This window comes from Nocardiopsis sp. CC223A (assembly GCF_030766825.1).
GTDB lineage: Bacteria > Actinomycetota > Actinomycetes > Streptosporangiales > Streptosporangiaceae > Nocardiopsis.
Map to the genome: position 1 here is coordinate 1 of NZ_JASFDV010000026.1, position 55,045 is coordinate 55,045.

At 74.2% G+C, this 55,045-nt stretch carries 57 protein-coding genes (1 of these 57 cut by a window edge); 25 read left to right on the plus strand and 32 right to left on the minus strand.

Features of this window, described 5'->3' with window-relative positions:
• A partial coding sequence (locus QJS33_RS12890) for a response regulator transcription factor (protein ID WP_306368180.1) occupies positions 1-315 on the minus strand: 315 nt, incomplete at its 3' end.
• Here QJS33_RS12890 and QJS33_RS12895 point away from each other — a divergent pair.
• A complete protein-coding gene (locus QJS33_RS12895) occupies positions 260-1,072 on the plus strand; it encodes a metalloregulator ArsR/SmtB family transcription factor (RefSeq protein ID WP_306368181.1) in 813 nt (270 codons plus the stop codon). The two genes, QJS33_RS12890 and QJS33_RS12895, sit on opposite strands and share 56 nt — an antisense overlap.
• Positions 1,073-1,107: 35 nt before the next feature.
• Entirely contained in the window at positions 1,108-1,707 is a 600-nt protein-coding gene (locus tag QJS33_RS12900; RefSeq protein WP_306368182.1) for a dihydrofolate reductase family protein, read from the plus strand.
• Between the two features lie 98 nt (positions 1,708-1,805).
• Here the strand turns inward: QJS33_RS12900 and QJS33_RS12905 are convergent, their stop codons facing one another.
• Positions 1,806-2,216, minus strand: a complete 411-nt coding sequence (locus tag QJS33_RS12905; protein WP_306368183.1) for a RidA family protein — start codon at positions 2,214-2,216, stop codon at positions 1,806-1,808.
• A gap of 82 nt (positions 2,217-2,298) precedes the next feature.
• Here QJS33_RS12905 and QJS33_RS12910 point away from each other — a divergent pair, with 82 nt between their 5' ends.
• Together QJS33_RS12910 and QJS33_RS12915 are read left to right on the plus strand one after the other, a co-directional pair.
• Entirely contained in the window at positions 2,299-2,676 is a 378-nt protein-coding gene (locus QJS33_RS12910) for a helix-turn-helix domain-containing protein (protein WP_306368184.1), read from the plus strand.
• 189 nt (positions 2,677-2,865) lie between these two features.
• Entirely contained in the window at positions 2,866-3,105 is a 240-nt protein-coding gene (locus QJS33_RS12915) for a hypothetical protein (protein ID WP_306368185.1), read from the plus strand.
• A 228-nt stretch (positions 3,106-3,333) separates the two neighbouring features.
• Here QJS33_RS12915 and QJS33_RS12920 read toward each other — a convergent pair whose 3' ends face one another.
• Together QJS33_RS12920 and QJS33_RS12925 are read right to left on the minus strand one after the other, a co-directional pair.
• Positions 3,334-3,498 (minus strand): DUF397 domain-containing protein, encoded by a 165-nt coding sequence (locus QJS33_RS12920; RefSeq protein ID WP_306368186.1) that lies wholly within the window; start codon positions 3,496-3,498, stop codon positions 3,334-3,336.
• Positions 3,495-4,286 (minus strand): helix-turn-helix transcriptional regulator, encoded by a 792-nt coding sequence (locus QJS33_RS12925; protein WP_306368187.1) that lies wholly within the window; start codon positions 4,284-4,286, stop codon positions 3,495-3,497. The genes QJS33_RS12920 and QJS33_RS12925 overlap by 4 nt, the downstream gene beginning before the upstream one ends.
• Positions 4,287-4,384: 98 nt before the next feature.
• Here QJS33_RS12925 and QJS33_RS12930 point away from each other — a divergent pair, with 98 nt between their 5' ends.
• The 3 genes from QJS33_RS12930 to QJS33_RS12940 all read left to right on the plus strand — a co-directional run bounded on the left by QJS33_RS12930 (position 4,385) and on the right by QJS33_RS12940 (position 6,582).
• Positions 4,385-4,732, plus strand: a complete 348-nt coding sequence (locus tag QJS33_RS12930) for a hypothetical protein (protein ID WP_306368188.1) — start codon at positions 4,385-4,387, stop codon at positions 4,730-4,732.
• 361 nt (positions 4,733-5,093) lie between these two features.
• On the plus strand, positions 5,094-5,546 hold the full coding sequence (locus QJS33_RS12935; protein ID WP_306368189.1) for a hypothetical protein: 453 nt from the start codon (positions 5,094-5,096) through the stop codon (positions 5,544-5,546).
• A 271-nt stretch (positions 5,547-5,817) separates the two neighbouring features.
• Positions 5,818-6,582, plus strand: a complete 765-nt coding sequence (locus QJS33_RS12940) for a class I SAM-dependent methyltransferase (protein WP_306368190.1) — start codon at positions 5,818-5,820, stop codon at positions 6,580-6,582.
• A gap of 644 nt (positions 6,583-7,226) precedes the next feature.
• On the opposite strand, the gene QJS33_RS12945 is transcribed toward QJS33_RS12940, so the two are convergent.
• Positions 7,227-10,124, minus strand: coding sequence for a LuxR family transcriptional regulator (locus QJS33_RS12945; RefSeq protein WP_306368191.1), 2,898 nt, complete (start codon positions 10,122-10,124; stop codon positions 7,227-7,229).
• A gap of 227 nt (positions 10,125-10,351) precedes the next feature.
• Between QJS33_RS12945 and QJS33_RS12950 the strand changes: the two genes are divergently transcribed.
• Positions 10,352-10,840: a DUF1772 domain-containing protein gene (locus QJS33_RS12950; protein WP_306368192.1), complete on the plus strand. Its 489-nt coding sequence runs from the start codon at positions 10,352-10,354 to the stop codon at positions 10,838-10,840.
• A 22-nt stretch (positions 10,841-10,862) separates the two neighbouring features.
• On the opposite strand, the gene QJS33_RS12955 is transcribed toward QJS33_RS12950, so the two are convergent.
• From QJS33_RS12955 to QJS33_RS12985, 7 genes are all read right to left on the minus strand, one after another.
• Complete coding sequence (locus tag QJS33_RS12955; protein WP_306368193.1) at positions 10,863-13,457, minus strand: hypothetical protein; 2,595 nt, start codon at positions 13,455-13,457, stop codon at positions 10,863-10,865.
• A 95-nt stretch (positions 13,458-13,552) separates the two neighbouring features.
• On the minus strand, positions 13,553-15,001 hold the full coding sequence (locus QJS33_RS12960) for an FAD-dependent oxidoreductase (RefSeq protein WP_306368194.1): 1,449 nt from the start codon (positions 14,999-15,001) through the stop codon (positions 13,553-13,555).
• 97 nt (positions 15,002-15,098) lie between these two features.
• Complete coding sequence (locus tag QJS33_RS12965) at positions 15,099-17,201, minus strand: molybdopterin oxidoreductase family protein (protein ID WP_306368195.1); 2,103 nt, start codon at positions 17,199-17,201, stop codon at positions 15,099-15,101.
• Complete coding sequence (locus tag QJS33_RS12970) at positions 17,198-18,607, minus strand: MFS transporter (protein WP_306368196.1); 1,410 nt, start codon at positions 18,605-18,607, stop codon at positions 17,198-17,200. Before QJS33_RS12970 ends, QJS33_RS12965 begins: the two co-directional genes overlap by 4 nt.
• A 198-nt stretch (positions 18,608-18,805) precedes the next feature.
• A complete protein-coding gene (locus QJS33_RS12975; RefSeq protein WP_306368197.1) occupies positions 18,806-19,570 on the minus strand; it encodes a maleylpyruvate isomerase N-terminal domain-containing protein in 765 nt (254 codons plus the stop codon).
• A 91-nt stretch (positions 19,571-19,661) separates the two neighbouring features.
• A complete protein-coding gene (locus tag QJS33_RS12980) occupies positions 19,662-19,826 on the minus strand; it encodes a hypothetical protein (RefSeq protein ID WP_306368198.1) in 165 nt (54 codons plus the stop codon).
• 69 nt (positions 19,827-19,895) lie between these two features.
• Positions 19,896-20,645 (minus strand): GNAT family N-acetyltransferase, encoded by a 750-nt coding sequence (locus tag QJS33_RS12985; protein ID WP_306368199.1) that lies wholly within the window; start codon positions 20,643-20,645, stop codon positions 19,896-19,898.
• A 145-nt stretch (positions 20,646-20,790) separates the two neighbouring features.
• Between QJS33_RS12985 and QJS33_RS12990 the strand changes: the two genes are divergently transcribed.
• Entirely contained in the window at positions 20,791-21,783 is a 993-nt protein-coding gene (locus QJS33_RS12990) for a GNAT family N-acetyltransferase (RefSeq protein ID WP_306368200.1), read from the plus strand.
• Here QJS33_RS12990 and QJS33_RS12995 read toward each other — a convergent pair.
• Together QJS33_RS12995 and QJS33_RS13000 are read right to left on the minus strand one after the other, a co-directional pair.
• Entirely contained in the window at positions 21,780-22,361 is a 582-nt protein-coding gene (locus QJS33_RS12995) for a hypothetical protein (RefSeq protein WP_306368201.1), read from the minus strand. The two genes, QJS33_RS12990 and QJS33_RS12995, sit on opposite strands and share 4 nt — an antisense overlap.
• A complete protein-coding gene (locus tag QJS33_RS13000; protein ID WP_306368202.1) occupies positions 22,358-22,534 on the minus strand; it encodes a hypothetical protein in 177 nt (58 codons plus the stop codon). Before QJS33_RS13000 ends, QJS33_RS12995 begins: the two co-directional genes overlap by 4 nt.
• A 75-nt stretch (positions 22,535-22,609) precedes the next feature.
• On the opposite strand from QJS33_RS13000, the gene QJS33_RS13005 reads away from it, so the two are divergent.
• On the plus strand, positions 22,610-23,287 hold the full coding sequence (locus QJS33_RS13005; RefSeq protein WP_306368203.1) for an SDR family oxidoreductase: 678 nt from the start codon (positions 22,610-22,612) through the stop codon (positions 23,285-23,287).
• Positions 23,288-23,347: 60 nt separating this feature from the next.
• Here the strand turns inward: QJS33_RS13005 and QJS33_RS13010 are convergent, their stop codons facing one another.
• On the minus strand, positions 23,348-23,539 hold the full coding sequence (locus QJS33_RS13010) for a CsbD family protein (protein WP_306368204.1): 192 nt from the start codon (positions 23,537-23,539) through the stop codon (positions 23,348-23,350).
• A 164-nt stretch (positions 23,540-23,703) separates the two neighbouring features.
• Between QJS33_RS13010 and QJS33_RS13015 the strand changes: the two genes are divergently transcribed.
• A complete protein-coding gene (locus QJS33_RS13015) occupies positions 23,704-24,489 on the plus strand; it encodes a DUF4253 domain-containing protein (protein WP_306368205.1) in 786 nt (261 codons plus the stop codon).
• Positions 24,490-24,492: 3 nt separating this feature from the next.
• On the opposite strand, the gene QJS33_RS13020 is transcribed toward QJS33_RS13015, so the two are convergent.
• Together QJS33_RS13020 and QJS33_RS13025 are read right to left on the minus strand one after the other, a co-directional pair.
• Positions 24,493-25,014, minus strand: a complete 522-nt coding sequence (locus QJS33_RS13020) for an NUDIX domain-containing protein (protein WP_306368206.1) — start codon at positions 25,012-25,014, stop codon at positions 24,493-24,495.
• Between the two features lie 88 nt (positions 25,015-25,102).
• The gene (locus tag QJS33_RS13025; RefSeq protein ID WP_306368207.1) at positions 25,103-25,741 is read right to left on the minus strand and encodes a bifunctional 2-polyprenyl-6-hydroxyphenol methylase/3-demethylubiquinol 3-O-methyltransferase UbiG; all 639 of its coding nucleotides are present in this window, start codon (positions 25,739-25,741) and stop codon (positions 25,103-25,105) included.
• A 72-nt stretch (positions 25,742-25,813) separates the two neighbouring features.
• Between QJS33_RS13025 and QJS33_RS13030 the strand changes: the two genes are divergently transcribed.
• On the plus strand, positions 25,814-26,713 hold the full coding sequence (locus QJS33_RS13030; RefSeq protein ID WP_306368208.1) for an NADP-dependent oxidoreductase: 900 nt from the start codon (positions 25,814-25,816) through the stop codon (positions 26,711-26,713).
• Between the two features lie 11 nt (positions 26,714-26,724).
• Here the strand turns inward: QJS33_RS13030 and QJS33_RS13035 are convergent, their stop codons facing one another.
• Together QJS33_RS13035 and QJS33_RS13040 are read right to left on the minus strand one after the other, a co-directional pair.
• A complete protein-coding gene (locus tag QJS33_RS13035) occupies positions 26,725-27,900 on the minus strand; it encodes a DUF2716 domain-containing protein (protein ID WP_306368209.1) in 1,176 nt (391 codons plus the stop codon).
• Between the two features lie 104 nt (positions 27,901-28,004).
• Positions 28,005-28,769 (minus strand): MerR family transcriptional regulator, encoded by a 765-nt coding sequence (locus tag QJS33_RS13040; protein ID WP_306368210.1) that lies wholly within the window; start codon positions 28,767-28,769, stop codon positions 28,005-28,007.
• A 136-nt stretch (positions 28,770-28,905) separates the two neighbouring features.
• Between QJS33_RS13040 and QJS33_RS13045 the strand changes: the two genes are divergently transcribed.
• Complete coding sequence (locus QJS33_RS13045) at positions 28,906-29,721, plus strand: thioesterase family protein (protein WP_306368211.1); 816 nt, start codon at positions 28,906-28,908, stop codon at positions 29,719-29,721.
• A gap of 204 nt (positions 29,722-29,925) precedes the next feature.
• Here the strand turns inward: QJS33_RS13045 and QJS33_RS13050 are convergent, their stop codons facing one another.
• Positions 29,926-30,687 (minus strand): metallophosphoesterase, encoded by a 762-nt coding sequence (locus QJS33_RS13050; protein ID WP_306368212.1) that lies wholly within the window; start codon positions 30,685-30,687, stop codon positions 29,926-29,928.
• Between the two features lie 105 nt (positions 30,688-30,792).
• Between QJS33_RS13050 and QJS33_RS13055 the strand changes: the two genes are divergently transcribed.
• Both QJS33_RS13055 and QJS33_RS13060 read left to right on the plus strand, forming a co-directional pair.
• The gene (locus QJS33_RS13055; protein ID WP_306368213.1) at positions 30,793-31,395 is read left to right on the plus strand and encodes a CGNR zinc finger domain-containing protein; all 603 of its coding nucleotides are present in this window, start codon (positions 30,793-30,795) and stop codon (positions 31,393-31,395) included.
• Positions 31,396-31,455: 60 nt separating this feature from the next.
• The gene (locus QJS33_RS13060) at positions 31,456-31,896 is read left to right on the plus strand and encodes a hypothetical protein (protein ID WP_306368214.1); all 441 of its coding nucleotides are present in this window, start codon (positions 31,456-31,458) and stop codon (positions 31,894-31,896) included.
• Here QJS33_RS13060 and QJS33_RS13065 read toward each other — a convergent pair.
• From QJS33_RS13065 to QJS33_RS13075, 3 genes are read right to left on the minus strand one after another with little or no spacing between them, the layout of a single operon-like run.
• Entirely contained in the window at positions 31,875-32,774 is a 900-nt protein-coding gene (locus QJS33_RS13065; RefSeq protein ID WP_306368215.1) for a metal ABC transporter permease, read from the minus strand. The genes QJS33_RS13060 and QJS33_RS13065 overlap by 22 nt on opposite strands.
• The gene (locus tag QJS33_RS13070; protein WP_306368216.1) at positions 32,762-33,529 is read right to left on the minus strand and encodes a metal ABC transporter ATP-binding protein; all 768 of its coding nucleotides are present in this window, start codon (positions 33,527-33,529) and stop codon (positions 32,762-32,764) included. Before QJS33_RS13070 ends, QJS33_RS13065 begins: the two co-directional genes overlap by 13 nt.
• Positions 33,526-34,470, minus strand: coding sequence for a metal ABC transporter substrate-binding protein (locus QJS33_RS13075; RefSeq protein WP_372339649.1), 945 nt, complete (start codon positions 34,468-34,470; stop codon positions 33,526-33,528). The genes QJS33_RS13070 and QJS33_RS13075 overlap by 4 nt, the downstream gene beginning before the upstream one ends.
• 239 nt (positions 34,471-34,709) lie before the next feature.
• Between QJS33_RS13075 and QJS33_RS13080 the strand changes: the two genes are divergently transcribed.
• The 3 genes from QJS33_RS13080 (at position 34,710) to QJS33_RS13090 (ending at position 38,015) form a co-directional block, all read left to right on the plus strand.
• Complete coding sequence (locus QJS33_RS13080) at positions 34,710-36,605, plus strand: serine/threonine-protein kinase (RefSeq protein ID WP_306368217.1); 1,896 nt, start codon at positions 34,710-34,712, stop codon at positions 36,603-36,605.
• A gap of 67 nt (positions 36,606-36,672) precedes the next feature.
• Positions 36,673-37,152, plus strand: a complete 480-nt coding sequence (locus QJS33_RS13085) for a GbsR/MarR family transcriptional regulator (RefSeq protein ID WP_306368218.1) — start codon at positions 36,673-36,675, stop codon at positions 37,150-37,152.
• The gene (locus QJS33_RS13090; RefSeq protein WP_306368219.1) at positions 37,149-38,015 is read left to right on the plus strand and encodes an alpha/beta fold hydrolase; all 867 of its coding nucleotides are present in this window, start codon (positions 37,149-37,151) and stop codon (positions 38,013-38,015) included. The genes QJS33_RS13085 and QJS33_RS13090 overlap by 4 nt, the downstream gene beginning before the upstream one ends.
• A gap of 285 nt (positions 38,016-38,300) precedes the next feature.
• Here the strand turns inward: QJS33_RS13090 and QJS33_RS13095 are convergent, their stop codons facing one another.
• Positions 38,301-40,310, minus strand: a complete 2,010-nt coding sequence (locus QJS33_RS13095) for a cation:proton antiporter (RefSeq protein WP_306368220.1) — start codon at positions 40,308-40,310, stop codon at positions 38,301-38,303.
• 338 nt (positions 40,311-40,648) lie between these two features.
• Positions 40,649-41,275, minus strand: coding sequence for a TetR/AcrR family transcriptional regulator (locus QJS33_RS13100; RefSeq protein WP_306368221.1), 627 nt, complete (start codon positions 41,273-41,275; stop codon positions 40,649-40,651).
• A 53-nt stretch (positions 41,276-41,328) separates the two neighbouring features.
• Here QJS33_RS13100 and QJS33_RS13105 point away from each other — a divergent pair, with 53 nt between their 5' ends.
• A complete protein-coding gene (locus QJS33_RS13105) occupies positions 41,329-42,276 on the plus strand; it encodes an NAD-dependent epimerase/dehydratase family protein (protein WP_306368222.1) in 948 nt (315 codons plus the stop codon).
• 4 nt (positions 42,277-42,280) lie between these two features.
• On the opposite strand, the gene QJS33_RS13110 is transcribed toward QJS33_RS13105, so the two are convergent.
• The gene (locus QJS33_RS13110) at positions 42,281-42,949 is read right to left on the minus strand and encodes a winged helix-turn-helix transcriptional regulator (RefSeq protein WP_306368223.1); all 669 of its coding nucleotides are present in this window, start codon (positions 42,947-42,949) and stop codon (positions 42,281-42,283) included.
• Between the two features lie 66 nt (positions 42,950-43,015).
• Between QJS33_RS13110 and QJS33_RS13115 the strand changes: the two genes are divergently transcribed.
• The 6 genes from QJS33_RS13115 to QJS33_RS13140 all read left to right on the plus strand — a co-directional run bounded on the left by QJS33_RS13115 (position 43,016) and on the right by QJS33_RS13140 (position 49,479).
• A complete protein-coding gene (locus QJS33_RS13115) occupies positions 43,016-43,885 on the plus strand; it encodes an alpha/beta fold hydrolase (protein WP_306368224.1) in 870 nt (289 codons plus the stop codon).
• A 377-nt stretch (positions 43,886-44,262) separates the two neighbouring features.
• Positions 44,263-45,417: a Gfo/Idh/MocA family protein gene (locus tag QJS33_RS13120; RefSeq protein WP_306368225.1), complete on the plus strand. Its 1,155-nt coding sequence runs from the start codon at positions 44,263-44,265 to the stop codon at positions 45,415-45,417.
• Positions 45,414-46,574 (plus strand): dihydrodipicolinate synthase family protein, encoded by a 1,161-nt coding sequence (locus QJS33_RS13125; RefSeq protein WP_306368226.1) that lies wholly within the window; start codon positions 45,414-45,416, stop codon positions 46,572-46,574. Before QJS33_RS13120 ends, QJS33_RS13125 begins: the two co-directional genes overlap by 4 nt.
• Positions 46,571-47,467 (plus strand): sugar phosphate isomerase/epimerase, encoded by an 897-nt coding sequence (locus tag QJS33_RS13130; RefSeq protein WP_306368227.1) that lies wholly within the window; start codon positions 46,571-46,573, stop codon positions 47,465-47,467. Before QJS33_RS13125 ends, QJS33_RS13130 begins: the two co-directional genes overlap by 4 nt.
• A 25-nt stretch (positions 47,468-47,492) precedes the next feature.
• Entirely contained in the window at positions 47,493-48,398 is a 906-nt protein-coding gene (locus QJS33_RS13135) for a 5-dehydro-4-deoxyglucarate dehydratase (protein ID WP_306368228.1), read from the plus strand.
• Positions 48,399-48,402: 4 nt separating this feature from the next.
• The gene (locus QJS33_RS13140) at positions 48,403-49,479 is read left to right on the plus strand and encodes a mandelate racemase/muconate lactonizing enzyme family protein (RefSeq protein ID WP_306368229.1); all 1,077 of its coding nucleotides are present in this window, start codon (positions 48,403-48,405) and stop codon (positions 49,477-49,479) included.
• On the opposite strand, the gene QJS33_RS13145 is transcribed toward QJS33_RS13140, so the two are convergent.
• The 6 genes from QJS33_RS13145 to QJS33_RS13170 form a co-directional block, all read right to left on the minus strand.
• Positions 49,463-49,672, minus strand: coding sequence for a hypothetical protein (locus QJS33_RS13145; protein WP_306368230.1), 210 nt, complete (start codon positions 49,670-49,672; stop codon positions 49,463-49,465). The genes QJS33_RS13140 and QJS33_RS13145 overlap by 17 nt on opposite strands.
• Before the next feature lie 14 nt (positions 49,673-49,686).
• Positions 49,687-50,721, minus strand: coding sequence for a LacI family DNA-binding transcriptional regulator (locus tag QJS33_RS13150; protein WP_306368231.1), 1,035 nt, complete (start codon positions 50,719-50,721; stop codon positions 49,687-49,689).
• An 82-nt stretch (positions 50,722-50,803) separates the two neighbouring features.
• Complete coding sequence (locus QJS33_RS13155) at positions 50,804-51,697, minus strand: NAD(P)-dependent oxidoreductase (protein WP_306368232.1); 894 nt, start codon at positions 51,695-51,697, stop codon at positions 50,804-50,806.
• 44 nt (positions 51,698-51,741) lie between these two features.
• A complete protein-coding gene (locus QJS33_RS13160) occupies positions 51,742-52,575 on the minus strand; it encodes a PmoA family protein (RefSeq protein ID WP_372339651.1) in 834 nt (277 codons plus the stop codon).
• Positions 52,576-52,580: 5 nt separating this feature from the next.
• Positions 52,581-53,741, minus strand: a complete 1,161-nt coding sequence (locus QJS33_RS13165) for a Gfo/Idh/MocA family protein (RefSeq protein ID WP_306368234.1) — start codon at positions 53,739-53,741, stop codon at positions 52,581-52,583.
• Positions 53,738-55,045, minus strand: the 3' portion of a protein-coding gene (locus QJS33_RS13170) for a Gfo/Idh/MocA family protein (RefSeq protein WP_306368235.1). It continues 6 nt past the right edge of the window; the window shows 1,308 of its 1,314 coding nt (coding positions 7-1,314); its start codon lies beyond the right edge, outside the window; it ends in the stop codon at positions 53,738-53,740. The genes QJS33_RS13165 and QJS33_RS13170 overlap by 4 nt, the downstream gene beginning before the upstream one ends.

Genomic DNA, 55,045 nt, shown 5'->3' on the forward strand with positions numbered 1-55,045 from the left:
GAGCGCCCGGCGGTCGGGCAGCCCGAGTTTGCGCAGCAGGGAGGAGACGTGCGACTCGACGGTGCGCACGGAGATGAACAGCCGGGCGGCGATCTCCGCGTTGCTGAGGTGTTCGCCGAGCAGGTCGAGCACTTCGGCCTCGCGGGCCGAGATTTCGGGGGTGGTCACCGGGTCATTATCGGGCCCGGCCTGACGGGGGCCGGAATCCGCACCAGAACATTCCTTGACAAGAATATTCTCCATGGAGAATAATTGGGTCATGCACGAACGACTGGAGGCGCTGGGCGAGCCCGCCCGGCTGCGCATCGCCCGCATCCTCGCGGAGCGCCCGCTGTCGGTGGGCGTGGTCGCCGAGCGGGCGGGGCTGCGCCAGCCGCAGGCGACCAAGCACCTGCAACGGCTGGAGCGGGCGGGCCTGGTGGCCTCCCGCCGGACCGGCAACCGGCGCATCTACGCGCTGGAACCCGGACCACTGCGCGAACTGGCCGAGCTGCTCGACGGACTGGCCGGGCAGGCCCGGGAGCACCGCGGGTCCTTCGACGCCTACGCCGCCTCGCTGGCCGCCGAGACGCGCGCCGCCGACCGGGACCGGTGGGCCGACGAGCGGGACTTCTCCTTCACGCGCGTGCTGAACGCGCCGCGGGAGACCGTGTGGCGCCACCTCACCGAGCCGCACCTGCTCGCCCGCTGGTGGACGCCGGACGACCTGGTCGTCACCGAGGTCGCATTGGAGGCGCGGCCCGGCGGGCGGGCGGTGCTGGCCTACCGCGACGCCGCCGACCCCTCCGGCGCGGACGGCGTCGTGGGCCGCGCCGAGGGGGTGGTGGACGAGGTCGTCCCGGGCGAGCGGATCGCCTTCCGGCTCTCCCCGCTGCTGCCCGGGGGCGGCACCGCGTTCACCGGCCACCACGGGTTCGGGCTCGACGACACCGAGGGCGGGACCCGGCTGCGCGTAGGGCTGCGGATCACCGACAGCACCGTGGCCTCCGCCGACTTCGTCGCGGGCATCGGCCTGGGCTGGGACCAGGCCCTGGACCGGCTCGCGGCCGCCGTCGCCGACGGCACCCGATGAACCGACACACCTTCCGACACATCAGGGAGCAGGACATGACCGAGAACACCGGCCGCAGGGTCGTCACCAACATCAGCCTCACCCTCGACGGACGGTACTGCGGGCCCGGCGGGCCACAGGACATGGGGTGGGTGATGCCCTACGCGGTGACCGACGTCGGCCGCGACCACCTGACGGACCTGTGGCGGACCGCCACCACGGCGCTGCTGGGGCGGGTCAACGCCGAGGGGTTCATGGGCTACTGGCCGCCGGTGGCCCACGACGAGGCGGCCGACCCCCGCGACCGGGGGTTCGCGGACTGGCTCGCGAACACCGAGAAGGTGGTGCTCTCCGGCACCCTGTCCGAGGTCCCCTGGGAGCGCACGCGGATCGAGGACGCGCCCGCGGCCGAGGTGGTCGACAAGCTCAGGGCGGAGGAGGGCGGGGACATCCTCGTGCTGTCGAGCGCGAGCGTCATCAAGGCGCTGCTCGCCGCCGACCGGGTCGACCGGATGGCGCTGATGGTCTTCCCCGAGTTCGTCGGCGGTGGACCGCGGCTGTTCGAGGACGGCCTGCCCGCGGGTAAGTGGGGGCTGGCCTCCCAGTCCGCCGGTGAGCACGGAGCGCTCTCCCTGGTCTACGACCGCCTGCGTTGAACCGGTCCGCACCCCGGGCTCCGGGGCCAGCGGGCGACCCGGTCGAGGAGGGGTGCCCCTCGACCGGGTGTGCCGCTTCCGCGGAGGCGTTCGGGCGGTCAGTCCAGCAGGGCGGTGGCCTCCAGCTCGACGAGCACGTCGGGCTCGAAGAGATGGTCCACGCCGATGAGCGAGGCCGGGGGCATCGGCTGCGGCAGGCCCAGCTCCGCCGCCGCCTTCTCGACGCCCTCCATGAAGGCGCCGATCTTCTCCGGCTTCCAGTCGGTGACGTAGAAGGTCAGGCGCAGGACGTCGGCGAAGGTCGCCCCCGCACCGGCCAGGCCGGTGGCGGTGTTGCGCAGGACGTGGGCGACCTGCCCGGCGAGGTCGCCGGGAGCCAGCGGGGAGCCGTCGGCGGCACGGGCGACCTGGCCGCTGACGTGCACGTGCCGGGTGCCGGTCCCGACGGCGACGTGGTGGTAGGGGGCGGGCTGCATCATGCCCTCGGGGGTGAAGTGGCGGACGGTCATGGCGGTCTCCTCGTGACGGGTGCCGAAGTGGTTTACCCTTGGTACCTGGTAGCCAAAGGAAACTTCAACGAGACCAGGTGTCATGCCGGATACCGACCCCCGGGCCCACGACGCCCTGGAGATCACCGCACCCCACCGCGAACTCCTGGACCAGGTCCTGGACAAGTGGTCGCTGGAGGTGCTCGCCGTGCTGTGCGAGCGCCCGTCCCGGTTCAACGAGCTGCGCCGCGCGATCCCGGCGGTGACCCAGAAGTCGCTCACCGCCACCCTGCGCCGGCTGGAGCGCAACGGCATCGTGGAGCGGGAGGTGGTCACGACCCGACCGGTGGCCGTGGAGTACCGGATCACTCCGCTGGGCAAGTCGATGCGGGGACCGGTGGACGTGCTGCTCGACTGGATCGGTGAGCACACCCCCGAGATCGAACGGGCCCGCGACCGTTTCGACGACGCCGAGGAGTGAAGACCGGAAGAACCGTGGGGGGTGAGGGTCGCTCAGCCCTCCTGATCGGTGAGTGAGCCCGGTCCGAAGCGATCCCCTGTGGCCGTCGGACTGCATCGCCGGAGCCTGTTCGGCATCAACGATCTAGGCGCTCCGGCCCTGCCCGGGTATCGTCGTGCCCCCACCCCCCAGCGCGCCTTTGGAGGATGCGTGAGCACCTGTAGCACCTGCGGACGCGGCAAGACCGACGGAGAGTGCGGCTACTGCCTGGGACGGGCGATGGGAGCCGAGATCCAGCGGCGCAAGTACGAGGCCGAGCGCGACTACTACGCGGCCGGAACGGGCGAGAACCGCCGTGGCAGCAGCGGCGGCGGGTGCGCCCTGCTGCTCCTGGCCGCCGCCGCGTCCCCGCTGGCCGCCGAGGCCGCCCGGATCCTCCTGCACGCCTGAACCAGCGGCACACGGCCTCCTTCCCGCCCACCGCGCCACCGCCTCGTCCCGGCCTCGGGCAAGCTGACGGCGGGCCCTGCCCCGACGGCTCGTTGCGGTCGCCCGCGTCCTGGAGGCCGCCACCGCGCGAACCCCCACGGTTTTTTCCGGTCTCCGGAGTGACCCCGGCATGACGAGACCCCCGGTGCCGTTCGCTCCGGGGGCCGTTCGTGTCCGCGAGTGGGGGTGTCAGCGCTCGGCGCGCAGCAGCGCCGCCCATTCGGCGGCGGGGAAGCTCAACGTCGCCTCGTCCCGGTGCCGCGTGTCGCGGACGTCCGCCCCGGTCCCGTGTTCGCGCACTTCAACGCAATTGGAACCCGAAGTGCTGTAACTCGACTTGTGCCAGTCACTCACAGTAGCTCTTCCAATGTCTTTCGCGACTGCTTGGCGGGAAGCGCACTTCCGAGAGCGGACTTCACCAGGCCTTCGAGCCGGACGTAACTCTTCCTGTCCTCATAGAGCGTAGCCCCGTCGACATGGTCGGCCACCGCCGCCCGGCCCCCGTCCCGGAGGTGGAACATCAACAGGTGGGAGACCACGCCCATCAACACCGTGCCCTCGGGGACCAGGTGGATCGATATCCGGTCGGACTCGGACAATTCGAGAAGCCTGGTCGCCTGTTCGGAACGCACGGCATCAGGTACACAGGTCAACGCCGTCACGGGGAACACGGCGGTCACCAATGGATTGTTCGAGGAACGCAGGCGTTCGAGGCGCGACGTCCGCAACGCGATCAGCTTGCCGATCTCCTCCGGCGTCCCCTGGTGGAGACCTTCCCGGAAGACCTCATGCGCATACAGCGGGGATTGCAACAGGCCCGGAACCAGCAGCGGAGAGATCAACTCGATCAGGTGAGCGACCTCCTCCAGCCGTGAAACATTGCGCATCCACGGAGGAAAGCGGACGGAGGTCAACAACTCCCAGTTCGAGACCACACGACCGTTGGCTCGCAACCCCTGGTCGACCTTCACCACGTCCGCGCGAGCCGGATCGACGTGGTTGTTCTCCCAGCGGGACAGCGTTGACGGAGCGAGCCCCGAAGCCTTCGACAGGCTGCGCAGGGTCAGACCAGCCGATTCGCGCTCTTCACGGAGATAATCACCGAATGTCTGTTCCTGCATGTGCTCCTTGTGTTCTTTCATGGTCCCGAAGGTAGCGAGGCGGTTGCCGAAGAAACCATGTCCTGCGCGATACAACCCGCTTGCTCAACAACACCGGGGTTCCCGCGCACCCTGGAATCATGAGCACACAAGAAAACCCTCTCTCGCAGAGGACGGAAACCGGGACCCTACGCGCCAAGCTCGCCATCGCCGTTGACCACTTTCAGCGTCGGCGACTCGACATGCGGCAGGACTGGTACCGGTTCCCGTGGACGTGCGGTCCCGAGACGGAGCCCTGCCTGATCGGTCCCCCATACCTGGGGAACGTCATCATCGGGGTGACCGCCGACGGCATGTACACCTTCGAGTCCCATTCCGGAATCTGGGAGGACGTCCACCCCGCCTACCCCGAATTCCTGGTGGACGCCGTCATAGAGGCATGCGCCGGAAAAGTGTTCCCACTGCCCCGCCGAAATGCCCGCCGATAAAGGCACGGAAGGGGCTCTTCGCCGTGAGCGGGAGCAAAACCCGCGGGTATTCCCGGGGGCGGGTCGAATGCCCCGACCGCGCGGCGAGAAACCCGGCGCGACCGGGCCTCGCGCACGCGGCCGTCCCGCGCTGACGTCACCGCATGCGGACCGGCCCCGGCCCCTCCCCGCGGATTCCCGAACGTGGCCCGCGGGAGGGGCCGGGGCTACTGTGTCCGGGGACGTTGCCCGCCCTGCCCGTGTCGGCCGCGGAGAGCGCCCGAGTACGTGATGGCCAACGGCGACACCGCCGGGTTCCGACACGATCACACGTCCGAATGGGAGCGATGCGATGCGTGCGACCGATGCCCCCGATGGGTCCGTGACCCTGAGCTTGTCGCAGGCCGAGGCGACGGTTCTCCACGAACCGATCGCCTTCGCGGAGTTCGCGTACGACCCGACCTCGGTCGAATCGGAGAGACCGGTCGAGCAGAAGGTGCTGTCCGACGTACAGCAGGTGCTCGCACCGCTCATCTCCGGACTCGGCACTGACGGCTACCAGGCCGTGATGAACAGCGCTTACGCCGCCATCGACCCCGGCCCCTTTCAGACCCCCCGGCCACGCGGCACGGAAGAGGACCATGCGATGGACGCGCGCGCAGTCGCCCGTGAACTCACCGCTGTGATCGCGGATGAGATCGAGGCGCAATTCGGGGTGCGCCGCCCGGTCGGTGAGATGCCTGATCTGATCGCCGACGCGATCATGGACGCCTTCCGTGTCAAGCGCGTCGACCAGGCGGCCGACCGCCCGTCGGCCGACCCGGGGTGCCGCTAACGAACCAGGCACCGGTCGCGAACGGCGGTGACGCTCCTGGCCAGCCCGGCGGACGGGGTGAGAGCCACGTTCTCGACGCTCGTCGGTGTCGAGAAACGTTCGTCGGATGGACACCCACAGGGGCGCACACCCGGTCACATGCACCACGGAGAGTGCTACCGGCGAAACCTGGACCGATCAGTCCCGGAGGCCCCCTCGGTTGTCGGTGCCCGCACGTCGGGGCGGCGGAAAACCACTGGCCCCGGGGCCCGTCCTGGCCGATCATGCCCGGATGGTCGATCGACACTTCTCCGAACCGGACCTGGCCGATCTCTACGACTACTTCAACCCCTGGGGCTCCACACCCCAGGACGAGTTCTACCTCGATCTGGTCCTACGCTCCCACGCCGTGCTGGACGTGGGCTGCGGGACGGGCAAGATCCAACGGGTGGCCCGCGAGCGGGGACATACCGGACGCCTGGTGGGCCTGGACCCGGCCGCGGCGATGCTGGAGGTCGGCCGCCGCGACCGCGAGGACATCGAGTGGATCCACGGCGACCTGCTCGCCGGCCCCTACGACGACCCCGGCCACGGCCCGTTCGCCGGGGCGTTCGACCTGGTGATGATGTCCGGGCACGCCTTCCAGGTGTTCACCTCCGACGAGGAGCTGCGCGCCGTCCTGGCGGCGGTGCGGCGGGCGCTGGTGCCGGGGGGACGGTTCGCCTTCGAGACCCGCAACCCCGCCGTCCGGGGCTGGGAGTCCTGGAACCCCGAGCGGGTACGCACCGTGCAGGGCCCCGGCGGGCGCCGGGCCACCTCCGTGCACCGGCTGCGGGAGGTGCGCGGCGACCTGGTGACCTTCACCTCCGACTACACCCTGGAGGGCTGGGCCGAGCCCGTGGTCAGCCGCAGCACCCTGCGGTTCCCGGACCCCGGGCCCCTGGACCGCTTCCTGGCGCAGGCCGGGCTCACCGTGGACGAGCGATACGGCTACTGGGACCGCACCCCGCTGACCGCGACCAGCACGGAGATCATCACCCTCGCCAGGCCGGCCTGACCCGTGCCCTCCGCGTGCGGTCCCCGGCCTGTTTCCGGCTCCGGGGACCGGATGCGGCCCGGACACGAAGAACCGGTCCTGCGCAACGGCCCGTTGCGCGGGACCGGGTCCGGTTTCTCGACCTCGGCCGAGGAGTGGCGGACTCGGCGACACCTCGCCCGCAGAGGCGGCCGAACTCGCGCGGCCGGCCGAGCAGCTCGGTGCCCGTACCCGGGCCCGGCAGACGGCGAACGGCCGCGCCTCCCCCTCCCCCGCCCGCCGGGCCGTGCGCGCCGCCCCGGGCAACGCTGCCTGGCGCGGCTGCGGGAGGTCTCCCCGACGAGGTCGATACGGCCTTCCCGGAGGCCGGTCCGCACGCCGGCGCCCCGTGCCGCGCTCCACAGCACACCCTGCGACCATGGCCGCACAGCCCCGACCTCCCGGGCGGACCGGGAAGGGGTGCGGGCCGTCGGCGGGGGCGTCCTCGCCGCCCAGGCCGGGGATGATCCCGCAGGAGGTCAGCAGCAGGCTCAACGCCGTGGCGGCGCAGGTCGTCGCGAGCACTCGTGCGGTCATCGGGTGCGGTCTCCTCGGGGGCGCGGCACCGCCGTGCCGGTTCCGGGGAGTGCGGGCCCGGGGGCGGTGCGGGCTGCTCTGTCGGGGGGTCAGGTCGGGGGCGGGGTCAGGTCACGGCGCGAGCGCAGCCCGAGTTTGGACAGGGCGTTGGCCACGTGCGTTTCCACGGTACGCGGCGACAGGTGCAGCAGTGCGGCGATCTCCCGGTTGGTGTGGCCGCGTGCGGCCAGGTCGGCGATCTCGCCCTCGCGCGGGGAGAGCCTGCGGTCGTGGTGGGGCCGCCCCGGGGCGGCGGCGGTGGTGACGCCGTGGGAGCGCAGCAGGCGGCGGACCCGGGCGGCGTCCCAGATCGCGCCCAGCCCCGAGTACTCCTTCAGGGCGGTGCGCAGGGCGGTGACGCCCGATTCGGTGCCCTCCCCGTGCGGGCGGTCGAAGTGGACACGGGCGCAGGCCTCGCGCACCTGGGCGGCGTCGTAGGGGCGGGGCATGGCGCGGTAGGCGTCCTGGGCCTCGGCGTACAGCAGGAGCGCCCTGTCGTGGTGGCCGTGGTGGCGGGCCAGGGCGGCCTCGAAACGCAGCAGGGCGGTGGCGGCGGCCGGGGCGTCGGTGTCGCGCAGCCCCGCGCGCAGGCGGGTGCACAGGTCGGCGGCGGCGGCGCCGCGACCGCACTCCAGCAGCGCCTCCATGCCGGGGAGCAGGTCGGCGGCCCACACCCAGATGCCCTTGGCGGCGATGAGGGAGACCAGGTCCTCCACGTGCTCCCAGGCGCGGGCGGGCTCACCCTGGGCGGTGGCCATGCGGGCCAGCAGCCCGGCGGCGAAGGCCCGCACCGGAACGGTGTAGTCGGGCGGAGGTGCCTGCGGTCCCGTCTCCGGGGGGCCGTCGTCCGCGGTGTCGCGGGGTTCGGGGCGGATGCGGACCAGCAGGGTGCGGGCCAGCCCCGGGTCACCCTGGGCCAGGGCCAGGGCGGCGCGCAGCAGGCCGAGTTCGGCGGTGATCGAGTGCAGGTGGGCCAGGCGCGGTGATTCGCGGTGGCGGTCGGCCTCCTCGGCCAGGCCCTGCCAGCGTCCGCGCGCCCAGTCCAGGGTCAGGCGCAGGGCGCGCACGCTCTCGTGGATGTAGGGGGCGTCGTCGGCGCCCGACCAGGCGGCCGCGTCGTCGAGGTGGCCGTCGGCGCGTTCGTAGTGGCCGAGCATGACGGCGGCGTCGGCGAGGTTGAGCGAACCCCGGGCGAACTCGCGGCGGCGGGCCAGGGTGTCGGGGGTGTGCGGGTCGTGGTGGGTGCCCGGGGCGGGCAGTTCCACCTTCCAGGCGGCGGGGTCGCCGATCTGGGCGAGCAGGGTGGCGTGGTTGACGGCCACGGTGTGCGCGACGGTGGTGTCGTGGCTGCTGTGGGCGGCGGTCAGGGCCTGCTCCATCCACCGGCGGTGGGTGTCGACGGAGTCGGGGGTGCTGCGGGGCACGGCCAGCGCGCACATGGCCCGGGCGGCCAGGTCGGGGCGTTCGGCGAGTTCGGCGGCGGCGCGGACCAGTTCACCGCGGGCGCTGCGGTTCTGGGCGGCCTGGTTGAGCAGCAGCAGGCCCAGTTCCATGCGCAGTTCGCCGCGTTCGGTGGCGGGCAGGCCGGGGGTGGCCAGGACGTCGCGCAGCAGGGCGATGGTGTGTTCGGCGGAGATGCCGGTGAGGGCGGCCCGGCCGAGTTTGAGGGCCAGGTCGCGGCGGCGCCGCGAGGTGAGGTCGGGGCGGGTCAGGGCGTCGCGCAACAGGAGCACCGCGGTGCTGTCCTCGCCCTGTTCCAGGGCCTGGTCGGCGGCGCGTTCGGCGTGGTCGGTCCATTCGTCCAGCAGCCCCGCCTCGCGGGCGTGGTGGGCCAGCCGGGCGTGGGGCGGTTCGGCCAGCAGGGCCAGGGCGGCCAGGGCGACGCGGTGCAGGCGGCGGCGTTTGCCGTGCGGCAGGGAGGTGTGGCAGACGTGGGCGAGCAGCGGGGTGGCGGGGGCCAGGGTGGCCGGGGCGGTGGGGGTGAGCAGACCGCTGCGGCAGGCGCGGGACAGGGCCCGGTCGGCGCGGGCGGGGGTGAGTTCGGCGACGTGGGCGAGCAGGGGTTCGGTGGCGGGCCCGTCCAGGACGCAGGCGGCACGGACCAGGCGGCGGGCGTCGCCGTCCAGGGCGTGCAGGCGGTCCAGGAACCAGTCGCGCAGGGAGGGCGGGACGGGCGGCCGGTCGGGGATCGGCGGGAACCGGACGGGGGTGTCTCCGGGGTCGGTGAGGTGGTGCAGGGTCTCCACGGCGGCCAGGGGCAGCCCGCCGGTCCAGGTGTGCAGGCGGCGGGCGTCCTCCAGGGTGGGTGCGCCGTCGGGGAGGGCGTGCTCGGCCAGGGCGAGCAGGTCGTGGGGGGTGAGGGGGCCCAGGGTGAGCTCGTGGTGACCGGTGCCGGGGGGTGTGCGGGCGGCCAGGGCGGCCACCGGGAAGGAGCGGGGCAGGTCCTCGGGCCGGTAGGTGAGGACCAGGGCCAGGTGGGCGGGCAGCCGGGGGGTGAGATAGGCGAGCAGGTCTCGGGTGGCCGGGTCGGCCCAGTGGACGTCCTCCAGGACCAGGACGACGGAGTCCAGGGCGTCGAGGAGTTCGGTGAGGGCGCGGTAGAGGCGGTGGTTGCCCGACGCGGGGTCGGCGGCCGGTTCCGGGGCCGGGGGGAGGCGGTCGGCGTGTTCGGGGAGCAGGGTGCGCAGGGCGCCGCACAGGGGGTTGAGTCCGCCGGGGATGGGGGCCCGGCGCAGGGCTTCGATGAGCGGCGCGAAGGGGAACGGTTCGGCGCCCGGCGGGCAGTGGCCGGTCAGGACCGTGGTTCCGGGCAGGTCGTGCAGTTCCCGGACCAGGCGGGTCTTACCGGTTCCGGCGGCACCCGACAGGAGGGTGACGGTCCCGGGGGTGGCCGCCGTGCGCAGTAGCCGTCGTTCCCGCTCGCGCCCCACGAGCGGGGAGGAGCACATTACCCGACGGTATAGCGAGACGCTCTTCCGGAAAAGGGGGGATATCGGTGACATTCCGTGGTCATATTCGTGTAACCATGGAGAAAGGATTCACGTTCGGGTGGGAGTGTGACGCATTTCGCCGATTCTTACAGGCCTTGAGGACATGGTCGTGACGGTCACGGTGGGCGTACAATCCGCCCAGGTGCTGCGGGCTTCACGGAAAAAGGGCATGGGGTGGCCGGTTGATGGCGGACATGGTGTACGCGGTGGTGCCGGTGTTGTCCGTGGTGTTGACGGGATTGTTCGCGGGCCTGTTCTTCGCTTTCTCGATCTCGGTGATGCCGGGGCTGGGCCGGGTGGGCGACCGGGCCATGATCGAGGCGATGCAGGGCATCAACGTCGCCATCCTCAACCCGTTCTTCGCGGTGGTGTTCATCGGGGCGCCGGTGGTGGCGCTGGGGCAGACGCTGCTGCACTGGGCCGCGGGACACACGTCCTCGGCCTGGTGGGCGGGGGCGGCCCTGGCCCTGCTGGCCCTGGTGCTGGTGGTGACGTTCGCGGTGAACGTGCCGCGCAACAACGCCCTGGACCGGGCCGGGTCGCCGGAACGGCTGGCCGACCCGGCCGCGGTGCGCGGCGGGTTCGAGGCGGTGTGGGTGCGCTGGAACCACCTGCGCACCGCGGCCTCCGCCGCGGCCCTGCTGTGCACGGCCATGGCCGTGACCACCGGCTGACCCGGGCCGCTCCGCCGGGCCGTCAGGCGCCGGGGCCCCCACCGGTGAACGCGGCGCGGTCGGCGCGGATGCGCTCCACCAGCGCCTCGCGGCGGGTCGACAGCTCTGCGGCGGCGGCCACCGCGCGGACCACACCCGCGCGGACCGCCTCGTGCACCACCCCGGGCAGGTGCCCGTCCAGGGCCTTCAGCACGCCCGTGGACCCCTCGGCGCGGTGGGCGTCGACCAGTGCCCGGGCGATGTCCGGCTCTGCACCGCGCAGCGCGGCGGAGGAGCCGGGGTCGCGGGGCCGCAGGAAGTGCCAGAAGCCGACGGGCGGGTAGTACGGCAGGTGCTCACGCCCTGACACGGGCGACGTACGCACCTCCCACTGGAGGGTGTCGTCCTCGACCGCGACGGCGAAGGCCTCTCTCCGGTCGCTGCGGTGGGAACCCCAGGTGACGACGAGATCGACCCCGGTGCCGGGGAAACGCAGGATCCCCATGGGCACACCGGTGGCGCCCCGCGCCAGGTGGCGGGCCCGGCGGCCATCGGCCCCTTCGATGAACCGCTCCCCCGTTCCGTTGTGGTGGTCCTCGACCGCGACCCGCAACCCGCTGAGCCCGTCCTTGTCGCCCAGCGGCGAGTCCACCCCCTCGGGCAGGCGGACCAGGGACAGGCTCTTCGAATCCCAGCGCATCCCCTCGCCGGGACCTTCCGCGAAGAAGTCGGGCAGGGACGCCCCCTTCTCGACCCCCGTACCGGTCAGCACATGCCAGGTGTACCGATCGTGGTGATCGTGGTGGACCCAGACGGCCGTGCCGTCGCTCATCTGGCGCATGACGCTGTGCTGTGACGGACTCGGCGCGAACCGGTACCCCGACCGCTCACCCTCGTCGAGGAGGGACTGCTGCTCGGACCAGTTCCTGATGTCCGGGTCCGTGGTCGGGGTGAGGACGAACGTGTCGTCGGGCCGGTCGGACCAGTACGCGCGACCGGACACCGCGACGAGGAAGCGGCCGTCCAGGTAGCGCGCCATCGGGATCTCGCCCCTGCCCGCCGGGAACCCGATCGAGTCCCGACGGCCGGTGTGGTCCACGGCGATCGCGCGGTCGGCGCCCACCAGGGTAAGGACCGGCCAGGAGGGGCACAGCCGCAGCACTCCGCCCGGTCCGCCGAGTTCGGCGACGGCCTCGTCGAAGGCGGGCCAGCCCAGTTCCTCGGGCAGACCACCGTGCAGGGCGCGCAGCAGGGGGCGGAGCGGATCGACCTCGGCCAGCTCGTCCTCGATCCCCTCCAGCGCCGCGACCGCGGCGTCGTCGAGCAGGTCGTCCAGACCCCCTAGCGCGAAGCGGGCCTCGGGCAGGCCCGCCCGCCCGATCCGGGAGACGTACTCCTCGGCCCGGGCACGCACCACCGGGACCGCCTCGGGCACCCCGGGGTAGAACCCGATCGCGCTGCGCACACCGGGCGGCGCATCGGTGTAGTGACGGTGCCCGCGGGAGATCTGGAGCTCCGCGCGCGGCCCCAGCACGGGGTGCGCGAGCAGGCTGCCCAGGTGCGGAGCGTCCTTGATATAGGAGAATTCCATCGTGCGCGGCGGCATCGAAACCGGGATGCCGTGGGCCAGGCAGGCCGCGAGCAGCATGCCGTCGAGATTGCTGTGGCCCGAGCCGGAGGTCCAGGTGTTCAGGGGCCGGTCCTCCGCCCGCAACCGCGGGGCCAGGCGCGGCAGGAGCGCGTACAGCTCCTGCGGCATGCGCTGCACGATGACTCCGTCGCCGGAGGCCACGAACAGGTGCAGGCGGACGAAGTGCTGGAGCCAGCCCGCCACTCCCGCCTCGGGGGTCACCTCGCCGCGGACCAGAGCGTCGACCGCCCCGGAGGCGTCGAGCATGTCCAGCCACATGCCGCCGTCGTTCTTGGCGTACCGGCCCGGCGGGAACAGCTCCCAGAACGCGGCCAGGTGCCCGGCGGGCGGCGGGGTCTCGGCGAACACCTTGGCCGCCCCCTTGAACAGGGCGGCGGGGATCGCGGTCCCGCGGGAGGCGGCGAGCACCCCGGCCAGCGCGCGGGACTGCTCCTGCTCCCCCACCCCGGCGGCCTTCGCGCTCTTGGCCAGCAGAGTGTGGGTGCCCGCCGCCGGGGCGCTGCCGCCCGCGGCGCGGGCGGTGATCAGCGCGGTCAGGGCGGGGTGAGCGCGCTCCGGGGGCAGGGTATCGGTGATCCACTTCTGGAAGGCCCGTACCTCCTTGCCGGGCAGGACTCCGCTGCGGGCCACGAAGAGGGTGTGGGAGGCGTGGTGGCCGTGGTCCACGGGCAGTGCGTGGTCGGCCTCGGCCTGGCGGGCCCGAGCGTGGGCGCGGGGCGCCGCCCACCGGCACTTGTCCCCGCCGAACAGCAGCAGCGCCTGGGTGACGCCGTCCCAGAACCAGGGGAGCAGCTCCGGCGTCATGCCCTCGGCTGCCCGGTCCATGTAGCGGAGGAACCGGTCGGCCTTGCGGACGGCGTCGGGCAGACGCGCGTGCATCTCCCGCTGGGCCTCCTGGGCGGCGGGCAGGTCGGCGGGCCGGTTCTTGCTCGTCCAGTCGACCAGCAGGGACACCTGGTCGTGGGACGCGGGGAGGGCGAAGGTCATGCCCTGCATGCTGGCACGGCCCGGTGACAGCCCGTGTCCCGGGCCCCGGGTCCCTTCCCGGCCGCGGGGAGGGGGCCCGGGACGAAGGCGGTCCCTCAGCTCACCGGGGACTTGGTGTCCCACCCCGACAGCAGGGCGTTGACGTCGCGCACGCAGCCGCCGCAGCCCGTGGTCGCCCGGGTGGCGGCGGCGATCGACTCCCGGGTGCGCGCCCCGTCCAGCCAGGCCTGCTCCAGGTCGTCGCGGGTGACCGCGTTGCACCGGCACACCACCGGGGCCGACCGCGCCCCCGCCTCCTCGGCGGCCGGGGCGGGCACGGTGCCCTGGAGCAGGGCCAGCCGGTCCGCGGGCACCGGGGCGCCGGAGTCGTGCAGCTGCGACAGCACCGCGGCGGCCTCCGGGAACCCCAGCAGCACCGACCCCACCAGCTTCTCGTCGCGCACCACGAGCTTGGCGTAACGGCCCCCGTGCGGGTCGCTGACGGTGAGCATCTCCAGATCCTCGCCGTCCTTCTCGTCGGTGTGCACCTCGCCGAACGCGGTCAGCTCGATCCCCTCGGCCTTGAGCCGGGTCACCGGCCGCGAACCGGTGTAGCAGGCCTGCGGTTCGGTCCCGGTCAGCCGCCGGGCCAGCACCGCGGCCTGCTCCCAGCCGGGCTGTACCAGGCCGGCGCCGCCGCCGGGGTGCTGGGCGCAGTCGCCGATGGCGTGCACGCGGGCGTCGGAGGTGGCCAGGGTGTCGTCCACCAGGATCCCGTGCTCCACCTCGATCCCGGCGTCCTTGGCCAGTTCGATGTTGCCGCGCACCCCGGCGGTCACCACCAGGGCGTCGCCCGGCAGCACCCGGCCGTCGTCCAGCTCCAGGCCGGTGCCGGGGATCCAGCGCGAGGCGACCCGCCAGGAGTGGACCTTCACGCCCAGGGCGTCGTAGCGGCCGCGCAGGATGTCGGCGGCCGCGCGGTCGATCTGGCGGCGCATGATCCACGGGGAGGACTCCACCACCGACACCCGGGCGCCGCGGCTCTGGAGTCCGCGGGCGGCCTCCAGTCCCAGGACGCCGCCGCCCAGCACCACCACGGGGGCGCCGGGGCGCACCAGCGCCAGCAGGCGGTGGCAGTCGTCCAGGTCGCGCAGGGCGCACACCCCCTCGCCCGGGGCCCCGTCGGCGGCCGAGACCCCGGTGACGGGCGGGAAGGCGGCGCGGGCGCCGGTGGCCAGCACGAGTTCGTCGTAGTCCAGGCGGGTGCCGTCGTCCAGGGTGACGGTGTGCGCCGCGGCGTCCAGGGAGACCGCGGACAGGCCGGTGCGCACGGTGACGCCCGGGGTGTCGGGGACGGGCAGCCGGATCTGGTCGGCGGTGTAGTCGCCCGCCACCAGGCCCGACAGCAGGACCCGGTTGTAGGCGGGGTGGTGCTCGGCCCCCACCACGGTCACGTGGACGCGCTCGCCCGCCGGGTCCAGGCGGGCCACCTCCTCGGCGAACCGGGCGCCGACCATTCCGTTGCCGACGACCACGATCCGGCGTGCACCCTGCACGGTGTTCAACTGCTGCCTCCTACGGGGTGGGGTGTCGCGCCGGACGGCGTCGGCCGGGCGGGGACGGGCACGGGGCGCAGGCCGCGCGTGCTCGGGTCTTTCGAGGTCACGGGGCCGGCTCCAGCGGCACCGGTTCCGGCGGGGCCGGCTCCAGGCGCACGGTGCTCACCTTGAACTCGGGCATGCGGCTGACCGGGTCCAGAGCCGGGTTGGTGAGGTTGTTGGCGGCCTGCTCCCCGGCGTAGTGGAAGGGCAGGAAGACCGTGTCGCGGCGGGCGGTGGGCTCCAGCCGCACCCGGGCGCGGGTGGCGCCCCGGCGGGAGGTGACCAGGGCCAGGTCGCCCTCGCCGAGCCCGGCGTGGGCCGCGGTGTCGGGGTGCACCTCCACGTACACCTCGGGTTCGGCCCCGGCCAGCTCGGGCACCCGGCGCGTCTGGGCGCCGGACTGGTAGTGGCCCATCAGCCGCCCGGTGGTGGCGATCAGCGGGAAGGCCTCGTCGGCGGACTCGGCGGGCGGCCGGTGGGTGACCGGGACCAGGCGGGCCCGGCCGCCGGGGTGGGCGAAGGAGTCCAGGAACAGGCGCGGGGTGGGCTCGGCCCCCCGGCGCACCGGCCAGTACAGGGCCTCCCCGGCGGCCAGCCGCTCGGGGGTGACCCCGGAGTAGTCGGCCGGGGAGCCGACGGTGGCCCGGCCGAGCTCGGCCAGCACCGTGTCGGGTTCGGTGGGGAACCGGTCGGCGGGCTGGCCCAGCCGCACCGCCAGCCCCGCCAGCACCTCCAGGTCGGTGCGGACCCCCTCGGGCGGGGCGAAGGCGCGGTTGCGGCGCAGCACCCGCCCCTCCAGGTTGGTCATGGTGCCCGACTCCTCCGCCCACTGGGCGACCGGCAGCACCACGTCGCCAAGGGCCGCGGTCTCCGACAGCACGAAGTCGGCGGTGACCAGCAGGTCCAGGGACTCCAGCCGGGAGCGGACCCGGCCGGAGTCGGGGGCCGACACCACCGGGTTGGAGCCGAACAGCAGCAGGGCACGGGCGCCGCCGCCCTCCCCCAGGGAGTCCAGCAGCTCGAACGCGGAACGGCCCGGCCCGGGCAGGGTGTCGGGGTCCACCCCCCACACCGCGGCCACGTCGGCGCGGGCGGCGGGGTCGTCGATACGGCGGTAGCCGGGCAGCTGGTCGGCCTTCTGGCCGTGCTCGCGCCCGCCCTGGCCGTTGCCCTGCCCGGTGATGCACCCGTACCCCGACCCCTCGCGGCCGGGCAGGCCCAGGGCCAGGGCCAGGTTGATCCAGGCGGTGACGGTGTCGGTGCCCTTGGCGTGCTGCTCGCTGCCGCGGCCGGTGAGGATGTAGGCCGAGCGCGCCCGGGCGGCGGCGCCCAGCACGTCGGCGGCCTCGCGCAGGTGGGCGGCGGGCACCCCGGTGACCTGTTCGGTGCGTTCGGGCCACCAGGCGGCGGCGTGCGCCCACGCGTCGTCGAACCCGGTGGTGCGCTCGTCCAGGTAGGCGCGGTCGATCCAGCCGCGCACCCCGGCCAGGTGCAGCAGCCCCAGGGCCAGCGCCAGGTCGGTGCCCGGGCGCGGGGCCAGGTGCAGGCCGCCGTTGTCCAGGGCGACCCGGGCGGTGGCCGAGCGGCGCGGGTCGATGACGATCAGGCGCGGCGCCGATAGGTGGCCCATCATCGGCGGCATGGTCTCGGCCGGGTTGGCGCCCGCCAGCAGGACGACCTCGGCGGCGCCGACGTCGGTCAGCGGGAACGGCATCCCGCGGTCCAGGCCGAACGCCCGGTTCCCGGCGGCGGCCGCCGAGGACATGCAGAACCGGCCGTTGTAGTCGATCTGGGAGGTGCCCAGGGCCAGGCGGGCGAACTTGCCCAGGGTGTAGGACTTCTCGTTGGTCAGCCCCCCGCTGCCGAACACGGCCACGGCGTCGGGGCCGTGTTCGGCACGCAGCGCCAGCAGGCGCTCGGCGACGTGGTCCAGGGCGGTGTCCCAGTCGACCTCGGTGAACTCCCCGGTGCGGTCCTTGCGGAGCAGGGGGCGGGTGAGGCGGTCGGGGACGCCCAGGACCTCGGCGGAGGTCCACCCCTTGCGGCACAGTCCGCCACGGTTGGTGGGGAAGGGGGCCGGTCGGGCGGCGGGGCGGCCGTCCGGACCGGTCTCCAGGTGCATGGCGCACTGGAGCGCGCAGTAGGGGCAGTGGGTGGTGGTCATCGCTGTGCGGACTCCACGGCGTCGTCGGCGGTCGGGGTGTCGGTGGCGGTGCCGGAGGCGGCGGTGCGGGGGCGGCGCAGGTAGACCGCCCAGGTGACGACGGCGCACACCAGGTAGAAGCAGAGGAAGGCGAAGAACCCGGGGGCCGCCGACTCGGTCATCCGGAAGGACTCGCGGAAGACCAGGTTGATGGCCACACCGCCCAGGGCGCCCATCGCCCCGATCAGCCCGAGCATGGAGCTGGCGATGCGCTTGTTGTAGGAGTGGGCCTCCAGCGCGTCCTCGCCCCGGGAGATGGCGTCCTGTGCCCTGGCCGCGTAGATGGACGGGATCATCTTGTACGTCGAGCCGTTGCCGATGCCGGTGAGGATGAACACCACGCCGAAGGCGCCGACGAACAGCGGCAGCGAGTCGGCGTTGATCGCGAACACGACCACCCCGGTGCCCGCCACCATCGCCAGGAAGTTCCACAGGGTGACCCGGGCGCCGCCCAGCCGGTCGGCCAGGCGCCCGCCCACCGGGCGGATCAGGGAGCCGATGGCCGGCCCCAGGAAGGTGATGGAGGCCGCCTGGAGGGGGGCCAGCCCGAACTGGTTCTGGAGCAGCAGGCCGAAGGCGAACCCGAAGCCGATGAAGGAGCCGAAGGTGCCGATGTACAGGAAGGACATGATCCAGAAGTGCCGGTCCCGGGTGGCGGCCAGCTGCGCGGCGGCGTCGGTGCGGGCGCCGGTGAGGTTGTTCATGTGCCGGAACGCGACCCAGATGGCCAGGAGCAGGAAGGGCACGTAGAAGAGCGGCACCAGCCGGGCGCCGTCCAGGGTGAACAGGGCGATGACGCCCAGGCCCACCAGCTGCACCGTGGCCACGCCGATGTTGCCGCCGCCGGCGTTCAGGCCCAGGGCCCACCCCTTCTCCCGCTCGGGGAAGAAGAAGTTGATGTTGGCCATGGACGAGGAGAAGTTGCCCCCGCCGAGTCCGGCCGTCGCCGCCAGGACCAGGAACACCCAGTAGGGGGTGTCCGGGCTGCCGATCAGGTACACGGCCAGCAGGGTGGGCAGCAGCAGCGCGGCCGCGGAGATGATGGTCCAGTTCCGGCCGCCGAAGAACGGCACCGCCAGGGTGTAGGGGACGCGCAGTACCGCGCCCACCAGGGAGACCACTGAAACCAGCAGGAACTTCTGCTCCGGGGACCAGTCGAACCCCGTCTGGGGGGTCATGAACAGCACCAGCACCGACCACAGGCTCCACACGGAGAAGCCGATGTGCTCGGAGAAAATGGACGCCCACAGGTTGCGGCGGGCGGTGCTGCGGCCCCCGTCGTTCCAGAAGGCGGTGTTCTCGGGGTCCCAGTGGGAGATCCAGCTCTTGCCCGTGCGCGGTGCGCGGCGGCCTGTCTCGGGGGTCACGACCGGCCCTTCCTGTTTCGGTGTCGGCTGACGTTATCGAAGGTAGGAAGGGTGCGTTGCCTGAACATGTCGGGCCGTAACACGGGGGAAACAGTGGGCTCACCCGGAGGTGGGGGCGACGGTGAGAACCCCTGTCAGTGCAGGTCATCGGTGGTTCTGAAGGTGCGGGTGTGGCCTTCGACACCAGCGTCGCCGCTGTCAGCCGACCCGGGCCGACTCCCGCCACAGCCGCGGGGCGCGCCGGTCGCCGGTGAAGGCCCCGGGGCGGGGCTCGGCCCGGTTCCACAGCACGAGGTACAGCTCGGCCGCCGGCGCGGCCAGGACGGCGTCGGCGGTGCCGACCTCCCCGCGGTGCATGGTCGCGCCCTGCGGGGCCAGGGCCGCGGTCCAGGTGTGGCCGGTGTCGGTGGCACGCACCGCCAGGGTGAGCGGCGGGTCTGCGACCGGTTGGCTCTTGGGCCGGGCCAGGAAGCCCATGAGGAGTTCGTCGACGCCGTCGGCGGCCAGGTCGGCGGCGATCGCGGGGTCCGGGGCGTCGGCCGGGGACCGCAGGGCGCTCTGTGCGTCGACGCGGTGGACGGTCGTCTCGTGGTACTGCCGCCGGGCCCAGAACGCCAGAGGGGACGGGGCGGCCAGGAAGGTGAAGCATTCGGTGTCGGGGGCCGCATCGGTGAGCGTTTCGACCAGGGCGGCGTGCCCCTCGCGGAACCAGGGGAGCAGCAGGGCGTCCTGCGGCAGGGGCGACAGGCCGCGGGCGAGGTCGCCTTCCACGGGCGGGCCGCCGTTGCCCGAGGCCACGTGCGCGGCGGCCCAGCGGTGGACGCGGCCGGTGTGGGAGAGCAGGTCGCGGACCGTCCACCCGGGGCAGGTGGGCACGGGGGCGTCGAGTCCGGCGCGGTCGGCGGCCTCGGCCAGGAGGCGGCCTTCGGCGGCCAGTGCGTCGATGTGGAGGGAAATGTCCATGAGGTCATCTTGGCCGTGGGCGTCGGGCCCGCGCGGCCCGGGGCGGCCTCAACGGCCGCACGCCTCTCGGCCCGGCCGCGGGCGGTGTCGATCAGGAGTCGCCGTTCTTGGAACGCGCGGCCGCACCGGCGCCGAAGGCGATGCCCATGGCCACGCCCATGGCGATCCCCAGCGCGATGCTGTCGAAGAGCATGCCGAAGACGATACCGAAGAGCAGTGCGAAGGGCAGGGAGAAGGCGGCGTTCTTCGCGGTCATGGGAGGCCTTTCTGCGCGGTGCGGGCTCGGTTCTCGGACGCACCCGGACCCGGGCCGGTTCCCCCGGTCTCACCGGCGCCGCGGGTGCAGGCGGACGCTGAGCTGGGCGCCCAGGGCGCGGTGGCCCAGACCGGCGGCCACGGCCCTGGACCGCGGGGGGCGGGCCCGCCACTGCGGGAGCAGGCTCTCGCCCAGGGCGCGGGCGGTGGCGGCCGAGGCAACGAAGCGGGCCAGGCCGCGATCGCGCCGTTCGGGGTCGGTGAGCACACCCAGGTGGGCCGTGTCCGCGGACAGGCGGGCGTACCCGGCCGCGGCCACCACGCGGCCGTCCTCCTCGACGGCCGACACGGGGGCGTCCATGTCCGCGAGACCGCTCTCCCCCGCGTCCTCGGGGCCGGCCCGGTGCAGCAGCGCGGCCAGGCGGGCGTCGCCGGGGTCGATGGTGACCACGGGGACGTCCTCGTCGTCGGCCTCCCGCAGGGCGGCGGCGTCCACATAGGCCAGCGATGCCGGACCCAGCACCTCCGCCACGGCGAGCGCCCCGGTCCGCTCCAGGGCGCGGTCCACCGCTCCGGGGTCGGTGCGGTCCTTCGGTGCCAGGGTGGCCAGCGCGGCGCGCAGCGCGTCCGCGTCGCCGGTGCCGGGGGCGGTCGCCAGCGTGGCCTCCCCCAGGCGGACGATGCCGCACCAACCGTTCGGGCACAGGCCCGATCCTTCGACGGCGGCCACCGTCAGCGGCGGGGTGAGGGGGATCGGGGTGCCGTGGGGGCCGGCCACGGCGGCCCAGCGCTCCATGGCCCGCTCGGCGAGGTCGCGCATCGGGACTCCTTGTCGTCGGCGGTCCCACACTGCCCGCCGGGACCGCTCCCCGCACCCCACTTTTCCCGCGGGTTCCCGGGGGTCGCCGACGACGATCCCCGCGCTGACCGGGACAGGGGCGGGGGCGGTGTGAAACGGTGGGCGTGTGAGTCCTGTGGTGGAGGTCTTCGATCCCCTCACGGCCGCCCCCGCCGAGCTGGCGGCGTGGAGCGCGGTCCATGTGGCGGGGCGGCGTGAACTGTCCGGAAGCGCCCCCGAGGCCGACGAACTGGCCGAGCGGTTGCGCCAGGGGCGCGGCGGCCGGGCCTGGCGGTGGGCGGGCCGACCGGCCGAGGGGGGACCGATCCTGGGCACCGCCGAACTGCGGCGCCAGCCCCACGACGAGAGCATCGGGTTCCTGCGGTTGTTCGTGGACGCCACCGCCCGCCGCCACGGTCTGGGCACCCGGCTGCGTTCGGCCGCCTCCGCCCGGGCCCGCGCCGAGGGCATGACCCGGTTGCAGAGCACCGTCCTGGCCGGGCAGAGCGGGGAGGCGTTCGCCCGCACCAGCACGCACCTGCGCACGGTGCTGCACCTGGAACTACAGGTGCAGACCTTCGACGAGGCGACCCTCAAGCGGTGCTGGCGGCTGGCGTCGGCGCCCAAACGCGGCTACCGGATCACCCACTGGGTGGGGTCGGCGCCCCCGGCGCTGGTGGTGTCGTTCGGCGAGGTGATGAACCACCTGCTGGACGCGCCCGGCGCCGCCTTCCAGGAGGAGCCGCGCCGGTGGGGCCCCGACGACGTGCGGGCCTGGGAGCGGCGGATCACCGAGGACGGTTCGCGGCTGCTGGTGGGCGCGGTGGTGGACCGGTTCTCCGACGAGGTGGTGGCGGCGACCGTGTGCACCGTGACGCACGGGCCGGTCGCCGACCAGCACGACACCGCCGTGCTGCCCGCCCACCGGCGGCGGGGGCTGGCCAGCCGGGTCAAGGCCACCCAGACCCTGCGGGTGCACGACAACTTCCCGCACGTGCAGGCGATGGCGGTGACCCTGAACCGGGAGAACACCGCGATGCTGGAGGTCAACCGGTTGCTGGGCTACGAGAAGACCGCCGAGCGGCTGCTGGTGGAGGACGACCTCACGGCGCAGGGTTAGCGCACAACGGCGGTGCGGCCGGTGCGACGGTCGCGGACCGCGAGGTGGCCGGATTCGGGCGGGTGTTCGCAGTAGGGGCTGTGGCCGTCGATGAGGGAGAGGTCTCGGGGCAGGGCCGCGCCCGGGGCGAGCAGGTCGGGGTCCAGGTTCCAGGAGACCCGGGTGCGGTGCTCGCCGTGGGACTCCTGGGGCGGGGTGAGCGGGCGCAGGCCCGTGTGCTCTTGGAACAGGCCCGGGACGCGGACGACGGTACCCCGGGACAGGGCCGCGGCCACGGCCAGGGGAAACCAGTCGAAACAGAGCAACGGGGATCCGAAGTAGCCGGGGCGCGGGGTCCGCGGTGCGTCCATGACCAGGGTGAAGGCGAGATCACCGGTGACCTCCATCGCTGCGTCCACGGGGCCGTCGGTGACCTGCGGCGAGGGATGCAGCACCTGTCCGGCGATGGTGCTCAGCAGGCGTTCGGGCAGCCGAGGGTCGGTGCGGGCCACACCCACGTACATCCCGGTGCGCTCCCGGAAGGTCTCCTCGGCCGAGACCACGCGGATCTGCGAGGCATCGTAGCGGGCTCCGGTCACCGGCGGGCCACCAGGTGCAGGAGGTCGCCGAGGGAGGCCACACGCTCCACCTCGGCGTCGGTGAGCCTGTTGATCAGGTGGCGGCGGGCCTGTGCCTGCGCGGTGGTCGGCAGGCGGCCCGCGTACACCTCGGGCAGGCCGGTACGGCGCCCATGGGCGCGTGTGATGTCCACACGTGCACGCTAACGCTTCGCGGACGGCCGGGCCGGGAGATTTCCGACCCGGGGCGGTGTGGGAGCATCCCGGCCATGACGACCTCCATGGTGACCGGGGCGACCGGCGGGATCGGCTCGGCCGTGGTGCGGGCCCTGGCCGGACGCGGCGACCGGGTGATCGCCCTGGGCCGCGACCCCGGCCGGCTGGCCGGGTCGGCGGCGCTGCCCGGTGTGACGGCCCGCGCGGTGGACCTGCGCGACCTCGCGGCGCTGCCCGCCACCCTGGACGGAGTGACCGGCCTGGACGCCCTGGTGCACTGCGCCGGGACCGCCCCCGTCGCCGCGGTCGCCGACTCCCCCGCCGCGCTGTGGGAGGAGGTGCTGGCGGTGAACCTGGTGGCCGCCGCCGAGCTGACCCGACTCGCGCTGCCCGCCCTGCGGGCCCGGCGCGGGCACGCGGTCTTCGTCAACGCCGCCCCGGGCGTGCACGGGGTGCCCGGGTGGTCGGCGTACACGGCGGCCAAGGCGGGACTGCGCGAGCTCGCCGACGCGCTGCGCGCCGAGGAGGCGGGCAACGGGGTGCGGGTGACGAGCGTGTACCCGGCGGGGACCGCCACCGAACTGCTGAGGCGCACCCGTGCGGCGTTCGGCCGCGACTACGACCCCGACGCGTGCATCCGGCCGGAGACGGTGGCCGCCGCGATCCGCGACGTGCTGTCCCTGCCGCCGGACGCCCAGGTCGGCGAGGTCACCCTGCACCCGGGCCCGTGACGGTCCCGGGAAGGGGCCGGCCCCGCCCGGCGCACCGGACGGGGCCGCACCCGGTCGGACTCAGCGGGAGTCATCGTCGTCGGAGGTGAAGACGTCCTTCACCTTCTCCCCGGCCTGCTTGAGCTTGGCCTTGGACTCCTCGGCCTTACCCTCGGCCTGCCACTGCTCGTTGCCGGTGGCCTCCCCCAGCTTCTCCTTGGCCTTGCCCTTCATCTCCTCGAACTTGTTCTTGGCCTTGTCGTCCCCGGCCATCGTGCCCTCCTTCGATACGGGTTCAGCGGGGCCACCGACCGTTCCGCCGGACTCCATGCGTCGCCGCGGACCCGCACACCCCTTTCCGGGGAGTGGACCGGCGCGAAAGTCGGTACTCTGCCTGCGCGATCCGAGCGTGGTCGAAGGAAGACGAGGAATCCCCGATGGACCCCCAGGCCGACATCTCCATCCAGCTCCCGCCGGGCAAGCCCGCCCTCTCCGAGGGCGGCGAGCCCGTGATGTGGATCAGCGACGGCACCGCTCCTGCGGGGCTGTGGCAGGAACTGCGCGCCGCGCACGCCGAATCGGGGTGGTGGCCGCTGCTGCTGACCTCCATGGCCGATAATGACGGCGACCGCCCCTGGGAGAGCGGGGAGCTGCGCCCGTCCGCCGACGGTGCGGTCTCCGACCACGACGTGGAGGCCGTCCTGGCCGGGGCGTGGAACGGCTCCACCCAGGTCGACGAGGAGTACGACCACCTCGTGCCCGAGCAGCGGCTCGCCGTCACCACCCCGCACGGCGTCGCGTGGCCGGGCCTGGCCCCCGAGGTGCCGCTGACCGCCGACCCCGGCGAGTCCGCCGACCGCAGCGCCGCGTGGCTGGTCCAGCGCCCGGACCCGCGCCTGGGCCTGGTCCGGGCGGCCTCCGGCGCCGAGGCGCTGAGCGTCATCGGCTGGCAGGGGGCCGTCAACCACGGCCTCGACGTCACAGCGATCTCCGCGGTCCTGGCCGACTGGGAGCGCCGGTTCGGGACGCGACTGGTGATGGCCGGGTTCGACACCCTGGTGCTGAGCACGGCGGCCGTCGTCGCCGGCCGGGAGCAGGCGATGCGCGTGGCGGCCGAGCACTTCGCGCTGTGCCCGGACAACGTCTGGCAGGGCACGGGCAGCCTGGAGTCCTACGCCGAGTCGCTGATCGGCGACGAGACCTGGTCCTTCTGGTGGGACTGAGGATCAGGTCGCGGAGATCAGGTAGAGGAGGGCGCTGACGGTGGTGGCGCTGACCAGGTCGCCGCGGGCGATCAGGGCGGGGGCCTCGGTCAGCGGCACCCAGTCCAGGCGTTCGGACTCCCAGGGGTCGGTGGGCTCGCCGACGCGCACCGCGTCGTCGGTGACGAACACGTGGTGCTCGCTGTCGGTGAGGCCGCTGGAGGGCTGCACCCGCAGCAGGGGCCGCAGGGTGCCCGGCCGCCAGCCCGTCTCCTCCTCGGCCTCCCGGGCGGCGGCCGCGCGGGGCTCCTCGCCCTCGTGGACGCCGCCCATGGGGATCTCATAGCCCCAGGTGTCGGTGATGAACCGGTGCCGCCACAGCAGCAGCACCCGGCCGCCGTCGCGCAGCACGGCGCCCGCGCCGCGGGGGCGGCGGATCAGCCGGTGGTCGAAGCGCCGACCGCCGGGGAGTTCGATGTCGGCGGCGCGCACGTCCAGCCACGGGTCGGTGTACAGGGGGCGCTCCGAGTGGACGGTCCAGCGCACGGGCGGCTCACTTCCCAGTGATTTCAGGCGGTATGTGCATTTTCCTGTGGAACTGTGCACCGTGTCCGTGCCGACACGCCACCTGTTTTCAGCCTTCGGCCCGCCAGACGAGGGAGTGGCGCCAGAACAGGTGCCGCCGCAGCCGCACCCCTGGCAGCACCCGGCCCGCCTCGCGGGCGATCTCGGGCAGGGTCATGGCGGCCGGGGCGGTGCGGGCCGTCATCGACGCCGGGCGCGCCCGGCGCCCGCGCGCCCGGCCCACGGCGAGGTTGGCCGGGACGGCGATCGCTCCCAACAGGTGGTCGGTGAACTGTGACGGCTCGTGCACGCCCAGCACCAGCAGGGTTCCACCCGGGGCGAGCCGGTCGCGCAGCCGCTCCAGGGTCGGGGCGAACGGCAGGTGGTGCAGCACCGCCACGCAGGTGACGACGTCGAAGGGCCCCCCGGGCAGGTCCGCGGCGGCGTCGGCCACCCGGAAGGAGACGCCCGGGCGCACCCCCGTCGCCGCGCGGGCCAGGTCCACGACGCGCGGGTCGGCGTCCACACCGACCACCTCCGCGGCCCGGTCGGCCAGGGCCCGCACCAGGTCGCCGGTGCCGCAGCCCACGTCCAGGGCGCGGTGCACACGCGCGGGGACCCGTTCCAGAAGCCACGGGTGGTAGTGGGCGTTGTGGTCCCAGGGGTGGGCGTCGTTGAACCGGTCGACGGCGGCCGGGAGTCCGGGCATGTCTCCTCGTTCGGGACAGGGCTGTTCGGGCACGCTAGGTTAGGCCACCCGTGGGACGAGAGGAACGAACCGATGCACGCTGTCCGATTCGCCGAGTACGGCGCCCCGTCGGTGCTGACCGTCGAGGAGACCGACCCGCCCGAACCGGGGCCCGGGCAGGTGCGGGTGGCGGTCAAGGCGGCCGGGGTCAACCCGTTCGACGTCAAGGTCCGATCGGGTGCGATGCGGTTCGGGACCCTGCCGCGCGGCCTGGGCTCGGAGGTCGCCGGAACGGTGGACGCCCTGGGCGAGGGGGTCACCGACACGGCGGTGGGCGAGCCGGTGGCGGGGTGGGCGGTGACCGGCGGATACGCGGAGTACGCGCTGGTGGGGACCTACGCGGCCAAGCCCGAAGAGCTGGACTGGGCGCAGGCCGCGGCGCTGCCGGTGGCCGGGGAGGCGGCGCTGCGCGGGCTGCGGGAGCTGGCGCCCCGCAAGGGCGAGACGCTGCTGGTGCACGGGGCGTCCGGGACGGTCGGGGCGATCGCGGTGCAGTTCGCGGTGGCCGACGGGGTGAGTGTCGTCGGCACCGCCGGGGAGGCGAACCTGGAGCGGGTGCGGGCGCTGGGCGCGACCCCGGTCGCCTACGGCGCGGGGTTGGCCGACCGGGTCCGGGAGGTCGCCCCGCAGGGGGTGGACGCGGTGCTGGACGCCGCCGGGCACGGGGTGCTGCCGGACGCGATCGCGCTGCGCGGCGGCACCGCCGACCGGGTCGTCACCCTGGCGGACGGGGCCGCGCAGGAGCTGGGGGTGCGGTTCTCCTCCGGCGGCGCGGCGGGGCAGACCCCCGAGGTGCTGCGCACCCTGTTGGACGCCCAGGCGCAGGGGCGGCTGGTGCTGCCCGAACCCCGCCTGATGAGCCTGGCCAACGCCGCCCGGGCCCACGCCGAACTCCAGGCGCGCGGCTCGGGCAAGATCGTCCTCATCCCCTGAACCCGGCCCGCTCACGTCAGGCGGAGCGGGGGGCCGAGAAGGGCGGTGAGGGGCACCTCCAGGGTGGGGAGAACATCGCCGAGAACGTACAGCCGCTGTTCCCAGGGGCTGCCGAGGATCCCCAGGCGCAGGTCGGCGGTGACGTACGCGGTGTAGTCACCGTCGGGGAAGACCTGTCCGGGGAAGGGCGGCAGCCCGGGACCGTCGACGCGGCGGGGGTCGAACCGGTACCCGACGTGGTTCCGGTCCAGGTGGTAGAGGTGCTCGCCCGGGCGGGTGCGGGCGGTGAGGGCGGCGCGCGCCGCCCGTTCCAGGAGCGGGTCCGGGGCGGCGAGTGCCCAGATCGCCGCCGGGGGCGGCGGGGTCAGGACCGGGCGCCCCTCGGCGTCGGGGGTGAACCCGTGGCGTTCGGTGAAACGCACCCACAGGTCGGTGTGCTCGGCCTCGTGCAGCAGCTCGCGCACCGGCCGGTCGGCGGGCGGCCGCCCCGGCGGCGACCAGTGGTGGGAGCGGACGGTGCCGATCTCGACCAGCCCCGCCTCCAGGTACATGGCGCGCAGTGCGCCGTCGGCCTCGGCCGCCACATGGCACGGCGCGTCCGTGCCGAACCACCCCCAGGCGCGCGGCAGGGTGGGCCTGGTCCACTCGGCCATCGCCCCCAGGAACTCCGGATGTGGTGCGCTCATGCCCTGGACCAGGGCGAACGGTGAGCCGTGCGGGTTGTGGAACCAGGCGACGGCGCGGGTGCGCCCCGCCAGGGCCAGGGTGCGGAATCGAAATCCCACCCCGTCGCGCCGGTGCTCGGCCAATGGGACCCGGTGCGGTCCGCCGGCGGCGGCCAGTGCCTCGGCGTCCCGCCCCGGCTCGCCCCAGGAACACCCCGGGGGCGGCGCCGGGTCGGTGAACGCGGCGATGTCGCCTGCCAGCAGCGATCGCTCCCACCCCGGGGCGAATCCCGCCGCCGCCAGCGCCGCACCCAGGTGCGGGTCGCCGTCGTAGACCCGCCACTCGACCGGCTCGCCCCGTTGCAGAGAACGTTCCAGGACCTGGTGGACCAGGGTCGCTGCGTCGTCCGGGGTGCCCGCGCACTCTGCCACGGCGTGGGTCCCGTGGCGGACGACCACGGCCGCCCCCTCGTGTTCGGCCACGGCCCCCGCGGGGGCCGGGTCGGGGATGCGGGCGCGCACGTGCGTGTCGTACAGGCGGCGGAGCGGGGAGGGGTCGATGGTGGGGCTCCCGGGGGAAAGGGGGCACGGCGGCGGCCGTGCCCCGGTCGGGGGTGCGGGGCCGGTCAGCCGCGCTCGCGGCGGTCGGCGTTGGCGGCGAAGGCCTCGCGCAGGTAGCGGCTCAGCCCCGGGGCGTCGGCGTCGATGGTGGCGGTGAACCGCTCGTCGTCGACGTACAGGGCGCCCAGGCCGCGGTGGATCTCGGTGGTGCAGTCGTAGAACCAGCGGGTGATGTGGGCGCGGTGGCGCTCGGCCAGGTCCATGGCGCGCTCGCCGTCGGCGGGCGCGCCCTCGGCCATGGCGTCGGCCAGGGCGCGGTGGATCTCGGCGGCCTCGGCCTGGTTCCGCCGCCAGTCCTCCCTGGTGTAGGAGCCCACCTTGCGCTGGGACTGTGCGTAGGCCTCGCAGCCGCCCCAGCGGCGTTCGGCCTCGGCCGAGTGGGCGTCCACGTCGAAGTCGCCGAACAGTTCCAGGCGTTCCTCGGGGGTGATGTTCAGTTCCATGGCGTCGGCCTCCAGCAGGAGTTCCAGGCTGCGTGCCAGGGCGCGCAGGCGTTCGATGCGGTCGGTCACCAGCCCGTGCTGGCGCAGCAGGTGGGCGCGGGTGTCGGCGGCGGGGTCGTCGAGGATCTCGGCGATCTCCTCCAGGCCGAAGCCCAGTTCCCGGTAGGTGAGGATGCGGCGCAGCCGTTCCAGGTCCCCGTCGCTGTAGCTGCGGTAGCCGGAGGGGGTGCGCTCGGCCGGGACGAGCAGTCCGATCCGGTCGTAGTGGTGCAGGGTGCGCACGGTCTGTCCGCTCAGGCGGGCGACCTCGCCCACGGTGCGGCCCATCGGCCCTCCTCGTATCCGCGCAGGTGGCGGGTGTGTTCCCGATGTCTCCGACGCTAGGGCCTGACGTCGCGTCAGGGTCAAACCGTTCACGGTCCCGTGTCGCCCGCACGAACTTACTGACGGGTAACATTGTGGTATGAGCCCTGACCCCATCACCGAGCAGTACCGGTTCGACCGCGACACCCGCGTGGAGAAGCTGTCCGACGGCGAGTTCACAGCCACCCTCACCGACGCCTGGACCACCTTCACCTCCCACCCCAACGGCGGGTACATCCTGGGCACCGCGCTCAACGCGCTGCGCCAGAACCTGAGCCAGCCCGACCCGCTGGCCGTCTCCGCGTTCTTCCTGCGCCCCGCCGCACCGGGCGCGGTCACCGCCCGCACCGAGGTGGTCCGCGAGGGCCGCCGCACCGCCACCGGCCAGGTGATCCTGGAGCAGAACGGCAAGGAGATCGTCCGCGCCACCGCCACCTACGGCGACCTCACCCCCGACCCCGCGGCCCGGGTGCTGACCCTGGACACCCCGCCCGACCTGCCCGCCCCCGAGGACTGCCCCGTTCCCGACGAGTTCGCGGACAGGCCCGACGGGCTCGGCATCGCCCACAGCGTCGAGTACCGCTACCCCACCCGCCCGGGCTGGCTGGACGGCGAGAAGGACGGCCGCCCGCACGCCGAGTTCTGGATGCGCTTCGCCGACGGCCGCGAACCCGACGTGCACGCCCTGCCCGCCATGGTCGACTTCGCCCCGCCGGCCGTCCTCTCCATCGGTGAGTTCACGACCATCACCGTCGAGCTGAGCGTCCACGTGCGCGCCCGTCCCGCCCCCGGGTGGCTGGCCTGCCGGGTCTTCACCAAGCACGTCTCCGGCGGCCTGCACGAGGAGGACATGGAGGTCTGGGACTCCACCGGGACCCTGGTCGCCCAGTGCCGCCAGCTCGCGATGCTCCTGTGACCGCTCCCCCGGGGCGGGACCGGCGACTGTGCCGCCTCGCCTAGAATCCCAACGGGTCCGACGGTTCCCGGCCAGACCTGCACGGGACCGTCGAACCGGGAAGTGACCCGGTCAGGTCGCCGCGGCGACCACCGGTTCGATCGGGGACCTTCTGCTCACCGGGGCCGTCACCGACTCGTGGCGGCCCCGAGGTGTTCCCCCGCCTCAGGCCTCCGCCCCGGCGCGCATCACCGCACGGAAGTGCGTGCTCAGCCGCTGGTCCTCGTCCAGGAGGTGGAAGGCCACCCCGGGCGGCTGGGTGCGGTCGGCGACCGGCTCGCCCTCCCAGGGCATGCGCAGCGTCCACGTCACCCCCGGCGCCAGCAGCAGCGGCCGCCCCGCGAACATCGTCGCCCCACCGGTGTGCATGTGGCCCACCAGGATGCCCGCCACGCGGGGGTGGGCGCGCAGCAGCCCGGCCAGGTCGTCGGCGTTGCCCAGGCGCATCGAGTCCGGCAGCGGATGGTGCATCCGCACCGGCGGGTGGTGGAAGGCCAGCAGCGCCGGAACGTCCGCGGGCAGATCGCTCAGCGTCTCGTTGATCCACACCAGGGTGGCCGTGTCCAGCCGCCCGCCGTCCTCGCCCGGGATGGTGGAGTCGCAGGCCAGCACCGCCGCCCCCGCCACGCGGTGCACCCGGTTGAACGGTTCCGCCGAGGCCGCCTCGCCCAGCAGGTGGGTGCGCAGCCCCGCCCGGTCGTCGTGGTTGCCGGGGCAGACGATCACCGGGAACGGCAGGTCCAGCAGCCGGGCCGCCTCTTCGTACTCCTCGCGCTCGGGGGTGTCGGCGATGTCCCCCGTGACCAGCAGGGCGTCCGGGGCCTGCGGCAGGTCGCGCAGGTAGGCCACGGTGCGCTCGGCGCGCTCGGCGGCGCGCTCCGAGCCGTCCAGGTGCAGGTCGCTGATGTGCGCGAGGAGAAGAGTCATCGGGGTCCTTTCCGGGTTCACCGGAGTCGATGTTCTAACGGATAAGTTAGTGTTAACCGTTAGAACGCTAGCCCGTGGGGAACGATGCGGGCAAGTGGGGTTCCGGTGAACGAACGGGGGGTCATGGACGGCCGACTGGCACTCGAACTGGCCGGGACGATCCGCCACGACGGCTCCGGCGGGATGGCCGACGACCTGGACGGCGTCGAGGGGACCGCGCGCTGGCTGACCACCGCGGCCGGCCTGCCGCCCGACTGCGCGGCCCCGCCGGTGGACGAGGAGCTGCACGCCCAGGTGGTGACCCTGCGCGGGGCGGTGCGCACGCTGTTCGCCCGGGTGGTCGGCCCCGACCGGCCCGACCCCGCCGACACCCGGCCGCCGGCCCCGGACCGGGATGCGCTCGCCCTGCTCAACGCGGCGGCGGCCCGCCAGGCGGTGGTGCCCCGGCTGCGCTGGGAGGGCCCGGACGCGCCCACCGTGGAGTTCGCGCCCGGCGGGGGCTGCCCGGACACGGTGGCGACACTGGCCCGCGCCGCCATCGCCTTCTTGGAGGGACCCGACCGCGAGCGGCTACGGGTCTGCGCCGCTCCGCGCTGCGAGCGCTACTTCGTCCAGGCCCACGGCCGCCAGCAGTGGTGCGGCACCTCCTGCGGCAACCGGGCCCGCGCCGCGCGCCACTACCGCCGCCACGCCGCCGCCCGCACCTGAACGCGGCCGCGTGAGCGAAAGGGGGGACCGATCGTCGTAGGGGCGCGGTGTACTGGCGCCATGCCGATCTACGACCACCTCGCGGCCGCCGACGACACCGCGGCCGCGGCCCTGCTGGAGGCCGACCTCGCAGAGGCCGGGGTGCCGCTGCCGTCCGTCAAGGGGGTCGACCCCGCCGTCGGACCGGGCGGGCTGGAGGCGGCCCTGACCGGGCTGTCGGCCGACGAGGTCGGCCGGGACCCCCGGGCGGCGGCGCTGCTCACCGACCCGGCGCACGGCGCAGTGTGGATGATGGCGCTCACCGACCGGCTGCGCGACGCCCTGGCCGCGGCCGCCCCGCCCGAGCGGGAGCGGGCCGCGGCCGCGTGGGCGGTGGCCCAGGGCCTCTCCCCGGACCGCGCCGGCGCCTGGGACCCGGCCGACTTCACCGAACGGCTCGCCGACCTGGCCCGCGCCGCGGCGGCCCGGGGACACCGACTCTACTGCCGGGCCGTGCTCTGATCCGCGGCGGTGGCGGCCGGGGTGGGGCGGCGACGGCGGCGGCCCAGGACACCGTGCAGCGGGGAGAACAGGTAGGCCAGGGCGAACGCCGTCGCCTGCGCCAGCACCACGGAACCGCCGGTGGACACGTTCAGGTGGTAGCTGGCGAACACCCCCGTCACCGCGGCGACCACGGCGACCCCCACCGAGATCGCCAGCATCCGCTCGAACCGGTCGGTGAGCAGGTAGGCGGTCGCGCCCGGGATGATCACCATGGCCACCACCAGGATGATCCCCACCGCCTGCAACGCCACCACCACGGTCACCGCGAGCAGGCCCAGCAGCAGGGTCTCCAGCAGGCGCGGGTTGATCCCGATCGCGTGGGCGTGCACCCGGTCGAACGCGTACAGGGTCAGGTCGCGGTGCTTGACCCACACCACGCCCAGCACCACCGCCGCCAGCACCAGGATCTGCCGGATGTCCGTGTCGGACACCCCCAGCACGTTCCCGAACAGGATGTGACTCAGGTCGGTCTGGCTGGGCACCGCGGACACCAGCACCAGCCCCAGCGCGAACATCGCGGTGAACACCACCCCGATGACCGCGTCCTCCTTGACCCGGGAGGTGCGGTTGACCACCCCGATCAGCGCCACCGACCCGGTGCCGAACACCAGGGCGCCCAGCGCGAACGGCAGCCCGAACATGTACGACAGCACCACCCCCGGCAGCACCGCGTGGGAGACCGCGTCGCCCATGAGCGACCAGCCCACCAGGGTCATCCAGCACGAGAGGACCGCGCACACCACTCCGGCCACCACGGCCACCAGCAGCGCGCGGCGGACGAAGTCGAACTGCATCGGCACGGCGAACCAGTCGACGACCGCGGTCAGTGCGTCCACCGCTCCCCCTCCCCCTGAACGTGGACGCCGAAGGCCTCCATGACGGTCTCCGGGCGCAGCACCTCGTCGGGCGCGCCCCGGGCGATGACGCGCCGCTGGAGCAGCACCGCCTCGTCGCACAGCTCCGGCACCTGGGCCAGGTCGTGGGTGGACAGCAGCAGGGTGCGGCCCTCGTCGCGCAGCCTGCGCAGCAGCGCGGTGACGGTGGCCTCCGACCCCTTGTCGACCCCGGCGAAGGGCTCGTCGAGCAGCAGCACGTCGGCGCCCTGGGCCAGGGCGCGGGCGACGAACGCGCGCTTGCGCTGGCCGCCGGAGAGCGCTCCGATGCGGCGTTCGGCCAGGCCGGTCAGGTCGGTGCGCTCCAGCGCGTGCTCCACGGCCTCACGGTCGGCCGGGCGGGGGCGGCGGCGCAGCCCCATCTGCCCGTAGCGGCCCATCATGACCACGTCGCGCACGCTCACCGGGAAGTCCCAGTCGACCTGCTCGGCCTGGGGCACGTACCCCACCAGCCCCTTGCGGCGGGCGGTGGCGCCGTCCAGGCCCAGCAGCCGTACCCGGCCGCGGTCCGCGCGGACCAGGCCCAGGATGGTCTTGAACAGGGTGGACTTGCCCGAGCCGTTGGTGCCCAGCAGCCCGCAGATCCGGCCCGGCTGCACCGACAGCGACACCCCGTCCAGGGCGAGCACGTCGCCGTAGTGGACGGTGGCGTCGACGACCTCGACGGCGGGCGCGGCCGGGTGCGCGGCGGCGGTCACGGCCGGGTCCGGGTGAGTCCGGCCACGATGGTCTCGGCGTCGTGGCGCAGCAGGTCCAGGTAGGTGGGCACGGGTCCCCCCTCCTCCGACAGGGAGTCGACGTACAGGGGGCCGGCGAGCTCGGCCCCGGTCGCGCGGGCGACCGAGTTCTGGGCGCCGTCGTTGACGGTGCTCTCGCAGAACACGGCGGGCACCCCGTTGTCCTCGACGTATCGGGTGACCTCGGCGATGCGCTGCGGGGTGGCCTCGCTCTCGGCGTTGACCGGCCACAGGTACATCTCGGTGAGCCCGGCGTCGCGGGCCAGGTAGGAGAAGGCGCCCTCGCAGGTGACCAGGGCGCGGGCGGGTTCGGGGACGGTGCCCAGCTCCTCCTCCAGGTAGTCGCCGACCTCGGTGATCTCGGCCTTGTAGGCGTCGGCGGCGGCCGTGTAGTCGGCCTCGCCCTCGGGGTCCACCTCGATCAGGGCGTCGCGGATGTTGTCGACGTAGACGAGGGCGTTGTCGGGGGACATCCAGGCGTGGGGGTTGGGTTCGCCCTCGTAGTCGCCGGAGGAGATGGGGATGGTCTCCACACCTTCGGAGAGCACGGCGGTGGGGGCGTCCACGCGTTCGGTGAACTGGGCGAACCAGGCCTCCAGGCCCAGACCGTTCTCCAGGATGAGGTCGGCGTCCTGGCCGCGGACGAGGTCGTCGGGGACGGGCTCGTAACCGTGGATCTCGGCGCCGGGGCGGGTGAGGGAGGCGACCCGGACCCGGTCGGCGGCGACGTTCTCGACCATGTCGGCCAGGACCGTGAACGTGGTCAGGACCAGGGGGCGCCCGTCGTCGTCCTCTCCGCCGGGGGAACCGGCGGAGGGAGCGCAGGCGGTGAGGGCCAGGGTGAGGACGAGCGGGGCGGCGACCCAACGCGGTGAAGGGGTCCAATCTCTAAAGTTCGGCACACCTAACTTTTTACCATGTGCGGGCAGAACTATGCGCGCCGGGGGTGGTGGACTTCGCTCCCGCGCACCCTGGAGCGGCGATGGGCGTCCCCGCAAGCGCGCCGCACGAGCCGAGATGACCGGAACCGGACGAATCGATGATCGGTAGCGGAAAGCATCAAGGGCACATCTCACTACAACCGTCGACCGACCCGCACGTCGGCGCGGGTCGGTCGGGACGGCCCGCACGAGGGAGCGCCATGGGGTCCGAACCCGAAACCGAGCGCCTGCTGCGCGACCGCTACCACCTCGGGGAGGAACTCGGCCGCGGCGGTATGGGCCGGGTCTGGAAGGCCCACGACGACGACCTCAACCGGACCGTCGCCGTCAAGGAGATCCTCTTCGGCCCCGGGCTGGACGATGACGAACGCGCCCGTGCCGCCGCCCGGGCCCGCCGTGAGGCCCAAGCCGCCGCCATGGGCTCCCACCCCAACATCGTCACCGTCCACGACATCTTCGAGGAGGACGGCAGCCCCTGGATCGTCATGGAGTTCCTCACCGGGCGCCCCTTGGACGACCTGGTCCGCCACGAGGGTCCCCGCGATCCCGCCACCGTTGCGAAGTGGGGGATCGACCTGCTCAGCGCGTTGGACACCGCGCACTCGCAGGGCATCACCCACCGCGATGTCAAACCCGAGAACGTCATGGTCACCGACTCCGGACGTGTCGTCCTCACCGACTTCGGCATCGCCACCATCGCCGATACCGCCGCCGTCACCCAGACCGCCGGGGTGATCGGCTCCCCCGCCTATCTGGCCCCCGAACGACTGGCGTTGGAGCCCGCCACCCCCGCCAGCGACCTGTGGTCGCTGGGTGCGACCCTCTACCACGCGGCCACGGGGGTCTCCCCCTTCCGGCGGGAGGGGGTACCGGCGACGTTGAACGCCATCCTCACCCAGGAACCGGCACAGCGACTGCGCTCGGTCCCGCTCGACCAGGCGGTGCGCGGGCTGCTGGCCAAGGACCCCGGACGGCGCTTGGACTCCCAAGGCTGCCGGGACCTACTGACGGCCGCCGCGCGGGGACACGGTCCGGCCCCGGCCGCACGGGCCTCGGTCCCGGCGAGCTCCTCGGGCCCCCCGGGTGCGCCGACCGCCGCCCCCGCCGACCCTTCTCACCCGTCCGGCCCGTCCACGCCTGGGACCATCGCGTCCCCCTCGGGGCCACAGGCGGCGCCGCTCGCACCGGCCGGGCCGCCGCCCCCGCGCACCCCCACGGGCTCGGGACCACCGGTTCCACCGCCCGCGAACCCGCCGGACCACGACACCACCCGGTGGATCCCACGGAGCGCCGGATACATCCCGCCGCGGTCCGGGCCCGCCCACCCGGTGCCGACACCGCCGGAGCCGCCCTCGTCCCCCGGCGCGTCGGAGACCGGGCCGTCCTCCCACGGAGGCCGACTGTCCTGGCCGGTCGTGGTCCTGGCGCTGGGGTTGGCCTTCCTCGTGGCCGGCGCGAGTCTGGTGGTCCTCATGGACCCGTGGGGCGAGCCCGGCGGAACGGTGCTGTCGGGTGAGGATCCGGCGGCCCCCGGCGCGAGCGCGCAGGAGAGCGAGGAGCCACAGACCACCGCCCCGGGTACCGACCCCACGGCCGGACCGTCGCCCACCGATGCCGAGACACCCGAGGAGGCCGAACAGGACACGGGTGAGCCGAGCGCACCGGGCATGACCTGGAGTCGGGACGCCAACGGGTTCTCGGTGCTGGTGCCCGAAGGGTGGGACAGGAGCGTCGAGGGCTCCAGTGTCTACTACCGCCGCCCCGACACCAACACCTACCTTCAGATCGACTCGACAGCGCACCCCACCGACGACGAGTACGAGCACGTCCGCATCCAGGACGAGGGCGCGCCCGAGCGCATGGGGAACTACCGGCTCGTGGCCATGGAGGACGTCACCGATCAGACCGACTTCCATTCGGCGGCCGACTGGGAGTTCACCTGGACCGACGACGTGGAGGACCGGCACGTGCTGGCCCGCAACATCGCGGTCTCCCCGGGCGTGCACTACACCGTGGTCTGGGCCTGCCCCGACGGCATCTGGGCCGACCACCGGGAGATGGGCCTGGCCGCCCTGGACTCCTTCGCCCCGGCCTGAACCCGGCCGGACCGCCCTCGGATTACCGTCGTTGCAGTCATGACTGCAACGACGGTAATCTGGGGCGATGAGCGCTCCCACCGACGACGAGGCCGCCTTCGTGGACGAGGTCGCCGAGTTCTTCGCCCGCGAGGGCCTACCGCTGATCTCCGGCCGGGTGCTCGGCTGGCTGCTCGTCTGCGACCCGCCCGAACAGAGCCCCGCCCAGATCGCCGAGGCCCTCAAGGTCAGCCGCAGCTCGCTGAGCACCGCCGTCCGCCTGCTCACCCCCGGCGGCCCGGTCGAGACCGTGCGCCGCCCCGGCGACCGCAACGTCTACCTGCGGGTGGCCGCCGACGGGTGGAGCCGCATGCTGGAGCGCCGCTACGCCCAGGGCTCCGCGTTCCGCCGGATCACCGAGCACGGGCTGCGCGTCCTCCAGGACGCCCCCGCCGAGCGCCGCGAACGCCTGGCCTACGTCAACGAGCTGTACCGGTTCCTGGAATCGGAGCTGCCCGCCCTCTTCCTCCGCTGGCAGGAGACCCGGGGCAAGGACCCCGCACCGTGACCGGCGACCCCTTCGACCGCACCGTCATCACCCGCCCCGAGGGACCCGTCAGCGTCACCGTCGCGGGCGACCAGGGGCCGCCGGTCCTCCTCCTCGGCGGCGCGGGACAGGACAACGCACTGCTCAGCTGGCGGCACCTGATCCCCGCCCTGGCCCGGGACCACCGGGTGTTCGCCCCCGACTGGCCCAAACAGGGCCGCAGCCGCCCCTGGCAGGGCACCGCCGACCACGGCGTGCTGCTGAGCGTCATCGACACCGTCCTGGACCGCTTCGCCCTGGAGCGCGCCGCCCTGGTCGGCCTCTCCCAGGGCGGCGCGCTCACCCTGTCCTACGCCATCGAACGCCCCGACCGGGTGGAGCGCCTGGTGGCGATCGCCCCCGCCGGGACGCTCTCCTTCCCGCCCGTGGTGCACCAGTTGCTGTGGCTCACCGCCCGCAGCCGGTTCCTCAACACGACCCTGCCGGGGATGGTGATGCGCTCGCGCGCGGGCGTGGAGAGGTTCGTGCGCTCCGCCCTGGTCCCCGGGCCGGTGGCGGACTTCGACGCCATCGTGGACGAGGTCCTGGAGGAGGTCCGGGCCAACGGGGCCGGCTCCTCCGACTGGCAGAACGCCTCCATCGGCCTCACCCGCATGAACGTGGACCTGCGCCCGCGCCTGGGCGAGATATCCTGCCCGGCGCTGTTCGTCCAGGGCGACCGCGACATCGGGGTGCCCCCGAAGCGCACCGCCGCGGCGGCCGCGGCGGTGCCCGGGGCCCGGCTGGAGGTGATCGAGGGGGCCGGGCACTGGGTCAACCGCCAGTGCCCGGACCGGGTGGCGGAGCTGGTCCGCGGCTTCCTGGCCGCGGGCCCGCGCCCCTAGGCCGTGTTCGACGGGTCATTCCGCCCGCCCGTCACCCACCGCCACCCTCAACGGACGCCTTCGGCGCGGCACCTCCGCGAAGCCACCGGGCCGCCTCTCGCCGCACCGCCTTCGCCTGGACGGCCGAACCCGGGCGGGCCCCGCCGTGCGGCACCGCCGAGCCTGCGAGGCAGGGCACGGTAGGGGCACCTGCTGCGCTCGTCGTCGTGCGGGAGATCGCCCGGCGGCCGCTCGTGTCCTTCGGCGCAAGCGCCGAGCCGCACGAAGGCATCCGCCGAACACGCCCTAACGGCGACCGCTCGACCGCGCGACCGGGTCGATCATCGTCCCGTCCAGGTAGCACCAGGCCCACTCCTCGCCCGGCTCCGCGGAGCGGACGATGGGGTGCCCCGCCCCGTCGGCGTGCGATCGCGCGTGGCGGCCCGGGGAGTCGTCGCAGCAGCCCACGAACCCGCAGGTGGTACAGATCCGCAGGTGCACCCAGTCGCGCCGCCCCTGCTGGAGGCACTCGGTGCAGCCCGAACTCTTGGGCAGCACCGGCCGGACCGTGTCGATGTGCGCGCACGCGGTGTCGGGGTCGGGGCTGAAAACGTCGATGCGGGTCGGGTCGGGGTGGACCGGATCGGCGTGCCCGATGCCCAACAGGTCCAGGACCGTACTCCCCAGCGGCTCGGTCACCGCCCTGTTGGTGTCCACCACCCGGGTGACCTCCGCGCCGTACAGGCCCGGAATGTCCGGGGCGTCGGTCGGGCGCACCACGATCGGGACACCGGGGGCCACACCGCCCAAGATGTGCGCGATGTGCGTCCCCTCCTCCGCGGTATTCTCCGCGATGACGATGAGCTTGACACGCTCCATGCCGACCTCGTGCAGGACGCTCTCCTTGGTCGCCTCGCCGAGCACGACCGCGTGCCCGAAGGACTCCGCCTCCGCGGCCAGGTCGGGGTTGAGCGTGGTCACGGTGACCGGAACGTCGTTGACGACCAGGTAGTGGCCCAGGTTGCGGGCCGCGGGGCCCCAGCCCGCCAGCAGCACGCGGTCCCGGACGTCCGCCTCCTCCGCGGCCCCGGCCCCGGCCCCGGCTCCGGCTCCCGGCCCGGCGGCCACGGGCAGGCGCCGGGCGATGGACTCCCCGAGCGCGCCCAGCGCGGGGGTGGCCGTCATCAGAACGACGGTGACGGCGACGAGGAGCTGGTCCCCCTGCGCCCCCAGCCCCGCGGGGGTGAGGCCGTACTCCGCGCCGCTCTGTTGGAGGACGAACGAGAACTCACCGATCTGGGCCAGCAGGAAGGCGGACCCCACCGCCGTGGGCGCGCCGACCCTGAGCACGGCGACGGCCACCGCGGCCGTCACGGCCTTGATCACCACCACGGCCAGCGCCGCGAGCAGGACCACCCACCACAGCCGGATCAGCAGGGAGAGGTCGAGCAGCATGCCGATGGACACGAAGAAGACCGCGCTGAAGATCATCTGGAGCGGCATGATCTCGCTGAGCGCGTGGGCGCTGTGCCGCGACTCGCTCAGTACCATGCCCGCCAGGAAAGCGCCCAGCGCGTTGCTGACCCCGGCGAGCGAGGTCAGATAGGCCACGCCCAGGGCGATCGCCACGATGGTCAGCAGGAAGACCTCCGGCGAGCACAGCCGGGCGACCCGTTCCAGCAGCGGCGGCATGACCTTGCGCGCGATGACGATGACGGCGACCAGGACCAGGGCGGCGGTGCCCAGCGCCCGGGCGATCCCCCAGAACCCCTCGCCGCCGCCCCCGCCCAGGAGCGGGACCAGCAGCACCATGGCGATGACGGCCAGGTCCTGGAAGATGAGCGTGCCCACGGCGGCCTGGCCCACGGGTTGGCGGGTCAGCCCCTTGGCCGCGACCACCTTCAGCACGATCGCGGTGGAGGACAGCGCGACCAGGAAGCCGGTGAAGACGCCGACCCGCCAGTCGCCGCCGAAGGCGACCACGAGCCCGGTCACGGCGAGGGTGGTCAGCACCACCTGGGCGCTGCCGCCGCCCAGCACGAAGCGCTTGATCCGGGCCAGGCGGTCGACCGAGAACTCCACACCGATGGTGAAGAGCAGCAGCATCACCCCGATGTCGGCGGCGCTGCGGACGACCTCCTCGTCGGCGACGAACCCGAGCTGGTGGGGGCCGATGACCACACCCGCCAGGAGGAAGCCCACGATCGGGACGACCCGGATCCGGACGAACAGCGCCCCGATCAGGCCCGCCGCCACGAGCAGGGCCACGATCGGGCCGAGGTAGGTCGGGGTCTCCCCCGCCGCCAGATTCAACATGGATCTTCCCTCACCCCGGTTCGGACCGCAGCGGCCGGCGCCGGGCACCGGCCGCTGCGGGCACGGCAGGTGCCATCGTAACCGGCGGGGACCTGCGCCCGAAGCGGCGGGGAACCGGGCCGCCCCGGGGCTCGGGACCCGGGGTCGTGGTGGGTCCGGTACCCGGGGTCGCTCCGCTCCGGTTCCCGCTCGTGCGGTTCCCGGGCCGAAGGTGCGGTCCCCGGCAGGGCCGCGGGCGGCGGGGCGGGGGGACGGCGCCGCTCCAGGCCGGCGGGCGACCACCGCGACCGCCCGGGGGGAGGCCCCGTGACCGGGACCGGGCGCGGGGCCTCCCCCGGTCAGGACCGGACCACCTGGTGCAGCAGCGCGTCGGTGGTGTGCCCGCGCCACCAGGCCGCGGAGCGGCCCAGGTGCGCGGTGTACAGGGTGAACAGCTCCGGGGAGAGCAGGCCGACCATGAGGTCGGCGGCCTGCGCGGCGTCCAGCCCGGGGCGCAGTGCCCCCCGGTCGGCCAGGGCGTCGGCGAAGACCCGCTGCACGGTGCGGCGCTGCTCGACGTTGGTGCGCCACAGCTCGGCGAGGTCGGGGTCGGCGGTGCCGCCGCGCACCGCCTCCAGCAGCCCGGCGACCCGCTCCATCACCGCGCCGGCCCCGGCGACCTGTAGGCGCACCTGGGCGGCGGCGTCGGGGGCGGCCAGCGCGTCGCGCACCCAGGGGCGCTCCAGGGTGGGCACGGGGGCGGCGTCCCCGGCGACGGCCTGGTCGACGGCCTCCCTGAGCACCGCCGCCTTGGTCTTGAAGGTGTAGTACACCGTCTGCACGCCCACCCCCGCCTCGGCGGCGATCGCCTGGACGCTGGTGGCGGCGTACCCCTGCGCGGTGAACAGGGCGGCGGCGGCCCGGGCGATCCGGGCGCGGGTGGCCAGGGAGCGGGCGGTGCGCCCGTCGACGGCGGGTGTGTCCATGGCCACGATCCTAGGACTTGACTGTAGTAAGACTCCACATATCTATTTGGAGTATGACTACAAGAAACCTGCGGGTACTGGTCCTGGGCGGCTACGGCGCGGTCGGCGCGCCCACCACGGCCGCACTGCGCGCCGCCGGACACACCTGCCTGACCTCCGGGCGCGACCCCCGCCGCGCCGACCTGCCCCTGGACCTGGCCCGCCGGAGCGACTACCGCGACGCCCTGGCGGGGATCGACGTCGTGGTCAACACCGCCGGGGCCGAGGACCCCGCACTCGCGGAGATCGCCGCCGACCGCGGGGCGGCCTTCGTCGACCCCACCGCCACCGCCGACTACACCGCCCGGCTCCAACGCCTGACCCCGCGCGCCCCGGTACTGCTCAGCGTGGGCCTGGCCCCGGGGCTGACCACCCTGCTCGCCGCCGACCTGCACGCGGCCCACCCGGGCACCGGCCCGATCGACGTGGCCGTGCTCCTGGGCGAGGGCGAGGCGCACGGGGCGGCCGCCACCGCGTGGACGCTCGGCCTGCTCGGCCGCTCCTTCCCCGACCCGGCCACCGGCGAGCCGGTGCGCAACCTGTCCCGGGGCGCCCGGGTCGACCTGCCCGGACAGGGGCGGCGGCGGTTGCTGCGCGCCGACTTCGCCGATCAGCACGTGCTCACCCGCGACCTGGACCGCCCGGTCCGCACCCATCTGGGGCTGGACTCCCCCGCCCTGACCCGGGGTCTGGGGCTGCTGGCCCGCCTGCCCGGCGCGGGCCGCCTGCGGCGGGTCCCGCACCTGCCGGGTTCGGACGCCTGGACGGCGGCCGCGCGCAGCGGCCCCCACCTGCGCCGGGCGCGCGGCCGCGGCCAGTCGCGGGCCACCGCCCTGGTGACCGCCCACGCGGTGGGCCTGGCCGCGGACCTGCCGCCGGGCGTGCACCACCTGCACCGGGTCACCACCCTGGCGGACCTGCCCGACCTGCCCGGCATCGCCTTGGACTCCTCCGACGCCTGAGCGGCTACCGGACGGCGGGGGGCGGCGCCGCGGCGGCGACGAGGCGGTCCAGCAGAGCGGGGTCGCCCTCGATCTCCAGCCGGCCCGCGGCCACGGCGTCGGCCGGCGGCTCCTCCCGCGCCAGCACCCGCTGCCAGGTGTCCTTGGCGGTGCGCACGACGACGTCCGCCCGGCCCGGGGCCTCGCCCCGGGCCAGGTGCGCCAGCCGCCCCTCCCGGACGCCGATCCGGTAGCACTCGCGGCCCAGCCACACGTCGTAGTCGGCCGACCAGGGCCCGTGGTTCCGGGGCGGGTCGAAGAACGTGCGCAGACCCAGCATGACGGAGTCGGCGCTCACCTCTCCCGACAGCGGGACCACCGGGGAGCGCACGCCCCACCGGGCCAGCGCCCGGAAGACCGGTTCCAGCTCGGCGCCCCATTCGGTCAGCTCGTACACCCGGGCCGGAGCCGGGGGCGGCAGCTCCCGGCGGCGCAGGACGCCGACGGCCTCCAGGTCCTTCAGGCGCTGGGAGAGCACGGTGGGCGCGATGGCGGGCAGCGCCTCCTGGAGGTCGCGGTACCGGCGCGGCCCCAGCCGCAGCTCCCGGACGACGAGCAGCGCCCACCGCTCGCCGACCAGGTCCAGGGAGTGCGCGATCGGGCACCCCTCGCCGTAACTCCGCTTACCGGGCACTTGAACCCCCCTCGTAACTATGAAAATAATAGTAGCAGCTATTAATTTCGTAGTTAGGGGAACACCATGGCCACCGATCCCGTCCGCTCGGGAGAACTGCTGCTGCCCTCCGGCGACGCCCTGGTCTGCGCGGAGGCGTTCGGTTCGGCCCAGGACCCGACCGTCCTGCTCATCGGCGGCGCGGCCTCCTCCATGGACTACTGGGAGGACGGCTTCTGCGCCCGGCTCGCCGCCGCCGGGCGCCACGTGGTGCGGTACGACCTGCGCGACACCGGCCGGTCCACCGCCTACCCGGCCGGCGCGCCCGGCTACACCCGCACGGACCTGGTGGCCGACGCCCTGGCCGTCCTGGACGGGCTGGGCGCGCGCACCGCGCACCTGGTGGGGATCTCGATGGGCGCCGACCTCGCCCAGTGCATCGCCCTCGGCCACCCGGAGCGGGTCGTGAGCCTGACACTGGAGTCCGCCACCCCCGGCGGCCCGGACCGGCCCGGGCTGCCGCCGATGGAGCCGCGGCTCAAGGCGGTGTTCGCCGACCAGGGCCCCGGGCCGGACTGGACCGACCGCGCGGCCGCGATCGAGGCGATGGTCGAGGGCGAGCGCGTGTTCGCCGGGTCGGTCTTCGACGCCGAGCGGTCGCGCGCGACCTCCGCGCGGGTGTACGACCGCACCACCGACATGGCCGCGATGCAGACCAACCACTGGATCCTGGAGGAGGACGGGTCGCCCGACCCCGACCCGGCGAACATCACCGTCCCCACGCTGGTCCTGCACGGCACCGAGGACCCGTTGTTCCCCCTGCCCCACGGACAGGCGCTGGCCGGGGCGATCCCCGGCGCCCGCCTGGTGCCGCTGCCCGGCGTGGGCCACCAGTACCCGCCCGAGCCGCTGTGGGACCCGGTGCTGGCCGAGATCACCGCGCACACCGCACGCTGACGCGCGGACCCGTCGGTCGGCGGGCGGGTCCCACCCCGGAAAAGTAAGCGCTTTCCCTTTCCCGGGAACACGGTCGGACCATGGGACCGATTCCGGCCGACCGCCCCCGACGGCGGAGTCCGCCCAGGTCGGGCCCGCCGGGAGAACCGGGAGCGGGCAGGGCGCGCCCGCCGGGGCCCGGCGCCGCGAAGACGTCCGACCGCGCGCGCGACGAAGCAGCATCCGCGCGCCCCCGGCGGCGGATGACCAGCCTCTCAACGCCCGCGACCACCGCGTCCGGCCGCCCTCCGCCCTCGGCGGCACCGTTCGCCACTGGTGTGGAGACGAACTTTGCCGTAAGGTGGAAAGCGCTTTCACGAGAGAGGTGGTCACATCAGATGAGCGATCGCGTACTGGGCATCGCCATGAACGGCGTCACCGGGCGCATGGGATACCGACAGCACCTGACCCGGTCCATCCTGGCCATCCGCGACGACGGCGGCATCCCGCTGCCCGACGGCTCCCGGCTCCTGCCCGAACCCATCCTGATCGGCCGCTCCGAGCGCAAACTGCGCGAGATCGCCGACCGGCACGGCCTGACCCGGTGGTCGACCGACCTGGACGCCGTCCTGTCCGACCCGGAGGTCTCGGTCTACTTCGACGCCCAGATCACCCACGCCCGCGAGGCGGCCGTCCGCTCGGCCATCGCGGCGGGCAAGCACATCTACGTCGAGAAGCCCACCGCGTCCACCCTGGACTCCGCCCTGGACCTGGCCAAGCTCGCCGAGCAGGCGGGCGTGTGCAACGGCGTCGTCCAGGACAAACTCTTCCTGCCCGGCCTGCTCAAACTGCGCCGCCTGGTGGACTCCGGCTTCTTCGGCGAGATCCTGTCCGTACGGGGGGAGTTCGGCTACTGGGTCTTCGAGGGCGACTGGCAGCCCGCCCAGCGCCCCAGCTGGAACTACCGCGCCGAAGAGGGCGGCGGCATCGTCCTGGACATGTTCCCCCACTGGCACTACATCCTGGAGCACCTCTTCGGCCCGGTCCGCAACGTCACCGCCCGCACCGCCACCCACGTCCCCCGCCGCTGGGACGAGAACGGCGCCCCCTACGACGCCACCGCCGACGACGCCGCCTACGGCATCTTCGAGCTCCAGGGCGGCACCATCGCCCAGATCAACTCCTCCTGGAGCGTGCGCGTGAACCGCGACGAACTGGTGGAGTTCCAGGTCGACGGCACCCACGGCAGCGCCGTGGCGGGCCTGCGCTCCTGCCGGTTCCAGCACCGCGCCCGCACCCCCAAGGCCGTGTGGGACCCCGACGCCGCCGACCCGGGCCGCTACCGCGAGCAGTGGGAGGACGTCCCCGACAACACCGACTTCCCCAACGGGTTCCGCGCCCAGTGGGAGGGCTTCCTGCGGCACGTGGCCACCGGCTCGCCCTTCCCCCACGACCTGCTGTCGGGGGCGCGCGGTCTACAGATGGCCGAGGCCGGGCTGGAGTCGGCCCGCACCGGCCGCACCATCGAACTCGGCGAGGTCTCGATCCGATGAGCCCCCTGCCGCTGCCCGAGGGAGACGGCTCCCTCGCCCCCTTCACCCCCACCGGCCCCGCCGCCGACACCTCCCCCGTCCCCCCGTCCCGCACCCGCACCGCCTACGCCGCCGCGCACGTGGTCGCCGACCCGCTGTACCCCAACGCCCCCGGCGCCCCGGCCGTCCTGGACTGGGACGCCACCCTGGCCTTCCGCCACCGCCTGTGGGACCAGGGCCTGGGCGTGGCCGACGCGATGGACACGGCCCAGCGCGGCATGGGCCTGGACCCCGACACCGTCGCCGAGCTGATCCGGCGCTCGGGCGCCGAGGCCGCCGCCCGCGGCGCCGCCCTGGCCTGCGGAGTGGGCACCGACGCCCTGGAGCCTTCGCACGCCGACCTGGAAAGCGTTATCACCGCCTACGGCGACCAGCTCGACCTGGTCCACAAGGCCGGGGCCGTCCCCGTCCTGATGGCCTCACGCGCCCTGGCCGCCGTCGCCACCGGACCCGGCGACTACACCCGCGTCTACTCCGCCCTGCTCGACCGCGCCCAGGGCCCGGTCATCCTGCACTGGCTGGGCGCGGTCTTCGACCCCGCCCTGGCCGGGTACTGGGGGTTCACCGACCCGGCCGACGCCATCGAACCCGTGGCCGCCCTGATCGCCGACCACGCCGACCGCGTCGACGGCATCAAGGTGTCCCTGCTCGACGCCGGCCTGGAGGTCCGGCTGCGCCGCCTGCTGCCCGCCGGGGTGCGCCTGTACACCGGCGACGACTTCCACTACCCCGACCTCGTCCTGGGCGACGACCACGGCCACTCCCACGCCCTGCTGGGCGTGTTCGCCGCCATCGCCCCGGCCGCCGCCCGCGCCCTGGCCGCCCTGGACGCCGGGGACACCGACCGCTACCGGGCCCTGCTCGAACCCACCGTCCCGCTGGCCCGCCACCTGTTCTGCGCGCCCACCCCCCACTACAAGACCGGAATCGCGTTCCTGGCCTGGCTCAACGGCCACCAGTCCGGGTTCCACATGGTCGGCGGGATGCAGTCCGCCCGCGACCTGCCCCACCTGGCCCGCATCCTGCGCCTGGCCGACGCCGCCGGGGTCCTCACCGACCCCGACCTGGCCGTCGAGCGCATGCGCACCCTGCTGCGCGTGGCGGGGGTGGAGCGATGAGCACCCCCGTCCCCGCCGCCGTGGACGTCCCCACCGGACTCCCGGCCTGCGTCCCCACCCCCGAGCCGGGCGACCCCCGCCTGGCCCGGCTGTCCCTCAACCAGGCCACCGTCCGCCCGAGCACCCTGGTCCAGGCCGTCGACGGCTGCCTGCGCGCCGGGGTGCCGGCGATCGGCCTGTGGCGCGAACACGTCGCCGACCTGGGCCTGGACAAGGCCGCCGCCCTGGTGCGCCGCTCGGGCCTGCGGGTCACCTCCTACTGCCGGGCCGGCTTCCTCACCGGCCACGACCCGGCACCCGCACTGGACGACAACCGGCGCGCCATCGACGAGGCCGCCGCCCTGGGCGCCCCGGTCCTGGTCATGGTCGTGGGCGGCCTGCCCGAAGGCGACCGCGACCTGCCCGGGGCGCGCGCCCGCGTCACCGACGCCCTGGCGGTACTGGCCCCCTACGCCGCAGAACGCGGCGTCCGCCTGGGCCTGGAGCCCCTGCACCCGATGTTCTGCGCCGACCGGGCGGTGCTGTCCACCCTGGACCAGGCCCTGGACCTGGCCGAGGAGTTCCCCGCCGAGGCGGTCGGCGTCACCGTGGACACCTACCACGTGTGGTGGGACCCCCAGGTGCAGGCCCAGATCGCCCGGGCCGGCGCGGGCGGGCGCATCGCCCTGTTCCAGGTCTGCGACTGGATCCTGCCGCTGCCCGCCGACGCCCTGCTGGGGCGGGGCATGGTCGGCGACGGCCACATCGACGTGCGGTCCCTGCGCGAGTCGGTGGAGGCCGCCGGACACACCGGCGACATCGAGGTCGAGATCTTCAACGCCGACATCTGGGCGGCCGACATCGACGACGTCATCGCCACCACGGCCCGCCGCCACACCGAACACGTCCTGTGACCCACCCCCTCCCCTGAGGAGAGCCATGCGCTTCGACGGAATCCTCTTCTTCCCCCTCACCCCCTTCGGCCCCGACGGCGACGTGGACCTCGACGTGCTCGCCGAGCACGTCGCCTCCGGGATCTCCCACGGCGCCGGCGGGGTGTTCACCGCCTGCGGCACCGGGGAGATCCACGCCCTGTCGGCCGCCGAGCACACCGCCGTGGTCGCCCGTACGGTCGAGGTCGTCGCCGGCGCCGTGCCGGTGGTGGCCGGCGCGGGCGGCAGCGTCGCCACCGCCGCCGAACAGGCCCGCGCCGCCGAGGCGGCGGGCGCCGACGCCGTCCTGCTGCTGCCCCCGTACCTGGTCGCGGCACCGCAGCGGGGGATCGTGGAGTACGTGCGCACCGTCGCCGCCGCGGCGGACCTGCCGATCATCGTCTACCAGCGCGGCACCCTGGTCCTGACCCCCGAGACCGCCGCGGAGATCGCGGCCCTGCCCGCCGTGGTCGGGATCAAGGACGGGGTCGGCGACCTGGGGCTGATGCACCGGATCGTGCTCGCGGTACGGCAGGTGCGCGGCGAGGACTTCACGTTCTTCAACGGGCTGCCCACCGCCGAGCTGACCGTCCCCGCCTACCGGGGCGTGGGGGTGCCGCTGTACTCCTCGGCGGCGTTCGCCTTCGTACCCGAGGTGGCCGACGCCTTCCACAGCGCGATCGAGACCGGCGACCCGCTGGCCGGCCGGCTCCTGGCCGAGTTCTTCGACCCGCTGGTGGGCCTGCGCGACCGCTCCCCGGGATACGCGGTGTCCCTGGTCAAGGCCGGTGCGCGGCTGCGCGGTGTCCCGGTGGGCGGGGTGCGTGCGCCGTTCGTGGACCCCACCCCGGAGGAGGAGGCCGAACTGGCGGCGCTCATCGAGACCGGGCTGACCCTGGTCGGGAAGGGCTGAGCACGTGCGCGTCACCGGGATGCGGGTCCGCGCCCACCGCCTGCCCCTGCACCGGGCGTGGGACGGAGGGGTGGACCGCAACGACATCGTCGTGGTGGAGGTGGACACCGACACCGGACTCACCGGGACGGGGTTCTCCTGGACCCCGCTCATCGGCGCCCGCTCGGTGCGCGCGCTCATCGAGGACGACCTGCGGCCCGCCCTGGTGGGCGGGCCCGCCCACCCCGCCCGCTGGGACGAGCTGCGCCGGCACCTGCGCGAGGCGGGCACCGCCGGCATCACCCTGATGGCGCTGGCCGCGATCGACATCGCCCTGTGGGACCTGGCGGCCGAGGCCGCCGGGCTGCCCCTGGTGGAACTGCTGGGCAGGCGCCGGCAGACGGTGCCCGCCTACGGCAGCGGCGTCAACCTGGACTACCCCCTCACCGACCTCCAGGACCAGGTGCGCGGGTGGCTGGCGGCCGGGCACCGGGCGGTGAAGATCAAGGTCGGCTCACCCGATCCGGCCCGCGACGCCGAACGGGTCCGGGCGGTGCGCACCCTGCTGGGCGCGGACGGCCTCCTCATGGTCGACGCCAACCAGCGCTGGGACGTGCCCGCCGCGGCCCGCGCCCTGGCGGCGCTGGCCGAACACGACCCGCACTTCATCGAGGAACCGCTGCCCGCCGACGACCTGCGCTCCCACGTCCGGCTGCGCTCGCGCACCCCGGTGCCGTTCGCCCTGGGCGAGAACCTGCGCACCGTCGAGGAGTTCGAGCGCTACATCGACGCGGGGGTGTGCGACATCGCCCAGCCCAACGTCGTGCGCGTGGGCGGCATCACCCCGTTCCTGCGCATCGCCGAGACGGCCGACCGCCGGGGCGTGCCGGTCGCCCCCCACCTGCTGCCCGAGCTGTCCGGGCAGCTGGCCCTGTGCCTGTCCCGACCAGCGATGGTCGAGGACATCGACCGCGCCTCCTTCGCAGCCCTGGGGGCATTGGCCGCCCCCAGCGGTGTGCGGGTGGAGCGCGGGGCGCTGTCGGCGGACACCGGCCTCGGGCACGGTGTGGTGTTCGCCGACACGCTCACTCCCCTCCCCTAGCACCGGACGGGACGGGCGGCGGGGCGCTGCGGCGCCCCGCCGCCGCGCCGGACACCGCGGGCACCAGCGCGGTGGCCCGCCGCAGCCGTTCCGCGAACTCCTCCACCGCGGGCCCCGCGGCCCGCCCCCGGGGCAGCGCCACGTACACCGGCCGCCCCGACCTCGCGGACCGGGACCTGTCGGCGATCCTCACGGGCTGACCCCTGCTCAGGGGGCGGTGGGCGGCGCGGTGCTCTCCCGCGCCACCACCTCCCCCGGCACGGTCACCACCCGGAAGTCGCCCTCATGGTCCACGTCCAGGGCCAGCTCCGCGGCCTTCTCCCCCATCTCCTCCAACGGCAGCCGCACCGTGGTCAGCGCCGGGGTCAGATCACGCAGGGTCGGAATGTCGTCGAACCCGGCCACCGACAGGTCCCCGGGCACCTTCATCCCCAGATCGCGCAGGGCCGCCATCGCCCCGGTCGCCATCACGTCGTTGACCGCGAACAGACAGGTGGCGTCGGTGCCCAGCGTCATCAGCCGCCGGGTGGACTCGTACCCCCCGTCCCGGGTGAACGCCCCGTGCATCACGTTGTTGTGGTCCAGGGCGATCCCCGCCGCCGACAGCGCCCCGTGGAACCCGTCCAACCGCTCGCGGGCGGTGCGCAGGTCGCTGGGCCCGGCCAGGATCGCGAACCGGCGGTGGCCCAGCCCCACCAGGTGCCGGGCCAGGGCCGCCGCCCCCGACGCGTTGTCCGGGCTGACCGTGTCCGCGGGCAGGCCCGGCTGCGACACGCACGCCACCCGCCCGCCCTGGCGGCGGAACGCCTCGATCTCCCGGGCCAGCCGGGCGTTGCTCTCCTCGTCGGTGGACCGCGACCCCACCAGGATCACCGCCTTGGCCCGGTGCGAGCGCAGCGCGGCCAGCACCCGGCCCTCCTTCTGCACCGACCGGCCGGTGGTGCCCAGCACCAGCACCAGCCCCTGCTCCTCGGTGCACCGGGTCACCCCGGCCGCGATCGACGAGAAGTAGGGGTCGGAGATGTCGTGCACCAGCAGCCCCACCAGGGAACTGCTGTTGCGCGCCAACGTCTGGGCCGAGGCGTTGGCCAGGTACCCCAACTGCTGCGCGCTGGCGGTGACACGGTCCCGCAGCCGCTGGCTGACCTGCCGGGTACTGCCGTTGATGACCCTGGAGGCGGTCGCCAGGGAGACCCCGGCGTGCTCGGCCACCTGTTCCAGCGTTACGTACCCCGAGTCCACGCCCCTGGCCCTTCTCGTCCCACGTCCTGGAAAACTCTTTCCCAGGGTAGCCGAGCGGGCGGTGCCCCGACGCTGCACCGCCTCACCCCGCCCGGTCGACGCGCAACAGGTCGCGCCAGGAGGCCCGGGGCTCCCACCCCAGATCCCGGCGGGCCTTGTCACTGGAGAACACCGCCCGCCCGTCGGCCAGCGCCCCGGCCACCGGCGCCGAACCGGGGTGCAGACGCGCCATCAGGGCGTCCACCGGCCCCTCGGCCAGCGGGTCGGCGGCCACCGCGTTGTACACCCCGCCGTGCTCGGCCCGCCCCGGATCCTCCACGATGCGGGCGAACAGGTCCGCCGCGTCGGCGGCATCCACATAGTTGAACAGCGACGTCCCCGCCAGCCCCGGGTCGGCCACCCGCTCGGCCATGGTGTGCCCCAGCTGGGTGGGCGCACCCGCCCACTCCTGCGGGGCCACAACGTATCCGGGCCGCACCGCGCACAGCACGCAGTCCCCCGAGGTCCGCGCCAGCGCCCGCACCGCCTCCTCCACGATGAGCTTGCTGAGCCCGTAGGCGTGCCAGGGCGCGACCGGGTGCTCCTCGTCCAGCGGCAGGTACCGGGGCCGCCACCCGGGGGTGTTGTAGCCGTACACGGTCGGACTGGAGGCGGCCACCGCCACCCGGGCGCCGTGCTCCACGGCCGCCCCCAGCACCGCCCAGGCCAAACCCGTGTTGACCTGGAGGGTCTCCACGTCGGGGCGGGCGAACGGCACCGCGATCCCGGCCAGGTGCACCACCGCCTCGGGGCGGGCGGACGCGAAGACGCCGGACCGCGCGTCCGCGTCCAGCAGGTCCGCGACCAGGCCCGCCACCCCGGGCGGTGGATCGGCCGGCGCCAGGTCCACCGAGGTCACCTCGTGCCCTCGGGCGGCCAGGGCCGCGACGACACTGCGGCCCAGCCGCCCCGATCCTCCGGTGACGAGCACACGCATGCGGGGTCTCCTTCTTTCGTTTCGAGTGCAGCGGAGTGCACGGGTCAGGGCAGGGCGATGACGGCCGCCGCCAGGGCGTCCGCGTCCTCGGGGTGCCCGTCGGTGACGGCGGTGCGCAGACTCCTGGTCAACACCCGCCCCGCGGGAAGCGGCAGCCGCTCCTCCCACGCCAGCGCCGGGCCGACCCCGGGGTACTCCTCGGCGCGCACGAACCAGGGGTCGGTGTGCCCACCGGGCTGATGGAACAGCAGGGTCCACGGCCCGCCCGCGTCCCCGGCCAGGGCCAGCCAGTCCGCCCGCGACCCGTGCAGCGCCTGCTCCCCCCGCATGCCCCGCGGCCCCAGGACCCGGGGTGCGGTGGGGCCGATCGGGGCCCGCCAGAACAGCCCCCCGTACCCGGCGCCGGGGCGGCCGTTGGTGGCCGGGCTCCCGATGGACAGATCACGGCCGCAGGTGTTGCGCAGGGTGCAGTCCAGGTCCAGCACCCAGGTGGACCCGTCCAGTCCGCGGGCCCGCCAGCGGCGCTCCTCGCGCAGCAGCTCCTCCCGCCCGGGCCCCGTCCAGGACACCTCCTCCACCCACCCGCCCTCCGGGTGGGGGACCGGGCCCCGCGAGCTCTGACGCCCGTGGTTGTCCAGCAGCACCGACCCCCGGTCGGGGGTGAAGGTGCGCCCGCCCCAGAACGTGGTGCCCGAGACGTCGGGCACCGCCACCCCCACCCCCAGGTGGTGGCGGTGGTCCTCGGGGACCACCTCGGTCACCACGACCCCGGCCCGGGTGCGCACCGGGTGCAGGTACGGGCGCGGGGACAGCCGCGGTTCCATGTCGGCCCCGTCGTTCCACACCGCCGCCGCGACGCCGTCGCCGTCGATCCCCATCCTCATCACGGGCCTACCTCCGGGTTCGTCCGCGCCCAGGGGACGTCCAGCTCGCGGAACAGGGACAGGGACTCGGCGGCGCGGGCGACCAGGTCGGAGACGCCGTGCACGGTCCGGTGGACGGCGCCGTCCTCCTCCCACACCCGCTGGTGTTCCAGGCCGATGGGCGCCGGATCGGGTCCGGTGCGCACCGCCTCCACCACGTGCACGAACCCGCGGGTGGCCGCCGGGGGCACCAGCAGCGGGGTCCCGTGGCGCAGGTGGTCGACCAGGTCGGCCACCAGGTGGCGGCGCGGGTGGGTCGTGGTCAGCGGCGCCCTGCCCGGCCGGTGCACGGTGACCCGGTCCAGCGTGTACTCCAGCTCGATCCGGCCGCGCTCGCCGTGCACCACCAGCACCGGCGGAGCGCTGTCGGGCGCGCACAGCGTCACCGCCAGCGCCACCGTCGTGCCCCCGGCGGTGGTCAGCCGCACCGCCGAGGTGTCGTCGCTCTCGATGGGGTGGGCCCGGTACAGGTCCAGCTCGATGTCCGAGGGGGCGTGGGCGCCCTCCCCGGTCAGGGCCAGCGCGGTGGCGGTCGCGTGCGCGAACGGGTTGGTGACCGCCCCGTCCACCACCTCGCGCCCGTCCAGGCGCCGCCGCCCCGCCCAGGGGGCGCGGGCGTAGTACGCCGAGGTGCGCTTCCACGCCCCGGAGCCGCCGATGCCGCGCACCCGCCCCACCGCGCCCTCGGCGATCAGGGCGCGCACCGCGTCCACGGCCGCCGACCCCAGGCTCTGGAACCCGACCTGGCAGGCCAGCCCGGCCGCGTCGACCGCCTCCACCAGCCGGTCCAGCTCGGCCAGGGTGGCGGTGGTGGGCTTCTCCAACAGCACGTGGGAGCCGTGCTCCAGGACGGTCAGGGCCAGCGGCAGGTGGGTGTGGATGGGGGTCACCAGGACGGTGACGCGCGCCCCCGTCCGCTTCAGGGCGGTGGGCAGGTCGTCGAAGAAGGGGACGGGCCCGTGCCCCTCCAGGTCGTCGCCCGGCACGGGCGGCACCCGGTCGCACACCCCCGCCAGGTGCACCGTTCCGGCCTTGGCCAGGGGCAGCAGGGAGCGCAGGTGGGAGCGGCCGTGGCCGTGCAGGCCCACCAGCAGCAGCGGCACCGGCCCGGCGGCGCTCACGCGTCCTTCCCGGCGAGCAGGTCGGCGACGCGCACCGGCGTCCCCGCGGCCATGGAGGCGTTGGCGGCCAGCCCGGTGAGCAGGGCGTTGCCGCCGTCGGCGTGGTCGGGGCGGATGCCGTCGTCCAGCCGGCCCAGCAGGGCGTCGAGCATGGCGGTGTCGCCGCCGCCGTGGCCGCCGGTGCCGACCTCCACCGGGATCTCCTCGGGCTCCTGCCAGTGGCGGCGCAGGAGCAGCCGGGAGACGGTGTCCTCCTTGGGCGCGGGCATGCCGCGCACCGGGTTGTCCTCGGTGCGCCCCGCCACGGTGCGGTCGAACTCCACCATGTCCAGCTCCAGACGGCCCCGGCTGCCGGTGACGGCCAGCCGGTACCCCTCCCAGGGGGCGTAGGCGGTGAGGTGGTAGGTCAGGCGGGCCCCGGTGTCGTAGCGGACCAGGACCGACATGTCGTCCTCGATGGTGATGCCGGGGCCGAACACGTTGAGGTCGCGACGGTAGCCGTCCTCGTGCTCGGCGTCCAGGTACAGGGCGCTCAGGTCGGCGCTGTCGGCCAGGTGCAGGGCGAAGGGGTCGGCGTCGGCGGCCGCGGAGCCGTGGCCGCGCTCGTAGTCGGCGGCCAGGCCGTGCCGCCTCCCGTTCTCGTCGCCGTAGAAGAACAGCCGGCCGGAGGCGAAGACCTCCTCGGGGCGGGCGGCGATCCACCAGTTGACCAGGTCGAAGTGGTGGCTGGCCTTGTGCACGAGCAGGCCGCCGGAGTTGGCCTTGTCGCGGTGCCAGCGGCGGAAGTAGTCGGCGCCGTGGCGCAGGTCCAGCATCCATTCGAAGTGGACCGAGCCGACCTCGCCGATCGCGCCGTCGGCGATGAGCTCGCGGACGCGGCGGTGGACGGGGTTGTAGCGGTAGTTGAAGCCCACGGTGACCCGGCCGCCGGTGCGCTCGCGGGCGTCCTCGATGCGGCGCAGCCCGTCCAGGTCGGTGGTCATGGGCTTCTCGGTGATGACGTCGGCGCCGTGCTCCAGGGCGGCGACGATGTAGTCGGCGTGGGTGTGGTCGACGGTGGCCACGATCACCTCGTCCACGGCCTGCTCGGTGAGCATGCGGGAGAAGGCGTCGGCGGCGTAGGTGGGCACGGGGTCCAGGCCCGCCTCGGCGACGATCCCGTTGTGCACCGCCATGCGGGTGGCGTTGGTGTCGCACAGGGCGACCAGGGCCCCGTGACGGCGGTGGGAGCCGGCCAGGGCCCGGGTGTACATCCGGGCCCGGGAGCCGGTGCCGACGATCGCGTACCTGCGTTGCGTGGTGTG

Coding starts and splice junctions, on each gene's coding strand:
- QJS33_RS13010 (WP_306368204.1), bottom strand. CDS start 23,539: ATGGCCGGGGACGACAAGGCCAAGAACAAGTTCGAGGAGATGAAGGGC.
- QJS33_RS13100 (WP_306368221.1), bottom strand. CDS start 41,275: ATGGACACACCCGCCGTCGACGGGCGCACCGCCCGCTCCCTGGCCACC.
- QJS33_RS13050 (WP_306368212.1), bottom strand. CDS start 30,687: ATGACTCTTCTCCTCGCGCACATCAGCGACCTGCACCTGGACGGCTCG.
- QJS33_RS13125 (WP_306368226.1), top strand. CDS start 45,414: ATGAGCCCCCTGCCGCTGCCCGAGGGAGACGGCTCCCTCGCCCCCTTC.
- QJS33_RS13105 (WP_306368222.1), top strand. CDS start 41,329: ATGACTACAAGAAACCTGCGGGTACTGGTCCTGGGCGGCTACGGCGCG.
- QJS33_RS12945 (WP_306368191.1), bottom strand. CDS start 10,124: ATGTGCTCCTCCCCGCTCGTGGGGCGCGAGCGGGAACGACGGCTACTG.
- QJS33_RS13005 (WP_306368203.1), top strand. CDS start 22,610: ATGACGACCTCCATGGTGACCGGGGCGACCGGCGGGATCGGCTCGGCC.
- QJS33_RS13135 (WP_306368228.1), top strand. CDS start 47,493: ATGCGCTTCGACGGAATCCTCTTCTTCCCCCTCACCCCCTTCGGCCCC.
- QJS33_RS13015 (WP_306368205.1), top strand. CDS start 23,704: ATGGACCCCCAGGCCGACATCTCCATCCAGCTCCCGCCGGGCAAGCCC.
- QJS33_RS13025 (WP_306368207.1), bottom strand. CDS start 25,741: ATGCCCGGACTCCCGGCCGCCGTCGACCGGTTCAACGACGCCCACCCC.
- QJS33_RS13080 (WP_306368217.1), top strand. CDS start 34,710: ATGGGGTCCGAACCCGAAACCGAGCGCCTGCTGCGCGACCGCTACCAC.
- QJS33_RS13115 (WP_306368224.1), top strand. CDS start 43,016: ATGGCCACCGATCCCGTCCGCTCGGGAGAACTGCTGCTGCCCTCCGGC.
- QJS33_RS12955 (WP_306368193.1), bottom strand. CDS start 13,457: ATGACCTTCGCCCTCCCCGCGTCCCACGACCAGGTGTCCCTGCTGGTC.
- QJS33_RS13085 (WP_306368218.1), top strand. CDS start 36,673: ATGAGCGCTCCCACCGACGACGAGGCCGCCTTCGTGGACGAGGTCGCC.
- QJS33_RS12980 (WP_306368198.1), bottom strand. CDS start 19,826: ATGACCGCGAAGAACGCCGCCTTCTCCCTGCCCTTCGCACTGCTCTTC.
- QJS33_RS13040 (WP_306368210.1), bottom strand. CDS start 28,769: ATGGGCCGCACCGTGGGCGAGGTCGCCCGCCTGAGCGGACAGACCGTG.
- QJS33_RS13155 (WP_306368232.1), bottom strand. CDS start 51,697: ATGCGTGTGCTCGTCACCGGAGGATCGGGGCGGCTGGGCCGCAGTGTC.
- QJS33_RS13130 (WP_306368227.1), top strand. CDS start 46,571: ATGAGCACCCCCGTCCCCGCCGCCGTGGACGTCCCCACCGGACTCCCG.
- QJS33_RS12925 (WP_306368187.1), bottom strand. CDS start 4,286: ATGAAAGAACACAAGGAGCACATGCAGGAACAGACATTCGGTGATTAT.
- QJS33_RS13060 (WP_306368214.1), top strand. CDS start 31,456: ATGCCGATCTACGACCACCTCGCGGCCGCCGACGACACCGCGGCCGCG.
- QJS33_RS13045 (WP_306368211.1), top strand. CDS start 28,906: ATGAGCCCTGACCCCATCACCGAGCAGTACCGGTTCGACCGCGACACC.
- QJS33_RS12985 (WP_306368199.1), bottom strand. CDS start 20,645: ATGCGCGACCTCGCCGAGCGGGCCATGGAGCGCTGGGCCGCCGTGGCC.
- QJS33_RS12930 (WP_306368188.1), top strand. CDS start 4,385: ATGAGCACACAAGAAAACCCTCTCTCGCAGAGGACGGAAACCGGGACC.
- QJS33_RS13095 (WP_306368220.1), bottom strand. CDS start 40,310: ATGTTGAATCTGGCGGCGGGGGAGACCCCGACCTACCTCGGCCCGATC.
- QJS33_RS12900 (WP_306368182.1), top strand. CDS start 1,108: ATGACCGAGAACACCGGCCGCAGGGTCGTCACCAACATCAGCCTCACC.
- QJS33_RS12965 (WP_306368195.1), bottom strand. CDS start 17,201: ATGACCACCACCCACTGCCCCTACTGCGCGCTCCAGTGCGCCATGCAC.
- QJS33_RS13030 (WP_306368208.1), top strand. CDS start 25,814: ATGCACGCTGTCCGATTCGCCGAGTACGGCGCCCCGTCGGTGCTGACC.
- QJS33_RS12905 (WP_306368183.1), bottom strand. CDS start 2,216: ATGACCGTCCGCCACTTCACCCCCGAGGGCATGATGCAGCCCGCCCCC.
- QJS33_RS12895 (WP_306368181.1), top strand. CDS start 260: ATGCACGAACGACTGGAGGCGCTGGGCGAGCCCGCCCGGCTGCGCATC.
- QJS33_RS12940 (WP_306368190.1), top strand. CDS start 5,818: ATGGTCGATCGACACTTCTCCGAACCGGACCTGGCCGATCTCTACGAC.
- QJS33_RS12950 (WP_306368192.1), top strand. CDS start 10,352: ATGGCGGACATGGTGTACGCGGTGGTGCCGGTGTTGTCCGTGGTGTTG.
- QJS33_RS12910 (WP_306368184.1), top strand. CDS start 2,299: ATGCCGGATACCGACCCCCGGGCCCACGACGCCCTGGAGATCACCGCA.
- QJS33_RS12975 (WP_306368197.1), bottom strand. CDS start 19,570: ATGGACATTTCCCTCCACATCGACGCACTGGCCGCCGAAGGCCGCCTC.
- QJS33_RS13120 (WP_306368225.1), top strand. CDS start 44,263: ATGAGCGATCGCGTACTGGGCATCGCCATGAACGGCGTCACCGGGCGC.
- QJS33_RS13160 (WP_372339651.1), bottom strand. CDS start 52,575: ATGGGGATCGACGGCGACGGCGTCGCGGCGGCGGTGTGGAACGACGGG.